The following is a 57,671-nucleotide window of genomic DNA, read 5'->3' on the forward strand; positions in this document are numbered from 1 at the left end:
GTCCAGAATTTTGTATATTCCTCTAAATTCTCTTTTGCCTTTTTACCAAGCTCTGATATCGCGCGTTTAGTTAAGGATTTTCTGATTTGCTCAACAACACGATTATTCTGCAGCGTTTCTCTGCTGATGTTAAGAGGCAAGTCCGGTGAATCAACAATACCTTTCAGAAAACGCAAGTATTGTGGTATGATCTGTACGTTATCTTCAGTAATAAATACCTTGTTTACATATAACTTAACAGAGCAACGTCTATCTGGATGAAATAAATCAAAAGGTTTAATGGAAGGAACATAAAGCAAATTTGTATATTCTATTGCACCTTCATTTTTATTATGCAATATCATCCAAGGCTCCCCGCCAACGTGAGCAACACTGCGGAAAAAATCATTGTGTTCCTCTTGAGTAACATCATTTTTTGGCTTAGTCCAAATTGCAGCCTTACTGTTTAACTTTTCACTTTTTCCTTCTTCATTTATGAATTCAACAGGAAAATTTATGTGATCAGAGTAAGTAGTGACAATGTTTTCAACACGAAATTTATCTAAAAACTCATTCTCTTCAGGACGCATAATGAGTGTAATTTTAGTTCCACGAGAAATTTGATTATCTAGTTTACTTATCGAATACTCTCCATCTCCCTTGGATTTCCAGACCCAAGACTCCTCCTCTCCAGCTTTTCTTGATTCTACTATTACTTCTGATGCAACCATAAAGCTTGAGTAAAAACCAACACCAAACTTCCCAATCAGCTCCACAGCTTGGCTTGAATCCTTGCTATTTTTAATCGCATCTAAGAACTTTTGCGTACCAGAGCTTGCAATTGTACCAAGGTTATCTATTAAATCTTGTCTGTTCATTCCGATGCCATTATCAGTGATATATAGCTCGTTCTTATCTTTATTGGAGCTAATAGTGATTTTTAACTCATCACTTGAATCTAGCAAATTTGAATTAGATTGAGATTCATAGCGCAATTTATCACATGCATCCGATGCATTTGATATTAACTCACGCAGAAAAATGTCCTTATTAGTATAAAGTGAATGAATCACTATATTCAGTACTTTCCCTACTTCAGCGTCAAATTTTAAATTTTCAGTTTCTTGTACGTTATGCATTTTGAGCTCCATTATTTGCCTACTACCCTAATAATCTAAGTATTGCACTGCAATCTTTCAAGGTCACGCACGCCAAAATTAATGTAGCCGCCATATTATGACACCCAATTTATGGGATCTCTTGCATAAAAATTCCTTGACACCCTTCGCCAGCCCCCTTATCATGGTACTGAAGGTATTCAGTTATCTTCATCTGTGCAGATTAAACAGCAAGAAAACAACGTAGTTGGCGTCTTATTTTTAATTTTTTGCACTATGTGCACCTTATGTCTTCACAACATTTCTGGGTTTTTACCTATATAAGCTGAAACGCGCTTATAAGTCGTTTAAGACAGTATAGTACGCCAATTTGCAGGATTAGAGAGTGACAACTAGCTAACACGGGGTTTCTTTTGCCTTTTTTTCTGCTTAGTAAATTTCTTAAACATTTAAACTAAGGTGAGTTGCACTTAAAAGCAGCTAAATTGCAGTGTTTAAGACTTAAAAAACGCCAATACTGAAAATAGACAATGACTAGGGCTTCTTTTGCCTTTTTTTTCGTTTGGTAAATTTCTTAAATATTTATAGCTAAACGACAATCGTCATCCCGCTGCTTGTTAGCGGGATCTAGAGATACCGCGGCGGTATGATGGTTCGTGGCGGTATAATGAAGCTTGAAAGCGGATCACCTTTCACGACCTGTATTTACTTCAGGAGTATTAACAGGTGTTATCGTTGGGTTTTCAAGTTGTGTTGCTTGCTCTAAGCCCTTGCTTATACTTTGGTCCTGATTTAAAATTTTATCAAAGTGCTTACTCTTTTGTTGCTCTTCGTTATTTGACGTATCTCTTTGAGCATCTTCTTTTATGCCACGAGCATTTTCCACACTCTTTTCATCCTCAACTAAAAGTTTTTCTAATATTTTCTTAACAAAGCGCTTCAGAAGACTCAAAAACCCTTCTTCTTTTTGATTTTCTTGTGGTTGAGGTGTGGTATCTTTTTTGCCTGGCTCAGTGTTGGGCTTCTCTTTTACAGAACTCTTGCTCACTGAGGGACTAACGATGTGCTCTGATGGCTGTGTATCTGTTTGTACAGAAGCCTCAGAAGTCTTTTTTTGTCCACTCTGTTCAACGCTTTTACCTTCTGCTGTAGTTTCTCTAAGAGTGTTGGCTGCTTCTTGAAATTTTTTGTCACTTTTTGGCTCTGCAACTTTTTCACTTGTGAAGATGCCCTTCCCTTTATATTGTTGGTCAAGCTCAGCAATTCTTTCAAAATCTTGATGTACTTTTTCATCTGTACGCCTTTTTTGACTTTCAAATTTCTGATTCAATTCTGCAACGCTTTTCATTTTGTTTTCGAGCTCTTTACTTTTCATAGCCTTTAGAGCCTTTGTTCCTTTTGCAATATAATTAACCTTCTCTTCTAACGGAGTACCTTCTGGAAAAGCACCTGGAGAACGTTCAAAGACACCTTTAAACTTTTTTTCAACACTTTCTTTAGATGTCTGCGCCATACCTGCTACCTATTAAAACATATCATATAACCAGTATATTAGCTAATTATATAAAAAACAGTTAACATAACTTGTGGTAAAGAGTAAGAGCGTCCTATTTATATTTTTTTTATTAAAATGCTATTTACTTACTTAAGTTAAAATGTATAATTATATAAGAGATGAAAGATAGCCCATTAGCAGTAGTATTCGATTGGGATAATACCTTAGTTGACACTCAAGATAACATTTTTAATGCTATTAAGCATACCATAAACTCAATGGGGTATAGTAATAAAGCTGCTGATAGAAATTCCCATGAGTCGAGAAAGAGCTATATGGTCAATTTATTTGGCGATCAGTGGAAAAAAGCGAACCAGATATATCAACAATATTTAGACGATGCACTATTGCAAAACATTGCTCTGAATCAAGGAGTAGAGAAAATGTTGCAGACACTGAAAAGCCACAATATTTATCTAGCAATAGTAAGTAATAAGAAAAATACTAATTTACGTGAAGAAGTTACCTATTTTAAACTGGATTCTTACTTTGAAAGAGTGGTTGGGTCATGCGATACCGCGGAAGATAAACCATCTGCAACCCCACTGCTATTTGCACTAGAAGAGAGTACGTTGCCTATAAATAGAGAAAATGTGTTTTTCGTTGGTGATAGCATCACAGATGTTCTGTGTGCACAAAATGCCAATTGTTTACCTATTATATACGGTCAATCAATAAGCGGTTATGAAGATTTGTTATGTTTTCAACATTTTGATAAGCTTACAGATTTCATAATAAAATATTTGGAAGATAGGTAATGACCGCTGTTACAGAGATTGCCAGTATAATAAGACGCTTTTGCGCATATTTAATAGATGTAGCAATTTTATTAATTCCAACTTTATTAATTATACTGCTATTAGAGGATTCTCCGTTGATCTTACATCTATCATACATGTGTGTAAATTGTAGTTACTTCACATATTTTATATCTTCAAAGGCCCAAGCAACTCCAGGTCAACAGTTAATGAATATATGTACTATCAATTTAGATAATTCTAAAATAGACTTGAATTTAGCGTTTGACAGAAGCACTTCCCAGTTTTTTCTTCCTTTGTTAAACAGTGTAGTAGTTGTCCTTACTGAATTTTTGCAAGATCAGGAGGTATTAGTGAATGTCTTGAGTGCATTGAAAGTAATTATAATGCTGCTCACTCTCTGCTGGTATCTAGTTGCTTGTTTTTCTAAAAAGAAACAGACATACCACGACATGCTATTTAATACGGTTGTTATCAAAGGAACTATTAAATGAGTTGCTATAATCATCGTTATCATATAAATTATGCTGATAAATTGAACTAAGGGAAGATTATGAATGAAGAGATAGTAAAATGTTTGAATAAATTATTGACCAATGAGCTGACTTCTGTACGCCAGTATCTTTTGCATTTTGCGGTTCTCAAAAACAATGGAATTAATAGACTTGCAGAAAAGGTAAAAAATGAGCTTAACGAAGAACTTGAACATGCAAACAAGTTGGCAGAAAGGATTTTATTGCTTAAAGGCGTACCAAATTTTCAAGATACAAATGAAATATCAAAGTATGATGGAAAGTTTGCAAAAGACACAATACAGAAAATCTTAGAGGCTAATTTAAAATTAGAGGGAAAAGGTATTAAGGATATCAAAGAAACGATTTCTATCGCTGAGAAAGAAAAAGATTTTGTTAGTGTAATGTTATTAGAAGAGATGTTAAAAAATGAAGAAGAGCACTTCCATTGGATTGAGAAACAGATTGACCTTATTGAACTAATGGGTGTTGAAAACTATTTAAGAACACAAATATAGAGTGTTAAAAAAAACAGTATTTATTTTAATTATACCTTGCTCACTTCTTTTTTTATTAGGGTTATGGCAAATATTCAGATTGAACTGGAAGAATAATATTATTAAAAGTATGAGTCTTCCTGTTGTTCATCTGTTGCCCAATGATGATCTTGCGAAATTTAACTACAGACATGTCAAGATTGATGGGATTCTAAGTGACATAGAACTATATGTTTTTGCAGGGCAACACGGCTATCACGTGCTGTCTCCTATGTTGCTCACCACTGGACGTTACATGTTGGTGAATAAAGGAATAGTCAGAGAAAAAAAGGAGAAAAAAGTAAAAATTGAAAAAGTAGTTGCAGATGGAACTTTATATTGCGATAGCAATAAAAGCAAAAATTGGTTTATCAAGAACGATACTGCTTCGAATACATGGTTTACCCTGAGTACAGAAGAAATTTCCAATAAGTTAGGTATTAAGCTAGAGAAGTGTATATTGTGGCCGAACAATTTTGGCAGCAAAGTAGCTATACAGCCAATGAAGCATTTGGAATATGCAATCACTTGGTTTGCACTTTCCTTAACTTGGTTGATTATGTGCGTAATTTACCATAAGCAAAATCTCAATAAAACTTGAAGTTTTCTGTACATAAAATTAGAGAAGTAGTCATTCATCTTTATCACTACCAAGGTCTTTTAACATACTGTAATTGCCTTTTCTGAATCTACTTTTTAAAGACGTAACTCCACTTTCGCTAATACCACTGAGGCTCAGTGCAGCTCCACCTAGCTGCAATCCTATCTCAGATGTTTCAGGAATAATTTTACTAGCTCCTAGATCTCTATAAACCTCCACATTACTCAGATCTGGTAAGCGTATTACAATATTTACATGCGGAAAATTTGCAGCAACTAAGGAAACAACTTTTTTTATAGTAACTTCATTCTTTATTGAAATAACGAGAGCTTGAGCTCTTTCTATTCCTACTAATTTTAAAATTTCACATCTTGTAACATCTCCAAGATATATAGGAAAACTATCACTTTTTCCTTCTTTGACTATTTTTGATTGAATATCTACAACAACGTAACTTAAATGCTCTGCAGTAAGCATTTTTGTTACCATATATCCCACTCTACCAAATCCAGCAACTATTACATGGTTATAAAGATCTTGTGTATCTGTTTCAACAGCTTCATCATCTAATATTATTTTCTCAGTGCTAAATGAGTTTGCTATCCAATCTCCAAGCCCCGATAAAAGAGGAGTGAAAGCCATGGTTACTGTAGTTACCATCATAAGTACTTGAGCGATTTCACTTGGTAGCACATTTAGTTCATTTGCTAAGCGAAATAAAATAAACGCAAATTCACCGCCTTGTGAAAGTAGTAACCCAGCTTGTATAGCAGGTGCACTCTTAAACCCAAAAAATCTACACAATATATATATGATAGATGTTTTTAAAACGATAAGGATAATCGATAATAAAGTAATTAGTGGTAACTTATTGAGTAAAAGTTCGGTATTGATAGACATACCAACAGTCATGAAAAATAAGCCAAGAAACAAATCTTTAAATGGCAATACTGCGTGTTCTACTGAGTGTCTGTATTCTGTTTCTGCAACTAACAATCCAGCGACAAATGCACCTAATGCCAACGATAAATGGAATTGCTCAGTAATAAATGCTGCTCCTAATACTATTAAAAGCGTTGTTGATATAAAGACCTCATTACTTTCCATTTTAGCAATAACCGAAAATAAAGGTCTAAGCAATAATCTACCAGTTATAAATATCAGCACTAATGCAATAGCTGCTTGCACCAATGAACCTGCCAATGAGCTTATCAGGCTGTGCTCAGAATTGCCAGCAAGTAAAGGTACCAATACTATTAATGGTACCACTGCAAAATCTTGCATTAATAGTACTGCTATTGACAACCTACCAACCTGACTTGCTTGAGAACCTTTTTCTTGCAGAACCTGCAACACTATTGCTGTTGAGGATAGCGCAAGCCCACCACCAATAACTGTTGCTATATTCGTATTCACTCCGAAAGCAAGAGCGATGCACCATATTGCTACCATGGTAACTATAACTTGAAGAGAACCGAACCCAAATACATGAATACGCATAGCGATCAGGCGTTCAAATGTCAATTCAAGGCCTATAATGAATAATAGGAAAACTACACCAAATTCTGCAAGATTATCCATTGCTTCAGCTGAGTGTATCAGATTAAATCCATGAGAACCAATAACTGCACCTGCAACGAAGTAACCGAGCACTGGACTAATATTCATTTTCCAGAACGCTATGACTATAAATACAGCAGCAGAAAGTAAAATTATAATATCAAACAAATGCTGAGAGCCACTGTGCATGATATTTAACCTGTAGAATTAGACCATTTAATTGAGCAGCCAATACTTGATTTTTGGTCAATTGGAGAATTACCAGTTTCTGCAATAAATTTCATAGCTTGAAATAAGTCACTACTTCCTACTTCATAGCTTTGAACCTTTTCTTTTTTTGTGTCATTAAAACGTCCACGATAGCAAAGGTTTAAATTGGAATTAAAGCCAAAAAAGTCAGGAGTGCAAACAGCCCCGTATTCTTTAGCTATTTTCTGTGTACTATCAATTAAATATGGAAATGTAAACTTATTTTCCTTGGCAAAATTAATCATATTTTCAAAGGAATCTTCTGGATATTCATTTACATCATTTGACATTATTGCAACGGTGTTTACCTGATAATCTTTTTTCAATTGATCAACATCGCTTACCAGATTGCTAATAATTGACTGAACGTAAGGACAGTGATTGCATATAAACATTACAATAAGACCATTTTTTCCACAACAGTCACTTAATGTATAGTATTTATTGTCTACTCCCAAAAGATTAAAATCTTTTGCAGTAAAACTAAAATCGACTTTAGGAGTATTCAGAGCAACCATAGACTATTATTATACCATATGTAATTTACGGTCTTATTATTTAAATGTCAAACGGTTTCTATGTATACTGTTTGCATATTCTTTTTTAGTATTATAATTATAAAACTTATGTTCATAACTTTCGAAGGAATAGACGGCTCTGGTAAAACAACACAATCTAAGCTACTTGCAAATCATTTTAAGCAAATTCACGGCGAAAATAATGTAGTGTCAACTCGAGAACCAGGTGGCACTGATTTTGCAGAAAAGATAAGAGGAGTGTTGTTAACAAATAATATTGATCCTATTTCTGAACTCTTGCTACTTATCTCGATGAGGCACGAACATATGAAAAAATTAATATTACCAGCTCTTGCAGAAGGGAAAATAGTGATTTGTGATCGGTTTATTGATTCAACCATTGCATACCAAGGATATGGGTTTGGAGTTGATTTAAAACTAATAGAAGATTTGCACAGGTTGGCTGGAGTTAGATATCCAGATATTACATTTATTCTAGATATTGATGTTAAAGTTGGGTTAAGTAGAGCGAAAGACAAGAATAAATATGAAGAAATGGATGTTAATTTTTATAATAAAGTTGGAAAAGGGTTTAAAGAAATCGCCATAAAAGAGCCCGTTAGGTGCCATGTCATCACTGAAATTGAAACAAAAAATGATAATCAAGTACATACTAAAATTATTGATAAAATCACTATTGCAAAGACTTAACTATATTTATTTAATCTCTACTAATTTAAACCGCCCCTTTAACTTGTGATAGAAAATTATTAATTTTAGATAACGTTATTTCACATGAATAACTTTTTGTTTGAGTAGCTAAAAAATTCTGTATTTCGTTTGGATCTTCTTCACTTATTATCTTATATGCTCTTGCGGAATCCATTAATTCACTTCTACTTTTTTTATTACTTACTTCAGTAGTAGTAAAAAATTGATCAAAATGGTCTAAGAGGTCTTTATTTTTTATTGAAGACACAATATCGTCAATGTCTTTCACAGATAATGCAAGTTTGTGTGCTTTACTACGATCTTCAAAACAAAGATTAACAAGCGCGTTGCAAAACCTATCTCTCGTAGTACTTCTCACTTCTGCTAATAAGGATTTAATATTTTCTTGGCAATGCACTCTCTTTACTGATTCAGCTGGTTCAACCATACCAAGAACATTCTTTACCAAAGATTTTTTTTCACAACTAAATATGAACATGTAATAACCCATAGATAGAGTAAAGAACAAGAATACGGCTGGGAGCAAAAATGGCACTAGTACATTTTGTGATACAGGAAAGATAAACCAGACAGCAGTTGCTGCTGATACAACAAGAAATAGCCCTAATAAAGTTAATTGCGCTCTTTTTCTATACTTATGATCAATGACTGCATTTACACCAATAGAAGCTACGTCAACCATTACTCATACCTCATTAAACAGTAATACTAACTGAATGATAGCATTATCATGATGAAAATGCAACATTATGAATATTCTAATACAATTTATATTGACAGTTACAATTCTGAATGTTTTATTGCAGCGTTAGCTGATTAGCATTTTAAGCTAGGGTCAGATCTAATAGAGAGAGGATTTTTTTATTTTCTCATTCTTCTCATTTTCCTCTCTAACAATTTTTTTTCCGCTTAATATGTCCTTTATTTCATCTCCTGTTAAAGTTTCAAACTCCAGTAGATTTTCGGCAATGAGATCTAAGCCTTTCTTATGCTTGGTCAAAATGTCTTTCGCTTTTTCATAGCAAGAAGACACAACTTTCTTCACTTCTTCATCTATAAGTTTTAACGTATCTTCAGAAATTATCTCAGAACCATGCATAGTTTGTTCGCGATTGTGATAGATCGGACCTATTTTGTCGCTCATTCCCCATTTTGTTACCATAGAACGTGATAAATCTGATGCTAGTTTTATATCTGAAGATGCGCCGCTTGTGACTTTATCATAGCCAAAAATTAGCTCTTCTGCCACACGTCCACCCATTGCAACAGTTATATCTGCTAGAATCTTTTCTCTTGTGAGGGACACTCTATCTGTTTCTGGTAGTCTCATAACTAAACCGAGTGCCCTACCGCGTGGAATAATTGTTGCTTTGTGTATAGGATCAGAAGCAGGCATATTAACAGCAATCATCGCATGGCCAGCTTCATGGTATGCAGTCAGTCTCTTTTCCTCTTCTGTCATAATGAGAGATCGCCTTTCCACACCCATCATCACTTTATCACGTGCATATTCGAAATCATCCATGGTAACAATCTTCTTGTTTCTTCTTGCAGCAATAAGCGCAGATTCGTTCACTAAATTTGCTAAATCAGCCCCTGAAAAACCAGGTGTTCCTCTTGCAACTGTTTTCACATTTACATCAGGGGCCATTGATATTTTCTTTATATGCGTATTTAATATTTTCTCGCGCCCATTTATATCGGGTAAAGAAATAGTAATCTGCCGGTCAAAACGACCAGGCCTAAGCAGTGCTGGATCTAAGACATCCGGACGGTTAGTCGCAGCAATTATTATTACGCCCTCATTAGACTCAAAGCCATCCATCTCAACTAATAACTGATTTAATGTTTGTTCTCTTTCGTCATTACCACCACCAAGACCAATGCCACGATGTCTACCCACCGCATCTATCTCATCTATAAAAATTATACAAGGAGCATTTTTCTTGCCTTGATCAAACATATCACGAACACGGCTCGCACCAACACCAACAAACATCTCAACAAAATCAGATCCAGAAATGCTAAAGAATGGCACATTAGCTTCTCCTGCAATTGCACGAGCAAGTAAAGTTTTACCAGTTCCAGGAGAGCCAATTAAAAGGCACCCTTTTGGTATTTTTCCACCTAATATTTGAAATTTTTGCCTTTGTTTAAGGAAATCAACGATTTCTACTAGCTCTTCTTTTGCTTCATCAATTCCGGCAACATCATCAAATGTTACTTTTTTCCCACTAGTCATGAGTCTAGCCCTTGACTTGCCAAAGCTTATAGTTCTGTTGCCCCCCGCTTGTGTTTGTTTAAGAAAGAATAGCAAAAAGCCAATAAAGATAAATGTTGGGACCCATGAGATAAGTAATCCACCAATTACGCTCATGGCAGAATCTCCAGTTGAAAAGGAGAATCTCACTTTTCTATCATGTAAATTTTTTATTAGGTCGCTATATATAACACCGCTTGAGTTGAAACTTGAACCATCCCTAAACTTGCCCTCAATGCTCTGGTTTTTTATGACAATATTTTCTACATCATTGTCTTCTAGTCTAGTTAAAAATTCCGAAAAAGGTATGGTTGTTTTACTTCTACCTACATTTCCGCTGAACTGAATATAAACAACTGAAATAAGAACAATAATTACTAACCAGATCAATAAGCCTTCTAAAAATTTTTTCATTTCTATTTCTAACTAAGTACTAATCAAGCTTACCAAATTTTGTTTTATCGTGCTATTAATAATGCATTGAACCTTATCGTCATTGGTATTTTTTTCGTTATAATTTACATCAGGATAAGCAAGCACCTTTCCATCTTTTTGTACTGTAGGCAAAGAATAAAAGACTTCAGGGCAGCAGTTGTAATCCTTCAGAAATTCAGGAACTTTTTGTGTTTTTTTTAATGGAGCGATGATAACTGAACACTCTTGATTTCCGAGTATTGTGCAGCTAAATCTGTTATCCCATTGAGTAGGTTCATTTAAAGGTAGGTTTACGGTAATTTCTTGTATCTTTGACGATTCTCTAATTATTAAGATATTTTCTCCATATTTTCTTATTTTGCACCCAGAAAGTGTACAGTTAACATTACTATCCTTTTGCAATATTTTATTAAATATCGCAATAAGGCTATTGTACCTTGGTTTATAATGTTTACTGGCAATTGCCATTATAGAGTAAAGAAGAAGCCTCAAGGCTATTTCCTCTGGCAATTGATAAAATTCACTTAGTTTAATTTCAATATAACCAAGATCATGAACATTAACACAGTCATTAAATGCAAGGTGTGTGTAGTGCATCAACGCTTTTGCAGCTCTTTTCATATGAAGGGCTGTGAGGCATATTCGCTCTGTTAAAATCTCTTGATTGTCACTTGCTTTAAGTAAGCTACGGTATAAAGTTCGCCTGTATTTTAAGTTATAGTTGCTTCTATCTTCGATCCATTTTAACCGGTGAAGCTTAGCGTACTTTTCTATTTCACTACGACTAAAATTTAACAATGGCCTAAATATATAAATACCATTTAAGAAAGATTTGTAATCCATTGATGATAATCCATCTACGCCACTACCTCGCTCCAATCTTAATAAGAACGTTTCTGCTTGATCATCTTTGTGATGAGCAACGAGCAAACATTTAACATTATTGTTTTTACAACACTCTGCTAGTAACTTATATCGTGCTTTTCGTGCCTGTAATTGAATATTACCTTTAATATTTTGCTTCTCCCAATTTAATATGAACGATTCCTTTGCTCCAAGTTCTTTTGCATAACTTGTAACAAAATCAGCTTCTTTTTGAGACTCTGAACGTAACCCATGATTTACTGTTAATGCTATAGGAAGTGAAAGCTTGTTTTTTTTTGCCCAGTTAGTCATTAAGTGCAGTAAGACTATACTATCTACACCACCTGATACTGCAACTGCGATTTGGTTATAGAAAGCAAAGCTATTAGCTATATTTTGAAATAATAACTCTAATTTCATTATGTTTCTTGATGGCAAGATAGCCTCTACGTCATACAGCGACTTATTTGTGGTATATATAGATCCCACTAACAAGCAGCGGAATTGCTCTCTTTTGTCATCCCAGTGCTTGACACTGGGATCCAGGTTTTAATGCAAGAAACTATTTCTTTATTCCAGAAAATGAAAATTCCACTCTACGATTTTTAGCATGCTCTTTTTCATATTTAGAATTTCTAGAATCATCTTTTACATTAACCAAAGGCTCAGTTTCACCCTTAGAAGCAGTTTTTATTCTGTTTTCTATGTAGGGTGCACAACTAACCATAAATTTTTTAGCTGCATCTGCCCTTCTAGCGCCTAGCGCAAGATTATATTCATGAGAACCACGGTTGTCAGTATGACCAGTTAAAGTAACCTTCGCGTCAGGGTTATCTTGTAACACCTCCATTACGTTAAGTAATGCATCTGCGCTTACTTCAGTAATACTAGATTCATCATAACCAAAGAAAATTCTTTTATCACCTATCTGCTTAACAACAGAATTCATTTTATTTGTTGTATTTGCTCCTTTTTTTGGGCAAGAACTTACACCAGTAAGTAGCAAACAAAAACAGCACATTATAACCAGTCTACTCCACATTACTAAACCTCCATAAATTTTAAAATAGTGCGTAACTTTAATTTCAGTAGCTAATAATCTCTCCATATTGTAATATAGTCAAGAGAAATAAAATACTAAATACTTTTTCTACACCCTTACAATTAATTTTCTTATAATATGCTGGACTCTGAGTAGAAAAATCCAATAAAGGAATAAAAAGTACAATTTTTTATTGTACTTTAAGCAAATATACTTTTAACTTTATTATTAATCTATTACGATATTAAAGAGATGTTTTCTAAAACAATGAACAAATTATGAAATCTTATAAGTTTTTAGAGGAAGTATTATATAGGGTAAAGAATATCGAAAATACGCTAAAAGTACTAAACCAAAGCCAATTGAATATAGAGGACAAAGTTGAACAAATGAGTCTTCTAGAAGAAATCAGACATGAAATTATCTCTCATGATGCAATAAAGGAATCATTAGCAGATGCTCTTGGTAACAAAAAAAGTGCAAATACTCAGCAGCTAAAGTTAATAGAGAGAATACATAAAAGCAACAGTGCTGTTCCTATTGATTTAGTAAAGTCTTTATCCAAAGCTAAGGTTGAATGCCAAAATTTATGGAAACTATCTCATTCTGAAACCAGTAACTTAGAAAAACTAAAAGAACGTTTTACTGATTTAATCACACTCATTCGCGAAGTAGCTTCTATAAAATCGCAGCAATTAAAATGCTCAAAATACGACTTACTGCTTGCTGACTATGACTCTGATATCACAGAAAAGAATATAAGGGAAGTATTCCCCAAGGTAGGCAAATTTTTTAGCGAAAATGTGGATGAAATAATTGAAAAGCAGAAAAAGGATAAGGTTACTAATATACAAAGAGTTGCTACTCAGAAGCAGATTGAACTTGGCTCGTTATGTTTACAGCAAATGGGTATTGCACTAAATGAGATTCGTACTTCTTATTACTACCCTATAGATTATGATGAATCTGATTTTTGTTATGGTTTATTTTCACTTTTACGGCATAGTGGTTATGCGATTTATCAAAAATGTTTAGCGCAAAATTCTATAAGTAGCCCAATTACGAGACATGTTATGTATGAAACTCAAGGGTTATTCATGGAAAGGATGATTGGAACATCCAGAGAATTTATTGAGTTCATTCAACCACACATAAAAGAGAAATTTGCTATAAAAGGCAAAACTAATAGCAGTGTTGAAAATTTGCACTTGGTTTTCAATGAAATAAACCTTTCCTCTTCTTTAAAGAACGCAGATGAATTTAGTCTGTTAGCTCATATTATGTTGAGAACTAGGTTAGAACAGGATATAATAAATGGTACACTGGAAGTTAAGGATCTGCACGATGCGTGGCTGGAAGGTATGAAGCACTATAAAATTCCAGTAAAAGCTAAAAATGAGCTGGACACTTATTTTCAAGATGAATATTGGGCAAGCGGTGTTATGGGCTACTTTCCTATAAAAATTATTGCTTTAATTGCTGCTGTGCAGATTTTCTCTTTCGTTAAAAAGAATCATTACGAATCATTAAGTGCTATAATAAAAGGAGATTTTAGTTTACTTATCAGTTGGTTATCTCAAAATATATACAGTGCAAAGTGTGGCCTGGAACTGCTAAAAAAAGTAACAGGCAAGGGTTTAGACGTTGAGTGTGTTACTTACTACCTATCTGAAAAGTATAATTTGTCTCAATAAATGGTTTTCTTGAGTTATGTATGAATTTTGTTCGAAAATTGACCGGAAAGTTTTATAGCCTTTTTACTTTCAAAGGTTTGTTTGCTAGCGATATTGCCATAGACCTTGGTACTGCAAACACTTTAGTTTATCAGAAAAATCAGGGAATAGTGCTTGATGAGCCTTCAGTTGTAGCAAGAGTAAAAGAAAAAGGAAGCTACGTTCCTTATGCTTTTGGTAAAAAAGCTAAAATGATGCTTGGAAAAACGCCTGGAGAAATAGAGGCGATAAGGCCCTTAAAGGATGGAGTTATTGCTGATTTTAAAAGTGCGGAAGAAATGCTAAAATATTTCATACGCAGTGCAAACACAAAATTCACTGTTAATAAACCTAATATTATCATATGCGTTCCATCTGGATCCACGCCAGTTGAAAGGCGTGCTATACAAGATGCAGCAGAAAGTGCTGGTGCAAATGAAGTATTTTTGATTGAAGAACCAATGGCTGCAGCAATCGGAGCTGGGCTCCCAGTTACTGAACCTGAGGGTTCTATGATCGTTGATATAGGAGGCGGTACAACTGAAGTTGCAATTATTTCTTTAGGCGGAATTGTTTATTCACGTTCTGCCAGAGTAGGTGGCGATATTATGGATGAAGCAATAAAATCGTATATTCGTGAAAATCATAAGTTATTAATCGGTGAAACAACTGCTGAAAAAATTAAGAAAAACGTAGGTTCAGCCAGTCTGCCAGGTGAAAATAACAAAGAGGGAATGATAATTAAAGGCAGGGATTTAGTGAGTGGCATGCCAAAAGAAATGCTTTTATCAGAATATCAAGTTGCAGAAAGTTTAATAGAGCCTGTACATCAGATAATTTCTGCTATTAGGACTGCACTGGAGAGCACTCCACCTGAACTTTCTTCTGATATAGTCGATAGAGGAATAATTTTATCCGGTGGTGGTGGATTATTGCGTAACTTGGGCAAAGTTATCAGTGAAACAACAAAATTACCAGTTCGTGTTGCAGATGACCCACTTTGTTGTGTTGCCTTGGGTAGTGGAAAAGTGCTTGAAAACATGGATTATTTTGGCCATGTTTTATTCAAGCAAGATTAAATTGTTTTTGAAGGTAGTTTATCGAATTGTTTTGATGGAATTATGTAATATAAATGAGATCCCAGTGTCACGCACCAAGTAATTTGAAGGCAACTTCCAGCAGGAAAGGGTGTCATCCGAGTAGCTGACACTGGGATCCAGGAAACTTGATTACAAATAAATATGCTGTTTTAATGAGTTTGCATAAATAGACACTAGATTCCAGTGTCAGCTACTTTCATGACATCATCTACTATGTAAATTGCCCCCAAATCAAAACGTTTGCACAGTTGTATGTTGGAATGACACAAGATTTGCGTTTATAAATTAAGGCGATTATGCTAAAAGAATTTAAAATTGAACCTCTGCTAAAAGATAGAGCTCCACACCAGACCAAGGCTATTGTTGCAATGTCCGGGGGAGTTGATAGCTCCGTTGCTGCAGCACTGCTATATAACTTTGGGTACCAGGTGATAGGTGTGACTCTTCAACTCTATGGCACCGACGGTAATGCTAACGCAAGAAAAGGTGCATGTTGTGCTGGACAGGATATTTACGACGCTAAGCGCGTGGCTGAAAGTGTTGGCTTTCCTCACTATATTTTAAACTACGAGGAAATATTCAAAAAGGAAGTAATAGAGGATTTTGCAAGTACCTATATGCGTGGGGAAACTCCCATACCATGCGTAAGATGTAACCAAACGGTAAAATTTCGTGATCTATTGCAAGTTACAAAAAATCTTGGTGCGGATGTGCTCGTAACAGGACATTACGTGAGAAGATTAGAAAAAAATGGTGAGGTAAAGTTGTGCAGAAGCATTGATAAAAGTAAAGATCAAAGCTATTTTCTATTTGCTACAACAAAGGAGCAGTTGAAGCTTTTGCGATTTCCACTAGGTGGGTTCTATAAAAGTGATATAAGAAAATTAGCAAAGTATTTCAGCTTACAAATCTCTGAAAAGCCGGATAGTCAAGATATATGCTTTGTTTCCGAAAGCTATAGTAAAACAATAGCTAAATTAGCTCCACAATCTGTACAGAAAGGTAAAATAGTGGATGTTAATGGAAAAGTGCTAGGCGAGCACAGTGGCATAGTAAATTTTACAGTGGGGCAAAGAAAGGGCTTGGGTATCGCACACAATGAACCTCTTTATGTGATAAAAATTAATACAGAAAATAATGAGGTTATAGTAGGTCCGATCAACGCATTAATGCAAAAAAAAATATTGATCAAGGAGTTAAATTGGTTAGAACAACCAAAGGAAGGTATGGAAGTAACTGTGAAGCTGAGATCATCACATGCGGGAAGTTTAGCAACAATACATTCAACTGACGAAAAAAATAAAGCCTGTGTCATTTTAAACGACGATTACTTTGGCATCAGTCCAGGTCAAGCCTGTGTAGCGTATAAAGATGAGCAAGTAATTGGCGGTGGATGGATATGCTCTTAACTGGGTGGCTTAATTTTTTTATGCAGAATGTAAACGTACAATAATATTTATTGCTATTTTACCCTATATCGCTTATACTATAAAGTAGAACATTATAGGTTTTAGCAATGGTTAAGGAAGTTGAAGAACTAATAAAAATTGTTGGTAAGGGTAATTTATTAGAGACTTTGTTTATTTTTTTAGGTGGCTTTCAACATGCCGACTTAGATCGTAGTATGGACTGCAGAAATCATTTTGGTTTGTCTGCATTCATTAAAAAAGAGGGGGAGCCATTAGATGAATATTTTAACTTAAAGTTTAGTCTACAAGGGCTGTTTTTAATTTATGCTCAAGCTTATAAGATACTTAGTGAAAACAATAACCTGAATACTAAAGATGTCATAGATAAAATATATGAAGTTATTAAAGGGTCTGAGTTAAATAGAGATATAAATGAAGTAGTAGAAGTAGATGGAAGTAAATTAGATTTACTTAACATCTTAGCAAGTCCAAAGAGAGAACCAATATTTAAAACAGAAGAAGATTTTGAAAATAAAGTGCTTACTGACGTTAAAAAATTATTAAATGAAAAATCTGATAAAAAATTTTTTTTTAATAAATTTGTTATCGACTGTTACTATTCTATTCATCAAGATATAAAGGTAGATAAAGATGTGGCTTTATTGTTTTCTCTATTATATTCTTTGAGCGGTAGTTATAAAGAACCTTTGTCACCTGACAAAATAGTAAAAAGAGAAGTATTAGAGATATGTGAGAATCAGTTAATAGAGAGCTATATAACCCTCTTAGCTAGGACATTACACATGATCGGATTATCAAGTAGAGATAAATATACAATCGACCATGAGAATGTGGATCGGCAAGAGGAAGGCTTGAAAGAGCATTGTAAATTCGAATTATATCGTATAAATACAAAAAACACCCTAGAGCAACTGTTAAAAAACCAAAATAGTGATGAATTTGAACAATTAGTAACGAGCCCTAAAAATATATACTACTCAGTGCCACAAGAAGAGAATAAATGTAGGCCAAATTTCATTGTCAGCAAGAAAAATCATAAAAACACAGCCTGTAAACTTATTTTGGGTATGTTTGTATTATCTGTTGGGTTATATGTTGCTGATTATTTCCTTATGGAGCAAAAATTGTTCAACTCAATAAAAAATGTTTTGCCACAAGACAACCTTACTAACTTGATAGTTGGTGCGGTGCTTACTATTGTAATAGTATATGCTTTATTTCAATTATCACAGAAACCACCACTTTCAACAGTCAATGGAATGACGAATGAAAATTTAGAACAGCCCCATGCAAAACAAGCTTAGAACTACATAAATGTAGCAACTTAAAAGCACATATTGTATAATGCTTATTCTTAAGTTAAGAGGTGATTTATGGATTTAAGTAAAATAACAGCGGGACCAAATGCGGTGAATGTGGTAATTGAAATAAGTGCAAATGCTGAGCCTGTAAAGTATGAATTTAATAAAGAGCTTGGGTTGTTACAAGTTGACAGATTTTTGTCTACCTCAATGACTTATCCTTGCAATTATGGGTTTATACCAAATACCTGCGCAGGTGATGGTGATCCTGTGGATGTTTTGGTGCTAACTCAATTTCCCTTAGCATCTAGTGTTTTAATATCGGTGCGTCCAATAGGCGCATTACTCACTAAAGATGAAAAAGGAGAAGATGAAAAGATATTAGCTGTGCCTGTTTCCAGTGTTGATAGCTATTATGACAATATAAAGGACTATTCTGACTTATCTAAAAACCTATTAGATAAAATTGCTCATTTCTTTTCTCATTATAAAGATCTAGAAAAGGGAAAAACGGTAGCAGTTGGAGAATGGGTTGGTGTAGAAGAAGCAAAGAAAATCATTGAAAAAAGCAGAAATTAGTTTGTGTTGATTTAGCCAAGATCTAAAAATTACACTGTTTGAAAAATGTTGTTGTTTTTAATGTTGCAATTAAAAGCATTAGACAGGCGGTAGAGGTCTTGGTATTATATAATCTTTAGGTTCTAAATTTGGAAGGGTGGCCGAGCGGCTGAAGGCGGCGGTTTGCTAAACCGTTATACGATTGAAAAGTCGTATCGAGGGTTCGAATCCCTCTCCTTCCGTATACTGTTTTAGCACGGTTTAAATTCGCTATGTTGGCATATTTTTAGCCTGTTTACCAGCGTACCTGATTTTGTTGCAATGGTTTTCATTTCCATTGTCACTGAGATCACTACTAAAAAGTTGGCTAGCATTATTTATTATAGAATTGGTTATTAACCTTACTTATATGCATAAAATACTAATTTTACTGTTGATAGTGTTGCCACTTAGGTTGCTTGCAACCGAGATTGAAATTATTGCAGATGTAAATGGCGAGCCAATTTCAAATTTAGATATCGAAAAACGCATCAACTTTATAAATTCATTGTTTGGCACCCAAAGTGTTAATCAAAAAGAAGCAAAACCTCAAATTCTTAGGGAGCTAATAGACGAAATTATCATTATCAATGAAGCGCAGAGGCTGAATATAAAATTGAGCAACGAGGAGTTAGATAATGCTATCATATTATTTTTAACCCAAAGTTTTAAACTTAAGGCTAATGAAGTTGATCAATACATAAAAAAGCATAATATAGATCTTAGTATTTTAAGAAAACAAATAAAATGTCAGTTACTATGGAGCAAAATTATTGAAGTAAGAATTGTGCCATTTATTAATATAAGCGATAAAGAAGTAGATGATGTAAAAAGGCAAACAGAAAAGCCGGATTATCTTATCACGTTCCAAGAGTTTATAATTCCTGATCAAAAAGACAAGGATGTTTATGGCATAGCTGAAGATTTAGTAAAAAAATTACGTAATAGTAATAACCCGGAATCTCCAATAAAGATGCGTAAAGCAACAGTTAATTTAAGTCAGCTCAAAGATAAACTTAAGAGCGTTTTAGAAAGACTAGAAACCGGCGATATAGCAGGTCCATTCAGTTTCAGTGAAGGTTACTCTATTATAAAAGTCATAGACAAGGTACAACTTAATTATGCACTGCTGGAAAGCACTTTAAAATTAAAACAGATTGTGGTTGAGGGTTCAGAAAGTTTATTGGATAATTTTCAAGAGCAAAAGGTCAATTGTTTAAATTTTGACAAATTAGCAGATGATTTTAAGTTGCCAAACGCAAAAGAGTTTGAAATAAAAATGCGAGATTTAAATCCTGATTTACAGATTTTATTTAGTAAAACAAGTGTGAATGAAATAGTAGAATTAAGAGAAAATGGCACTGCAAAGTTAATGATGTTGTGTGATATCAAGAGTAATGCAGCGGATATAGAAGCAATTAAACAGCAGATGTACCAACAAAAGATTATGATACAAAGCAACTTGTTATTAGATGATATGCGTAAAAATTCAGCTGTCAGTTATCGGTATAGTTGAAGTCAGAGAGTGTCCTTGTCTCTGTCTTTGTGTACGAAAATTACTTTGTTCTATAAAATTTCAAAAAATTTGAACAAATATAGTTAAAATAGCACATGAAGAATATAATGCTAATTGGTGGTGGAGTTGGAAATGCAGTATTATTTTCGATAGGGAAGGCGTGTCTTGAAAATAATAATAAGGTTTTGTACTTTGCTGGCTATAAGAAATTAAGTGATGTATTTAAACGAGCACTGATAGAGCGTGCATCAAATGCAGTAGTTTGGGCATGTGAAGAAGGATTGATAGAAACAAGCAGAGATCAAGATAAATCCTTTCATGGTAATATAGTTGATGCAATAGTCTCTTATCAACAAGGAAGATTAGGTATTAATTTAAACACTATAGATAAAATTATCACTATTGGTTCTGATAAAATGATGAAAGCTGTGAATGAAGCTAGAAAAACAATTTTAAAGCCATATCTGAAGTCAAGTCACATAGCAATATCGTCAGTTAATTCTCCTATGCAGTGTATGATGAAAGAAATCTGCGCTCAGTGTGTTCAGCAACATATAAATACGGAAACAGGAGAAAGGAGTTTTGTCTATAGTTGCAGTAATCAAGACCAGGATATGGAATTTATTGACTTTGATTTTTTAAGTGAGCGCTTAAAGCAAAATAGTTTACAAGAAAAACTCACTGCGAAATGGATAGATCATGTTCAAAGATATTAAACAGCACAAAAAGGAAATAAGAGAGCAATATAGAGCTATAAGAAAAGATATTGATGAAAGTTATTCCAGTTATGCGGCAAGTTCCCTTATTAATCTCTTTAATCAGAACTTAAGTTACGTTAAAGGCAAAACAATTGCGGCTTACATTCCAATGGATGGGGAAATAAATGTTGTCCCTTTGATGTGTTGTTTGCTCTATTTAGGTTATAAAGTAGCAATTCCTGATAAAAATCAGTTGCTAAGATTTGAGGGATGGAACGAAACAAATGAAGATGTAATTCCCGACACAATCATTACTCCTGTTGTTGCTTTTGATGATCATTTTAATAGATTAGGTTTTGGCGGTGGTTGGTATGATACAATGATAGAAAAACTGCGGCCGCTTGGAAAAATATTTATAGGTGTAGCCTATGAGAAACAATATTGTAAAAATTTACCTGTAGAAAAGCATGATCAAAAATTGGATATTATAATCACTGAGATGTGTGTTAGATGTGGAGGTGGATTGCTCAAAAAAGTGGATAGAAAGGAGTAGCGTAACCCCACTTTCTGATAGTAATTTTTGCGTCAAAACGCTCCTCAAATACATCAAATATTTGGTCCTGTGATTCCTTCTTCACTCACTCGTTCAGCACTTGAACTACCTAATTGAGAATCTGGCTTTATTTCCTGAGCTTTCTCATTAACTTTTTGTTCTACCTCTTTTATGTCACTACCAATTGCCATAATTGCAGGTTGAAATTCGCTCATAAAATCTACAAGTTTCTCCATGTCTTCCTCATGAGTACTAGTACCCTTGCTCATAAGATTGTTCAAAAGACCAGCCTTATCTTCCCCTATTAACTGTCCTATGGCTGCTAGTTGCTCTTGATTCTGAAGCATTTTTATTATTTTTATTTCATTACTAAGCATTGTTCTTTCTCCTTCATCAGCTTCAAGATTCTTTTCCATTAAATTGCTTATTAACTTTTCAAAATTATTTTCTCTTCTTTGAACCTCAGGTAATTTATCTATTAAATCCTTATATGAACTTTTCACTGCTTTTCCTGCTTCAATCGCTCCTTCTTTTATTTTTTCCCCTGCCTTTCCTATACCTATTCCTACATAACGCGCTCCAATAGCTACAAGCGCTATTAATGTAGCAAGCACAATAAGCGGAGAAAATGCTACTCCCAATACTATTCCTGTAGAAGCTATTCCAATTTTTTTATTTGCAGATGCTGATTTAAAATAATTGACTAGATTGTCCAGCGGACCTTTATTATTATTTATAACATTACTTATTGCTTGCTGATTAACAGATTTTAACGCCTCTTCTATTATTTTTGGTGTGACATTTTCAGAAATTAAACCTTCAAGCGCTTCTTCAATGAGTTTTATAAATAATTCTTTATTTACCTCCTTTTGCAAGCCTTGGTCATTAATTGCTAAATTTAAACCTTCGAGATTCATCCCTCTAACTTGTTCTGATAGGGCTTTAAGTAACTCCTCTTTTCCCTCTGATGGGGATTGTGCAATGCTTTCTATTATATCTGAAACAGCTTTTCTTAGTTCTGAGTAGTCAGTGTCAAAAAACGTACTGTTTGTAGGTGCCATATTCAACTTCATCAACTATAAATATGCCTAATTATATATACTAATTATTAATTATATTATAATAAATATGAGATAATTAATATAATAACCTCTTTCCAAATATAGAATTTGTATTAAAATATCTAGATTACATGAAATTAAGGTACTTTATGGGCGGAAAAAAATTAAAAGCTGCTGTGGTTTTATCAGGGTGTGGTCACCTTGACGGTGCAGAGGTAAGAGAAGCGGTTTTAAGTTTGCTTGTGCTTGATCAGCAGGAAGTGAATGTTAAATGCTTTGCACCTGATATCAATATCACACAAGTTATGAATCATAAAACAAAGGAGGCAGTGAAAGAAAAAAGGAATGTGCTTGCAGAATCAGCAAGAATCGCAAGAGGTGAAATATATGACTTAAAAGAAGCCAAAGCTGAAAATTTTGACATGCTAGTTGTACCTGGTGGATACGGGGTTGCAAAAAATTTATCTGATTTAGCTGAAAATAAAGACATGGTGACAGTAATGCCTGAATTTGAAAGATTAGTTTCAGAATTTTTTGTTACAAAAAAGCCAATAGGAGCAATATGCATATCTCCAGCCATCATTGTTTCAATTTTAAGTAGCAAGATAGGTAAAGAAGAAAGTAAGGTTAAGGTAACTATAGGAGATGACAGAGAACAGTTGATAGAGAAGCTTGGTGGTGAACACATAAAGTGTGATACAGGATTATCAATAGAAGACGAAGAACATAATGTATTTTCCTGTTCTGCTTATATGCGTAGCGACGAAAGTATATACTCTGTATATCAAGGGATAAAGCATATGATTGACAGCATGGTAAAAAAGATTAACAAAAAAACTAAACAGCCATTCCTCTAAGATGTAGTAATTTAGACTTCCTTACACAATTAACTGTTGAATTTTACATTCCTAGCTGTATTATGGTTATATAGCTAAAGTGCTCTAGGTTTACGACTATTACTTGTTAGCGGCGTGGCGTAGGGCTGCACTAGCTATATATATTTAGCTCTTTTTTTATAAACGCAAGGTGTTTTATATGTCAGACCTTTTCTATATTGAAACTACGTGTTGTGTGGACGGTCAGTGTGATGTCTATACAGGGGAAGTGAGTTTTAATGATGTCATGTTAGGCAAGTTCAGTCTAAATTCGTGCAGCGGGAAAGAAGCTATGATAAATCTAGACGTTATTACATTCGATATTAATATCGCTATCGATGGTCAAAATGGAAAGACAATGAAAAGAAATCTTAAAGGTCTTGAATTTGTAACTAAAGATGATGGTTCTTGGTATATTAATAAGGATTTTGGCAATGATAGATTTGAAGTTATAGTAAAGCAATCATAATTTTACATCTCAGGTGTAACATTTAGTATAGGTGCTATTCTATTTATAATGTTCTTTACTATAGGCGCAGCAATTATTCCCCCGGTATGGTGTATCCCTTGAGGTTCATCAATAGCAATTAGCACTATATACCTTGGGTCAAGCATAGTTAGCACTCCTATAAATGACGCTATGTTTGCATCTTTGCTATATTTACCATCTACAACTTTTTCCGCCGATCCAGTTTTTCCTCCTATTGAATATGCCTTTATTTTTGCTTTTCTGCCAGTGCCATCTGTTACTGCTGCGCGTAATAATTTTCTCATTTCCCTGGAGGTTCTTCTTGAGATAATTTGCTCTCCTATACTTCTTTTATTCAACATCAAGGTTGCGTTATGAAATATCCCATTGTTGATTAATGCTGCTGCAGTTTGTGCAAGATGTATAGGAGTTACAGCTATGCCATAACCATAAGATGCTGTTATTAAAGTGTTTTCACTCCATTTATCCGGGATTATCGGTGTAGATTTTTCTGGTATTTCTATTTTCAAAGGAGAAAATAGCTTCATAGCTTTAAAGTATTCTACTTGTTTTTCAATACCTAATTTAACTGCAATTTTTGCTGCACCAATGTTGGATGATTTCACAAATATATCTCGCACAGTGATTTCCGGAATCTTAAATTCATGAAGATCATAAATTTTATATTTCCCAATAGTGATTGGCTTTGACACGTCATATAAATCATCAATTTTTACAACGTTTGCATCAAGCGCTGCGGCTATTGTAAAGAATTTTAATACCGACCCCATCTCATACACCCCAAGACTGGCGCGATTAAACTTTTGTACGTCTTCTGCCTTATTCTGTAGGTTGGGGTTAAAATCAGGCAGACTGACCATTGAGATGACTTCACTATTTCTCACATTTAAAACAATTCCTACTCCGCCGAGTGCCTGATATCTGCTTACAGCTTTAGTTAGCTCTTCATGCACTATGCTTTGCACTCGTGTATCTAAGGATAGTTGAATACCCTGGTAAGGTGTTATTCCAGCGCGTAATGCTGGAATCCACGTATTTTTTTTCTGGACCCCAGTGTCAGCTACTTGGATAACAGGATGTTGTTTGTTTTTACTTATATATGCCTCAACTCCTGCAATACCGTTGCCATCTATGTCAGTGTAACCAAGCACGTGTGAAAATAAATTACTGTGAGGATATATACGTTTTACATCGTTATAGAAGTTTATTCCTGGCACGCCGGCATTTTTTATTGCTAACAGTTCTTTTGGAGTCAAGTGCCGCTTTACCCAAGCAAATTTCTTTTTTGAAGTAAGTACTCTATATGAATTCTCGTATTCAAGATCATTCAAAATAGAACACAGTTGTGCTGCTATACTTTCCGGATTCTTTACTTTGGTTGCATCTGTATATAGTGATGTTGTGGGCACATTTGTTGCTATTACCACTCCATTTCTATCTAAAATATCAGGTTGTTTATATACTGTATTATCTTTTCTAAAATTTTCTGAAGTAGTAGGTTGATCAAATGTTAAAGAGAATATGCGAAAAATAATTATTATATAAAATATAAATAATGGTACTATAAAACACAGTGAGCGGAGCTTATTTTTTAGTAATGCTTGCATATTTACTTGATTTGACAAAAATGGAAATCATCTTAGCTGAGCCGCGAGGTTTTTGTGCCGGGGTAAAAAGAGCTGTGGACATATTAGCTATTACTTTAGAAAAATACAAAAACAAGTGCCAAGTTTATGTGCTACACGAAATTGTTCACAATAAATATATAGTAGAGGACTTTAAGAGACAAGGAGTGGTTTTTGTAAACAGTATCGAGGAAATTGAAGATAATGGAGGAATACTGATCTTCAGCGCGCACGGAGTATCAAAAAATATAGAAGATGAAGCAAAAAGAAAGGGTATTCAAGTGATTGATGCAACATGTCCTTTAGTCAGCAAAGTGCATAAAGAGGCAAAAAGGTATGAAAACAGTGGTAAAGAATTAATTCTCATTGGGCATGAAAACCATCCAGAAGTTAAGGGAATTAGAGGAAGAGTAAATAATCCTATCATTTTAGTGCAAACTGTGCAGGACGTACGCAATTTAAAAGTTAAAGATCCAGATAATTTATCTTATGTTACACAAACCACGTTAAGCATCGACGATACCCGTGAAATTATTGTTGCCCTGAAGCTCAGGTTTCCAAGCATAACAGGTCCAGATTTAAAGGACATATGCTATGCAACACAAAACAGACAAAATGCTGTTAAAAAGCTAGCTGAAATTGTAGACATGGTGTTAGTTGTAGGAAGTAAAAATAGCTCAAATTCAAACCGCTTATTAGATCTGTGCACTGCCAGAGGAAAAAGAGCCTACTTAATTGATAATTACAGCTGTGTGAATAAAAGCTGGTTTCAGGGCGTAGAAAAGATAGGAATCACTGCAGGTGCTTCCGCTCCTGACATATTGGTTGATGAATTAATGGACTACCTAAAAGTAAGCATGAATGTAGAAGTTTCAGTTATGCCAGGTGGTATTATTGAAAATGTTCAGTTTAAAATACCGAATCTGGTTTAAAACACAACTTATCTACTAAGCTTCTCTTGAAATCACACAAATCAGCATCTATAGCTAAGACGTCATACCGCGATTCATTAGACTTCTTGCATAACCTTATAACAAACTTTTATTGGGAATAGAAACGAAAAACTTCCTTGACAAACTCCGCCAGCCCCCTTATCATGAAACTGAAGGTATTCAGTTATCTTCATCTGTGCAGATTAAACAGCAAGAAAACAACGTAGTTGGCGTCTTGTTTTTAATTTTTTGCACTATGTGCACCTTATGTCTTCACAATATTTCTAGGTTTTTACCTATATAAGCTGAAACGCGCTTATAAGTCGTTTAAGACAGTATAGTACGCCAATTTGCAGGATTAGGGAGTGAACACTAATTACCACGGGGTTTCTTTTGCCTTTTTTTCTGCTTAGTAAATTTCTTAAACATTTAAACTAAGGTGAGTTGCATTTAAAAGCAGCTAAATTGCAGTGTTTAAGACTTAAAAAACGCCAATACTGAAAATAGACAATGACTAGGCCTTCTTTTGCCTTTTTTTTCGTTTGGTAAATTTCTTAAATATTTATAGCTAAACGACAATCGTCATCCCGCTGCTTGTTAGCGGGATCTATGCTAAGAGATACCGCGGCGGTATGACGTAGGACTGCTGTCATTCTGGTGCTCCTTTTTTTGTCATCCAAGTAGCTGACACTGGGATCTAGCCTTTATTATTTGGTTGAAATTAAGTCTTCTGGATCCCAATGTCAGCTACTTTCATGACATCATCATAAAGTAAAATGAGATCCCAGTGGGCTTTGTTGCATCGCTAGCTATGATGGATTAAAGATAAAAAAGATGGAGAATATCAGTAGCTTATTATTCTGGTATTTATAACAAGAACGGTCAGTGAATACCTAAATTTGAGTAAAAGAAATTTCACTACCACTCACTAATCCGGCTAAAATTCAAGAATTTCAATGCTTTAGCTATTTTCAATAGAATTAAGTTTATTAATATAAATAATAAATTACTATTCTTAAATTTGATCAGATTGATTGCAAAAAAACAAGATTTTCAATAGGTTGCTTATAATCCTAGCTATAGTTAGCCTTTCATAAGTAGCGATGCAACAAAGCCATCCCAGTGTCACGCACTGGGATGACAGCTAGCCTGACAACCGTCATTCCGCTACGTGTTAGCGGAATCTATGCTAAGAGATACCGCGGCGGTATGACGGTTCGTGGTAGTATGACGGTTCGCGGCGGCATGACGGTTCGCGGCGGCATGAAGGTTCGCGGTGGCATGACGATAAGCTCGTCATCCCGCTACTTGTTAGCGGGATCTGGAGATACCGCAGTGGTATGACGTAGGAAAACCTAAGCTATACTTTTATAACCCAATCAAAATCCTGGATCCCGCTAACACGTAGCGGAATGATGGTTTTTCAAATCGTCGGTAAGCCTAAGTCAGTTTAGCTATATGCTTTTAATTCCCCAAAAGGAGAATTAAATATGTGAAGTTCTAGTTGATATGATTTAATGAATGGTTAGTTTAAATTACTAATTTATTTAAGAGATTTTGATAATATTTAACCCACTCGCTTTTCTATTTTCCATATCGCGATGAGCTTGAATTATTTCATCAAATTTATATTTTTTATTGATCCGTACAGTTAAAAGTTTTTTTCTTATCATCTCGAAGATTTCCATTGTGGTAAGCACTAATGTGAATCTATCATGCTTATAATGGTATATTGAGGTTCCAGTTGCAAATAACGAACGTGAACTAAGTAAAGAAAAACTAATAGGAGCGTTACCTGATATCTGCCCATAGGAAACGTATATGCCGAACCTGCCTAAAGATTCAAAAGAAAGCTTGCTTGTAGCGTAACCTATAGGGTCATACACTGCACCTACTCCTCTGTTTTGCGTAATCTCCATAACTTTAGAAACGAAGTCTTTATCATTGTAGTTTATTGCGTATGTGCAGCCACTTTGTAAAGCTATCTTCATTTTTTCATCAGAGCTTACAGAACCTATCACTACACCTTTTTTATCCTTTGCCCATTGGCATATTATTTGTCCTAAGCCACCATTAGCCCCATGAACTAGCACGAAAGCACCAGGCCTAACTTTATAAGATTGATTAACTAAATAGTGAGCTGTCATACCTTTAAACAGCACTGCAGCAGCAACTTCATCAGATATGTCATCTGGAATTTTTATCAGATATTTCTGGTGTATAATGCGCTTTTCACAATATGCCCCTGGAGGAGCTGTGCAATATCCAACTCTGTCTCCAACTTTGAATCCATCACTGATTTTTTTACCAAGTTTTTCAATAACCCCAACTGCTTCCACTCCAAGCACTGATGGTAAATTTTTAATTTTGCGTGTACCTTTTCTGTGCTCTAAATCATAACGATTTAAGCCGATAGTTGTATGACGTATTAAGACTTCCTCGCCTTTTGGCTCACCTATATTCTTATCTACAAATTCTAATACTTCTGGTCCCCCAGTTTTTTTTATTTGTATAGCTCTAACCATGATGAATGTAAGATAAAAACTTTGATTATGTTATCTAATAATTAATATTTTGCAAAGTCATTGTTTCCACAATTAACAAGCTTGACTTTTTTATCAAATATCTCTATATTTTAAATAAGCTATTTAAGCAATTAGAGAGTATAAATTATGTTAGGTAGAAGAGATAGATATATTAATAGGTATATTGCTCTTTGTGAGATATTTAAGAAAATAAGCAATAATACGAACATATGTAATGTAATAGAGCTAATAAAAGACAAATTAAAAGAAGGCACATTTAATACAAATAAAGAGTATAGTCAAAGTTGCAGTGATTTATTTGAGTTATGGAAAGCTGGAAATTTTGCAATTGACCATGAATTTCGTGTGCAAAATGATGGCAAAGATCCAGATGCCAGAAAACTCTTAGATATAGCTATCAACTCTAAATACCTTAACGTGGCAGAAGCTTTAGTAAGAGCTGGAGCGGACATTAAGCCAAAAAAAAATGGATTTACCTATCTACATACAGCTTTTTTTATACCATCTCCAAACCTTTTTAAGACTCTCATGGAGAGAAAAATAATCATTACCTCTAATGAGCAAGCATGTGCCATTTTAGAAGGTTTTACTAACTTTTCCCTCGACCAATTTTCACCAAATAAAGAGAATGCTGAAAGAGCTGAAAGTTAGATAAAATGTGTCAAGATGCTAATTAATCACATATTAAAGGAAAATCCCAACATAGAAATGCCAGATTCTGTAAAAAATAATAAGGAATTGGCTGAGTATTGGAATACTTGTGAAGCAAAGAATGAAGGATGGGAATTGATAACACCAAGCACTGAGACACAAGTAGTCAGTGCGCAAAAAGCAAATAAGAGCTCCTGTTCAATTCAATAGATCTGTTGCATAACTATTATTTGAATAACAACGCACTCCTTCTATAGCTAACACGTCATACCGCCGCGGTATCTCAAAGCATAGATCCTGCTAACGGGTAGCGGGATGACGAGGTTTACCTTATCGGATTGTTTCAACACGTCATACCGCCGCGGTATCTCAAAGCATAGATCCCGCTAACGGGTAGCGGAATGACAGTTTTTCAAATTGTCGGTAAATCTAAGTCAGTTTAGCTATAGCTCACGCTGCTTGGGTGGACAATAGAAAAAGTTTGTTACTTAAGCTTAAAAAACGTGTATGATAGCGTTATTTCACTTAAATCTTTTGTATTACTATCAAGCATTATCTCAGGATCTATATAGAAAGATACGGGCATAGCTGCTTTTTGTTTTGGTAGCAACATTTGTTCTTCAAAACAAAAGCATGCAACTTTATTAAAATACTTACCTGCTTTGAAAGGCGTAACGTTATATACTGCCATACCAAATGAAAGATGATCAGATAGATTTTTTGCGTAATAAAATGCTAAACTTTGTTCTCCTATGTTTACGTCAACGTAGTTAGTTTCTGATTTAAATTCCCAAGGTAGATCGGACATTATATCAGCATTGAAGTGGACCCTGATTTTTTGGTCAGTTGCACTTATTGTTGCATTAGTTACTTTTCTTGTTGTGCCACCATACCCGGTAGCTTTACAGAAAATGCTATATAATGGTACCGATGCATATGCAAGACATAGCATCAACACGACTAAAGATATTAAAAAGAAAACTATAGAATTCTTACTACCTTTCCTTAAAAAGGAAAACATCTAGTCCCTATTATTGAACAAGTTAAGTAACCTGAGTAGATTGAGAAATATGTTAATAAAGTTAAAATAAAGATCAGTTGCACCCAGTATTGCCAATTTAGTAGTAGCGACTTCTGATCCGTCGTTATATTTATAATAAACGTCCTTGATTCTTTGAGCATCATACGCAGTCATTAAGGTAAAGACTATTACTGATATGAACGATATTGCAAAGTAGAGAGGACTACTTCCAAGGAATAAATTTACTATGGATGCTATAATTATCCCCAAGACTCCCATAATCAAGAAAGAGCCCATACTTGTAAGATCTCTTTTTGTGGTATTACCGTATAAAGCCATAGAGCCAAACATAATTGATGTAATGAAAAACGCTCTTGCTATATTTTCTGCAGTATAAACTATAAAAATATAAGATAAGGAAAGCCCCATTAACACTGAGAACGAGAAAAATATAGTAACGGCAGACTGAGCACTTAGGTGTTGAATTCTATACCGCATATAGATCACCAATGCAGCCGGAGAGAATATTATCACAAGCGACAGAACAGGATTAGAATGAATTACCTGAAAAAGACCAGAAAATACCGTTAGAAACGCAACAAGCCCTGTAACGCCCAAAGCTAAAGCCATATAATTATATACTTTAGTTAGGTAACTTCTGAGCCCAGCGCTATAATAAACGCCCTGAGAGCGGATATCCTGTTCATTTCTCATGTAAGACATAAATGTAACTCCTTTTGTCCATTATTTAACACATTATAATATAAAACCACATTTTTATCAAGTATTTTTATTATAAACAGCTATGCGCTGGCATTTGTTTTAATATAAATAGAATATAGGCCTATTGCTGCTGCATTTGAAACATTTAAACTGTTAATTGCATTTGACATTGGTATTTTTAAAAGATAATCACAATTTTCTTTAACTAACCTCCGCATTCCTTTCTCTTCAGAACCAAAAATGATTACTCTTTTTTGGCCAAAGCTCTTTATTTCATCTATATCCTCGCCAGCGTTACAATCAAACCCATAACACCAGTAGCCGACCTTTTTTAAATACTGCATAGTTTTTACTATATTTGTAACGTATATTAGCGGAACAATATCCAATGCTCCACTTGCTGCTTTTGCAATAGATGCATTTTCACTCGGTGAGTGGTTATGTGGTAAAACCAATGCGTTGACATTAAAACAAGCTGAAGTTCTTAAAATTGACCCAATATTGTGCGTGTCAGTGACTTGATCTAAAATGACTATAGTAGAGCTGTCGTTTGAGCTTTCAGCTACTTCTTCGATGCTTAAGTTACAAAGAATAGGGGCAACATTTAAAGCAATTCCTTGATGGTTAGCACCTTTAGATAAAACGTCATTAAGTATTTTGTTTTCTACTAATCGAACTTTAATGCCCTTACTATTTGCACATTGCCTAATTTCTTTTTCGTGTTCTCTATAGAAATTTTCTGTTACTAACAGTTCTATACACCGCCTATTTTTATTCTTCAGTGCTGACATGCAGGTGTGCTTTCCATACAGCCAAAAATTCTCATTAGTTTTTGACGATTTCATCGTATTATCGAAAATCTGGTTTTTATAGAATAAGCAACATTTTACTATGTTTGGATATTGTTGTAAAATTATACAATTCGATTAATGCGTTTATGTCGGACGATGAGTTGGATTGGCAAAAAAATGTTAAGCCAATAGAATGTGGAAAAGTTACTTTAAAAGTTAATCATAAAGTAAATATAAAGTCTATGGTTGATAAAGGTACCTCCGACTTACAAAGGAATTTTCTTAATACTAATAATGGTAACTCATCATTTTGTCTTGACCAAAACACAAAATCAAAAGTTGATAGGGGTAAATATTTTATAAGCGATAAGCTCGATTTGCACGGCTATAGTATAGAGGATGCTTACTGTAAATTGATAGATTTTATTATCAAAAATTATCGAGCAGGAAATAGATGTTTATTGGTAATTACGGGATACGGCAGTGCAACAAATAAAACAGACACTATAAAGAATAACTTAAATAAGTGGTTAAATGATACTAAAATCCAGCATATGGTTCTATACTACCAGCAAGCTACGAAAAAACATGGTGGTAAAGGGGCTTTTTATGTTTTATTAAAAAGGCTTAGGCCCTATTAGCTGCTTAAGTTTCCTTTTAAGCCTTAATTTTTTTTATATAGCCATATAAAAACCAGTGTTCGGCAGCGCGTTACGCACAATTGTACAAACATTGTAGCCGTTATTCAAGTAGCCCGCAGAAACGAAAAAACTTCCTTGACAAACTCCGCCAGCCCCCTTATTATGAGAATAAGGGTATTTATGACTCAAAACTTGTTTTTGACCTGCAGGCTCAATGACAAAATTCAGTAAAAAACTCAGGGTATTTTTTGGCGGATTACATAAAATTATAGCGGCTGCATGTCTTTTTTATTTTTTCTACATTCAGCCAAATCGCGCTTATTTTAAGCGTTAGCACATTATTACAGCGCCACTTACAGTAATATAGAGTCAAAACTCGCACCACGGGAGTTCTTTGCCTTTTTTTTCATTTGGTAAATTTCTTAATGTTTGTAGCTAAAAGAGCCCAAGAGAGGTGTCATCCCGCTGCTTGTTAGCGGGATCTATGTTAAGAGATACCGCGAATGAATCGCGGTATGACGTAGGAATGAATCGCGGTATGACGTAGGACTGCTGTCATCCCAGTGCCCAGACACTGGGATCCAGTTTTCCATATAATCTCATCAAAAATGTTTATTTTCTAGCTACTTTTATACTTATCAACTCAGTATGCTTACTTACAATTAAAATTCCTGGATCCAAGTAGTCAAGCTACTCGGATGACACCCTCCTGATGGGCCCAAATCACAATGTTCGTACAGTTGTGGGCGGTATGACAGCGTTAGCTATACTTTTATACTCACCAACTCAGCATCCAATCAAGTAGTCAAGCTACTTAGATCTGGTGGACTCAAATCACAATGTTCATACAGTTATGCTGTGCCCTATGGTGTGATGTTCTACGAGTTGGGTAACAGGAGGTAATGCAAGAAGTCTAATAGCGCAGCAACACGGAACCCCATGTGAGACCTGCACCTATTGCAATCAGCAGTACCAGATTTCCTGATTTTATTTTTGATTCTTGTATTGCATAGTCTAAGGCCAGTGGAATTGACGCTGCTGAGGTGTTTGCATGCTTATCAACGGTATTAATCACTTTCTCTATAGGAAAATCTAATTTCTTTACTACTGCTTCAATAATACGAATGTTTGCTTGATGGGGAATTAACCAGTCAATATCAGTGATTTTCAAATTATTGCATCTTAGTGTTTCCTCTACTGAGGCTGTTAACTTATCCACTGCATGTTTAAACACTTCTCTTCCATTCATGCATATTTTTCCAGAATCATCAGTAGAGGATACCCCTCCGTTCGTACATAATATGTCCACATTGCCATCAGAGTGTAAGTTTGTTGATATGATGACGCTGCTACCCATTTCCGATTTTATTATCACTGCACCAGCACCATCACCAAAGAGTACACAAGTTGACCTATCTTCCCAGTCAACAATCCTAGACATTATTTCAGCACCAATAACGAGCGCATATTTAATTCTATTGTTAGATTTTATGAGCGAATCAGCAACTGTAACTGCATATATAAAACCAGAGCATGCTGCTTGTACATCAAAAGAAAATGCGTTTTTACATTTTAACTTACTTTGTACAATCGTTGCACAGCTAGGCAAAGTTTTATCAGGCGTTGTTGTTGCAACTATAATCAAGTCAATTTCATCTACTGAAATTTTAGCTTTTTCTATAGCACTTTTTGCTGCATTTACAGCTAGATCTGACGTTAATTCTCCTTCATCTGCTATATGCCTTTGAACTATTCCTGTTCTCTGCCTTATCCATTTATCGCTTGTCTCAACTATCGATGCAATTTCGTTGTTACTCAACGTTTTTCTTGGTAGATAAGATCCAGTGCTTAATATGAAACTTTTATTCAATATGACTTACCCCGTTAATTATCTTTTGATTTAAATTTTCACTAATTGCATTTACTGCAAATTTTATAGCATGGGCAAAAGAAATAGCATCAGAATTTCCATGACTTTTAATGATGATACCATTCAGCCCTAAAAACATAGCTCCACTTCTAATTTTGGGATTAAAACGCGTTAATGCTTTATTTAGTTTAGATTTTAACAATATACCAATAAGCATTTTCGCTATCCACGAGTTGAATACTTCCTGCTTTATTAGATTGATAAAAGTACTAGCGGTTGCCTCAGCTGTTTTGAGCATTACATTGCCAACAAAACCATCAGCAACAATCACATCTATATTACCCTCTAAAAATTCACTTGCCTCTATATACCCTTTGAAATTAATGCCTGGAGCGTTTTTAAGCAACTCAAAAGCGCCGCGCACTGAGTCATTACCTTTAACTTCTTCTGTACCGATATTTAGCAAAGCAACCTCAGGATTGTCAATTTTTAGCGCTACTTTTGCAAATATACTTCCCATTAATGCAAATTGGAATAACGAATCGGCATTACAATCGACATTTGCACCAAGGTCAAGCAAAGCGAAGCTTTTTGTCTTAGTTGGACAGATAGAGACAATAGCAGGACGATAAATATTTGGTAATGTTCCTAAAATAAATCTGGAAATTGCCATCAACGCCCCGGTGTTGCCTGAAGATACCACTCCGAAAGCTTTACCTTCTTTCACTGCAACAATTGCAGCTTTCATACTTGAGTCTTTACGATGTCTCAGCGCAAAAGATGGCTTATCATTCGCAAGGACATTGTCAGAACAATGAGTAAACTCAGAATTGTTACTTACTTTTTTATATTTCAAAAGCAAAGGAGATACTTTTTCCTTATCTCCATAAATATGAAAAAGAACTTTAATGCCTGGGTCAACAAGATTATCCAAAAAAAAACCAGCACCCTGAATTACGGAAAGAGGCGCAAAATCGCCCCCCATAGCGTCAAGTGCAATAACTATGTGATTATTGACCGTAGGTAACATACCATAATAGTCATTCTGCCTGTTGCTTAATGAAAACTCGTTTTCCTTTGTAACTGCCATCTACTGCTACATTATGAGGCAACATGAATTCTCCAGTTGTTGAACATACCACAACATTCTTAGGCTCAATAGCATGATGAGAACGATGCATATTACGCCTTGACTTCGACTTTTTTCTTTTTGGAACTGCCAAAACTTCCTCCATTCTCTACAAAATTCAATTCATTAATAACATGTTTTTTACAAGAAGTAAACAGGGATAATAAAATAAGTAAGGTTTGCTTATGTAATTGAGTCCTATAGCTAAAGTGGCTTAGGTTTACCTACAATTTGAAAAACCGTCATTCCGCTACTAGTTAGCGCCGCGGCGGTATGACGTAGGGAAACCTTTCTTGGGTTAAGCTTTAAATTAAAACATCAAGTATGTTGAACTTAAAACATATCTCAGCTATACTTTGCGATAAAGTTAATAAAAATTTTAATAAAATCAGTAAGACTAACCTCTAGCTAAAATGAATACAAAGTGAGCTTTTTTGATATAAATAGCGTTAGAATAATTGGTAGGTACTTTATCAATTTTTTGTTAAGGCTTGGTAGTGCATTCATATTTTTTATTCAATCTCTATACCACTGCTTTGTGCCACCATATTATTTTAGCAACGTAGCAAAACAAATTATAGAGATAGGCTTTTTCTCTCTGCCAATTGTTGGGCTCACTGGAGTTTTTATAGGAGCGGCGATAGTTTTACAAAGCAGCTTGAGTGACTCATTAATTAACCAAGAGCAGATAATACCCAAACTTGTTACGATCACTATCATTAAAGAGTTAGGACCAGTTTTGATCAGCTTAATAATGGTAGGGAAGGTTGGATCATCAATTGCAGCAGAAACTGGTACAATGCGCATCACCGAGCAAATAGATGCCCTTACAACTTTGAATATCAACCCTTTCAAGTATTTAATTGCACCAAGGATTTTAGCGTCAATCATAGTATTTCCCATACTTACAGTATGTGCAGATCTAATAGGAATATTTGGAGGATGTATCACTGCAGTCTTCGAATTTAACCACAATTTAAATATATACATTAAATACACAGCTCAGTTCTTTAATACGTACGATCTTATAACTGGGCTAGCTAAAGCAACTGCATTTGGCGCCATAATTTCTGTCTCAAGTTGCTATTACGGTTATCATTGCAAAGAAGGTGCACGAGGAGTAGGTGTTGCTACAACATCAACTGTTGTTTTATCGTCCATACTGATCATTTTAGCAAACTACATGATTACTTTGATACATGCGTAACCCCATAATATCAATATTGAACTTAAGCTTATCTTTTGATGATAGGACAGTACTAAAAGATCTAAGTTTCGATATATTAAAAGGGGAATCATTAGTCATACTTGGCGGCTCAGGAAGCGGCAAATCTGTACTAACAAAAACAATTATCGGCTTGCTTGCTCCAGACTCAGGGTCTGTTAAAATAAATAGTAAAAGCAAAAATAAATTTGGGGTTTTATTTCAAAATTCCGCTTTATTTGACTACGTTACAGTGTGGGAAAATATATCTTTTAATTATAAAAAGCGCTTTAATATCAGCAAAAAGGAGGCAAAACAGCTAGCAATCGAGAAGTTAAATGATGTTGGACTGGAGGAAAGCATAGCAGATATGTTTCCAATAGAGCTATCAGGTGGAATGAAAAAAAGAGTAGCACTTGCAAGGGCGATTGCACACAATCCAGAAATCATCGTATTAGATGAGCCAACTTTAGGATTGGACCCAATTATGTCAGATATAGTAAACGAGATAATAATAAAATTATCTAAAGATCTTAACACTACAATTATCACGATTACACATGATATTCATAGCGCATTTAAAATAGCTGATAAAATAGCAGTATTACATGAAGGGGAGATCATTTCCCATGGAACTGTTCAGGAAATACAAAATACTAATAACGAATATATAAAGAAATTCATTCGTTATATAAGGTAGCAGACATTGGAATTCGGATTTTTTCAAACTGGGTCCTATAGCTGACCCAAGCAACACGTCATACCGCGATTCATTCGCGGTATCTCGGCATAGATTCCGCTAACTAGTAGCGGAATGACGAATTTGTCGTTTTTCAAATTGTCGTAAGTCAGTTTAGCTATATATAGGATGACAGAAATTGTTTGTATTAGCTATATTCAAAAGCTCTATTGATATTTTGCAATATTTGTGATAAAATAATAGCTTAAGGTTGAGAGTAAAAATTTATGAGTGAAGCTCAAGGTCCAAATATTGCAGAATGGCAAGCGCAGCAGCAACACCAAGAAGCCGCTGGTGAGAAAAGTGGTTTTGGTCTTGGTCATAGTGACTCTGTTTCAACAGTCGTGGATGGAATGAAATGGTTGTTCAACTTTCATGAAGGAGCAATTGCTGCTTATAGTAACGTGTTTGAAAGTTTGGTAAGTGGCAGTAGTTTAGTAACACTGTTTGGAAAATCAGGTAATATGTTTGGCATAAAATTTCTTGAAAGCATTGCAGAACATTTTTCAGGTGGAGGTGGGGAAGATATGCCATCAGAAGGAATGGATATGGCTCATGGTGATGAGGGACCTCACTCAGATGATTACCCTCATGCCAATAATGAAATGGCTCATAATGCTGATGGTTTGCAAGACATGCATGATGCAGGTGATCACCATGGTCAATCTTTTTCACCTGGTCCTTCACCATCTGTTGGCGATGACCACGGACATGAACTTGGTTAAACGCTTAAAAACTGCTGAATAGTATGCGAGAAGACCTAATAAGAAAAGTTGCTATTGTTGTGAGTTTGTCTTAGTGAAAAAGGTTTCAGTTTTAGGATCAACAGGAAGTGTTGGAAAAAAGACTGTAGATTTGCTCTCAAGGAGAAAAGAAGAATACCAAGTGGAAGCACTAAGTGCCCATTCAGACTTTGCTCTACTGGCACACCAAGCAAAACTGCTGAATGCAAAATACGTTGCTATCTCCGATGAAAGGTTTTACAAAGATTTAAGAGAAAACCTACTTGGTACAGATGTAAAAATAGCAATTGGCGCTACAAATATTGCTACCATACCTGTTGATCTCTCAGTTGTTGCAATAATTGGCATTGCAGGCCTTGAACCAGTTATGCACATCATAGAAAGCGGTACTAAAGTCATTGCACTAGCAAACAAAGAAAGCATTGTTTGCGGTGGAAAGTTATTACTCAAAAAAGCTAAAGAAAAAAACGTACAAATAATCCCTATCGACTCTGAACACAACGCAATTTTTCAAGTTTTGCAAAATGACGACAAATGCGTAGAAAAGATCATACTTACTGTTTCTGGTGGACCATTCTTAAACTATAGTTCTGAGCAATTAAGAAATGTCACGGTAGATCAGGCGCTTAGTCACCCCACTTGGAATATGGGAAGGAAAATCTCAGTTGATAGTGCAACAATGATGAATAAGGCACTAGAGATAATAGAAGCACATAACTTGTTTAACATCAGCCCGGATAAAATTGAAGCAATAGTGCATCCTGAGTCAATAGTACATGGAATTGTAACTTATAAGGATGGGTTCAACTTTGCTGTGCTTGCAGAAACTGACATGGCAATTCCTATTTCATATGCTTTGTCTTGGCCGGAAAGATCAGCTTTAAATCGTAAATTAGATTTAACAAAGCAAGGAAAATTGACCTTTCAAGAACCAGACCATAAGCGTTTTCCTGCGCTAAAGCTTAGCATGGCAGTGTTAAACTCTTCTGCTCCACAAACAAACAGTATTGTGCTCAATGCTGCAAATGAAATAGCTGTTAATGAATTTTTGAAGTCACGAATTGGCTTTTTAAAAATAGTAGAGGTAGTGGAATCAACAATGGAAAGTTTTGATAGTTACACTGATATTAATTCACTATCTGATATAATAAATATTGATTGTGAAAGTCGTATTATTGCTAATAAAATTGTTGAAAGTAAAGTTGTTGCGTATAGCTAGAGTAATGTAACCAGACTGCATTCTGTGATTTTAGCAAAACACGATCTTTCATTTGAGCTTTCTTCAATTTAAAATAAATACAGAAACTAGCTATCTTCAAAAATATGGTTGAATAATTGTATCCGTTCAGGCAATGGCATCAACTTAAGGGATGTTAAGGAGTAAAATACTACAAGAGACAGCACTTTTGTTTCTATTTTATTGCAACAAAAAAGTTTAAAATGTGTCATTTTTAGGTGAGGCATGCAAAAAGGAAAAGATCTTATCTTACAAATTAAAAATGCAATATACTCGAAAACTTTTCAGAAAATCCATTGTGTTGAGTTTTACACGAACAAGAAAACTTCCTTTTTCGACAGTATTTTCTATAGTTAGTTAAAAAAAGTTTGGGAATAGAATGTGAACTTATGGAGCCATTGACATGTACCCTCAAAGCAAGCTTTTTCTAAAGCAAGGTATAAGATTTGCCATACAGGCTTTCAAGAATTTAAGCATCCAAACAGCCTATCAGGATGAACCTGAGTTGGAGAGGCTATAGACTTATTGCAGCAGATGGTTCTGGTATTCAGCTCTGAGGAAATTGTATCCGAGTTTGAACCAAATGGAACAACAGGCACCATTGGCAATTTGTTTGTTGATTTGTGTACTTCGCTGATTTGTAGTGCTCGTTTTACGGCTTGGAATATAGGTGAACAAACGTTGGCGGAAGAGCAATTACCCGAAGTTATCACTCAAATGCGTTCATTAAATCAAGAGAAATTATTATTTATCTATGATCGTCTTCAGTAAAATTCATTCAGCAGCATGATGATTTGGAAGTAGATTTTATTTTTCGCTTGCAAAAAAGAAATTATAGCAAGCTATGGGAACGCTGGCGAATTAGATTTTGATTTTATATTGGAAAATGAAAATCTAAAAAATAAAATGAAAGGACAGAAAGTAAGAGCTAACATTAGCCAACGGAGAAACAGAGTTTTTGATCGAGACTTTGGAGTAAAGCTTATGTATTAAGGTGGCACATAGAGGAGTGCTATAAACGACTCAAAGTAGGAGCAGAGTTAGAGAATTTTTCTGGAGAGGCTGTATTACAAGAATTTTGGGCAAACTTGGTCATGTGCAATATATTATCGCTTCATATGTGTGATGCACAAGGGCCTTCCCAGATCAAATTGCTGAGAAATTTTTCAGTTTTATTTGGTGTGATGAGGCAATCAAGTGCTTGTTGCACCAAAAAACTTTCAAGCCCTTTTTAAGTATACGCACTAAAGTTAAGATCCGACCGGGAAGATTGTATAGCCGCGATAAAGTAGATAAGCCTAAACGCCATCATGTCTTTAGGAGAGTTTGCTAATGTATGCTCTTAAGTTGACGCCATTGACTGTTCTCCCTCGTCATACCGCCGCAGACCGTCATACCGCCGCGGTATCTCATCAGCTAACAAGCAGCGGGACGACAGCAGTACTACGTCATACTACCGCAAACCGTCATACCGCCGCGGTATCTCTAGATCCCGCTAACAAGTAGCGGGATGACGGTTGTCAGGCTAGCTGTCATCCCAGTGCCCAGACACTGGGATCTCATTTTACTCTATAATGGCAGTGCCTCTATGATGTAAGGAATCCAGTTTTTATGCAATCTCATCAAGAACGTTGTGTTTTAACGTAAGGTTGGCTACTTTTACACTCACTAACTTAGCTGGATCCCAGTGTCTGGGCACTGGGATGACGAGAAAGGAGCACTGGAATGACACCCTCCTGATGGGCCCAAATCACAATGTTCGTACAGTTGTGGGTTTAGTACGCCTTATAATTCTCAAACTGCTGTTCCGAATTAGAATTATTAAATTCACTATAAGGAGGAGCGCTTGGAGGAGAGTAAGGAGGAGGTGGTCCATAATTCCTAACTGCTTCTTTAGCCTTCTCAATATTATCTGATTCTTTCTCATGCTTCATATGAAAAGCTAAACCACCAGCAAAACATACGAGAGAATTAACGCCAAGGATAACTAAACCCCACACTGGTAACACTGGATAAACAGCACAAGCTACCAAAGCCGCTAAAGAAACAGCGCCAACCGCAAATTCTATATTCCTAAGCATCTTAAGCTTATTATCAAGATACCGTCTTGTGAGTCAATAAAAAAATTATTCAAACTGTACCGTAATCAAAAAATACTTCCAACCCACATCCTGTATAGCGTTATACACTAACCAACAACATTTAATAAATTTGTGTAAGGTACTATTCCACATAAGATGCGATAAGAGCATTTTTTGATTTTAAACTTCAGATACCATTTTGTTAATCAGCAAGAAAATTCAAGATTAACATTTAACTTCCTTTGTTGCTTTACACCATAGAATAAACTCATCCATCTCCATATTGAGTATTTGCTCAATTCCACCACCCGTGACAGAGCTGAGTGCAAGTACTTTCGATCTCAAGTTTTTTGTATAATCGGTGAAAAAAAATCCTTTAGCACTTCTTGTACTTTAGCATAGTCTGCAATATCCAACTCTTCTACAGTTTCCTTCGTAACCGATGTTAAATTTGCAGTTAGGGTGATTTCCTTACTCAAGTCACTACCATTTAAGCGTTCAATTGCCAAATAATCCCTAACTTTTGGACGCCTAATAGTTAGCTCTGCAACAGAAACCCCATCAACTGTTATTGGATTATTGAGTATTATTGTTTGCATAAGTTTACACTCCTAAAAAATAAAATTCTAAAGTCTTTTGTAATTAATATAGATTGGAAGCATTTTTTAATTTTAAAGTACTAAACCTTTATTCAACCTTCTAGCTCTGTAGTTCTTGATATGATCTGGGTCAAAAGCCTTTCTTGAACTTAAAACACCAAAGACTATATGAAGTAACTTACGCATTGCAGCACCAACTATAGACATAGCATGCTTGCCTTTTTCTTTTAATTTTTCGCAAAAAGTCATAACAATAGGATTGTGATTCTTAGCTACTATAGCAGGAAAATACATTGCCTTACGTAATGTTTGTAAACCGGTTTTACTTAATCTGGGCTTGGCATGTACAGATGAGCCTGATGTTATATTTCGTGGTATAGTTCCAGCGTATGCTGCCAATTGCCTGGCATTTATAAAGGCTTTTATATCAGGAATTTCAGCTAAAATAGCTATTGCTGATTCTTCTCCTATTCCTGGAATAGTTAATAGGAGTTGAAAGTCCTCCAACAAATCTTTGTGTTGTTTTAATAGTTCACGTATGGAGTTTTTTATTGTTTCTATTGATTGTTCTATGTGCATTGCAAGGCTTTCCCAAGCATTTACAACTTCTTCAGATAGTCTCTCTTTTTTTTCTAAATGATTATTTACTAATGTTAACTCATTTTTTAACGCATCTGAGCAACGATAAAGATGTTTTAATTTTTTCTTTTTAGGAGATGGTGGCATCCAACGGGAAGGTTCCTGTTTTTGACAATAATCTGCAATAATCTCTGCATCAATCTGATCATTTTTTTGTCGTGTAAGCTTACTTTTTGCATAAAATCTTATGCAAGCTGGGTTTACAACACTAACAAAATGTCCAGCATTGTATAGAAATTCAGCTAAAGCCTCGCTATAACAACCCGTGAATTCCATGCAAGCTTTTACTTCTTCTACATTATGTTTTTGTAGAAAGTTCAGCAAACCTTGAAACCCTGTATCATCGTTTTTAAACTTCCGTTTTCTAGTTTCACGTTTTCCTTTTTTACTTATAAATGAGAGAGAAACATCAAAGTGTTCTTTTGAAACATCTATACCTAAAAAGTTGTTGATCATATGTAACTCCATATACTACTATTAAAAATGAAAAGTAAGGCTTACCTTGTGAATACAGAATTAGAACCATTTAGGTCTTTCTATGATACCGTCCAGCCTGTACTTTTGAGAAGGGAACTCTTGTCTTGCTAACAGATTTTATATCTAAGATAATCTTCAAAGTTATTCCCTTCTCCACCTAATGCTTAAGCTTAAAACACCAGATGCTTTTTTCAAGATACAAGATAATCTCTAACTTTTGGACGTCTAACAGTAAGTTCTGAGACAGAAATTCCATCAACTGTTATTGGGTTATTAAGTGTTATAGCTTGCATGTTCCTCCTTAAAAAGCTAATTAAATAAAAATCTATATCGGCTTTTACATAACTAATTTCTTTGTTATAACTATGGTGCTATAAATAGGATTAGCTTTGATAAGAATCTTTCCTATGTTCAATTGAAGTAATAACTACTGTATGCTCTGGCGCATCTATGTAATAAAGTATACGGTAGGTACTTACACGTAGACTACGTTGCCCGCTTAAGTTGTGCTTTAATGGCTTTCCAAGTCCAATTGGATCAGCTGTTAGACGCTCCATTATTGCCTTCTTAATCATTAACTTTACTTTTGCTGGAAGAGCCGGAATGTCTTTCTTTATAACAGATTCTGAATAGTCTATATTGTAAGGCTTAATCCCAGAAGGCATCTTGATGTTTAACCCTCTTTTCTTTATAGCGTTCGTCAGCAATCTTAGATAATTCCATATCTTCAATTTCTTCTTCCATTAATTCAGTTAATAACTTTAAAACGGACTTGTCTTGAGATTGTGCTACACTAACAAGTAAACCAGTTAGCTGCTCTATGGAATTTGTATGAGCTTTAGAATCCATATTAACTATATACCTACAACTTCTTATATTTTAACATTTTTATGTAATTTTGTCAACCATATTAGATCCCTAGAATCGTTTGTAGCAAGGCCATTTGATCAACACCATTTATCTTTCTAATCATATTTTCAGCATCGATTTCTATCAGCTCATTACCGCCTATAGTAAGTTTATAGTAATGGGCAGCTACAGTACATTTCAGCGTTGCTTTCTCAGCAGGTTTCCAGTTACCAAAATCAAATTCTTTAAAAATGCCTCTTAAATTGATTATTACTGCTCCAATATCATTACTTCCACTACCTTGCATTCCACCTCTGAGCGTCAAAGATACCGAATTTCCATTTATCAACCCAAATAGCCGAAAGAGCTCTGTATCGTATTCAGCAAAAGTGAAATCTGCTTCAAGCTTTTCCATGCCCATGTCAATATTTATTGGAATATCCATACCACCAGCTCTATATTCTTCTGTTTTTATGGTAAGTTTTGGCAAGGTTACTTCATCTATTTTTCCTGCATAGCCTTTACCATCTACGAATACGTTAAAATTCTTTAAAATCTTCGGTAACATTCTTCTCCCCCTTTTCTCCCCTTTTTACGATATTGCGCCACTCACAAGGTGTGACCTGAAAGTGATCTGTTCTGCTGGATATGGTGGTGTAAACTCAAAATCAAAATACACTTTACCACTTGCAATATTTGCTTGGGTATTAAGCTCTGGATTGGCATAACACCTTCCACTGATAATCGCTCCTTGTGCTTTTAAACTTGCTAGGTAGGAATTAACACTCTCTATCACTTCATCTATATAAGTTTGGTAATATTGCGATCAGCTGCCCATAGATGAGCTCGCAGTAGACTATCATTGATTAAATCTGCAGTACGCCTAACAGGCAGAAAAGCCCACCTTTCATCGTTTGAACATGTTCTATTTCCCCATAGTCTGTAGCCATTTTGATGAATGATTGTCGTGACTTCATTTTCATTTAAGTAATTTGCTCTACAACTTGTATCACCGAGCGTAAAATCAATAGCTCTGCTTGTTCCAACAATACCATTTATCTCTTTATTTGAAGGCGAATGCCAAAATCCTTGTTCACTATCTATTTTTGCTATTAAACCAGCAACAAATGGACTTGGCGGTTTTTCCTCCCCTTCAAACACCTTTACCCATGGATCAACTACGTAAACTCTGCTACTGCCTACACTTTTTCTCCACTTTATTGCTTCTTCATCATTGGTATTTGGCCCATCTGCTACTATTATTGCTCTTAGCTTTTCTGCTATCGGTATTAAAGCGCTAACCACTGGATTCACAGACCCTTCGGGCAATTGATGAGTAAACTGAGGGGCAATTAGTATTCTTGGGGCAACATGGACTATACTTTCACTGCTGAGGAATGCTTGAATCCCTTGATATTCCCCGGTTTCTTCATCAACTCCTCCAATGATGTTTTTTAACGTTTCTTCTTCTTGATCAGCATCTTTAACTCGAATAACTACTACTGTTGCACCAACCTGGGAAAATATTCCATTCACTGCAGAAGGCAGAGTTCCTCTCTTTCCAAGTTTTGCTGCTTCCTTTAAACTTCCCGCTATTAATACTGGTTTATTCAGTGGAAACTTTTGCTCGTCAGCTTCCGGAGCAGTACCAATTACGCCAATTACCGATGATTTAGCTGTGCGTACTGTCCTTGCTCCAGAGGTAATCTCAATAACATTTACCCCATGTAAAAACTGTTCTGTCATTTTTCTCCTTGTAATGTTGAATTTCGGAAAGTGGATAGAGAAAAGGTTTCTTTTTTAGCTCTCTAAAACCTTTTGCATTTTTTGCTTAAAATCGTTGAGTAAACTCTGCAGCTCTTCTTTATTCCTGACTTCCTTAATTTTCTTCTTAGCTAAGTCTTCAAGCTCTTCGCATTTGATTATTGCTTTTACTGCTTTTTTTGCTTTTTCCTGAATTATTCTTGCCATTTCAATAACCGTAATATCACGGACTTTTGCTAAAGGTTCTATGATTTCTACATCTTTTTCGTCTATAGATTCTGGTGATGTTAAAATGTTCTCTGCGGCTTTTGCTTGTATTTCGTACGACTTAAGCTTCTGATGAGAATATCCTGCATATTGGTGAGTATAGTTATTATAATAAGCACGAAGACTAGAAAATGCAGAAAGTTTCGCAGTTTCCAATAATTCCAGCTCAATATCTTCTTGACTCCTTTCAACAATTTTCCCTCCTTCTGTTAACCGATAACTCTTTTGCCAGTCGAAATTCTTTGGCGCTTCGTACCAATCATTCCCAGTTGGCTTGCTTTCAAGCGTTGTTGTTTCAATTTGCTTGTTGTTTTCAAAATGAATATAAATTGGCATTGGTTTTCTCCGTTTTCTGGTATCAATTCCAGATTTTGTGGGTGGCATCTAATCCTGGACATTGCCAAGCTCGTAGCGTTCTTTCTACATCGATTTTAAGCCCTGCAGTTAAAAAGTTGTTACGTATGTTATAAATTCCCCACTGGATAAATTGACCATAGGTATATACATCACCTGAAAACGCACCTTCACTAACTTTTGTTCTGGAATGTAGATAAGATGATGTATAAAGTAACACTGCAACCGTTTTTCCTGCTGGAATTTCTACATTGCCAGATGCGGCAAATTTGCTATTAGAACTCGCATATTTGTAAACATTTTTCCACATTATTTTTGAAATTCTTGATTTACTAGCATTGGTATTATCAGGGGTTCCCACAAATGCTCCTGCTCCTTCATATCCTGAACTCCAATAAGATGTACCAACAAAGTTTAATGTTCTTGTTATATCCCTACTTGTGGTGTTTTTTACAAACATTACTCCAAGTGCAGCACACGGGTAGTAATATATCTGATTATGACTACTCGAAAAACTGTTTGTATACAACTCTCCGTAAATAAATGTACCTTTACTTCCCTCTATAAAACTCAATTGTCTTGGCCGATAAAAACTAACGTAACTTGTATCGTATGTATGGCTACCCGCAAGTAATTGCAACATGTAATCGGTTTTTGTTATATCACCGCTCCATCCACCTAACTCAGTTGTGAAAATTCCGTGACCATAGTAATTATTTCCTCTACTTAGTACTCCAAACAAGAAAGGTAATGACCCTGGTTCAACCATATTTCGATTTTTTACTTCTTTCATGATTGACGACCCACTTGGTACATCATTGATGGAGTTAAATTTTGTTGTCAGTGTTTTTAGCTGGTCTTCCCTGGTTTTTACCTCCTTCATAATTGATGAACCGCTTGGCAAATCATTGATGGAGTTAAATTTGGTTGTCAGTGTTTTTAGCTGATTTTCCCTGGTTTTTATTTCCTTCATGATCGATGAACCATCTGGCACATCATTTACACCACGAAAATCTTCTACTAAACCTTTAAGACCATCTTTATGATTGTTGCTAATACTGTTTATTGCCGCAATATTCGCATCCTTTCTCGTGTCAAGTAGCGATACATATGAATCTGATGACGCTTTTAAAGTATCCAAGGTGTTAGTTTTTAGCGTATTGATCTCATTTACAGACTCTGTCTTTGCTCCAGTTATCGCTGATATTGAATTTTCCTTGTTAGTATTTATATCATTCAAGTGCGATCTTGCAGCGTTTAGAAGTTCTTTCAACTTTTCATCAGTCATCTGTACAATTTCAGAAACTGCACTTTTGTCGACTATTGATTCCAATGCTTTAGCAAGATATGCTAATTGATCTGGTGTACTGTTTGCTGCTAAATCCTTAAGCCTCTTTTGTAGTGCATCAATTATCTCTTTTACCTCAGTCATCTGCACAATGTCAGCAATAGCTTTTTTATCTGCTATCAATTCCAGTGATTTTGCAAGATATGCCAGTTGATCAGGTTGCTGTTTGCTGCTAAATCCTTTATCCTTTGGTATATTGCTTCTTTCATTCCCAAAAATTTAAAAAAGTTTCAAAGTTAAACCGCTCAAAATTACTCTTAAGTTGATTATGCTCATCTTCTCTTTCAGTAATATCTTCATCTATTTTTTCTATAGCTCTTCGAATACGTACTACATCTTCCACTGCAATGTTTTCTGGATGTGGTAGTGTATATCCTCGTTTGCTTTGGTCATTTGGCATTGATTCAAGTAATAATCACTCGCAAATTTTTTACTTTAGGACGATAGATAACTGTTCCACTTAAAACTAATTTTATCCTTGTCTCATTGCCATTAAAGTTTGTCAGCACATGAGTTCTCTCTACCCAATTTTCTCCAATTGGTTTTCCTGATGTTAAATTTACTAATTGCCATTCTCCCACGTTTTTCTCTACATAAGTTTTAATGTCTGCAGTGCCAGGTATCAGCGCATCATAGGTAATTGTTATCTTAGTGTTAGCTCCTGCTGTAATACTTCTTGTAACATAATCTCCAGACTCTGAAAGATTACCCATAACTAACTGTAACCCAGGATAAAGAACTGGACTTTTTTCTCGCCCTCCTTTTAGGCTTGCTTTTACCGTTAGCTCTCCAGATAATCTTTCACGCAGTGCGAGCGGCAAATTATCAGACAAAAAGTTTTCTCTTCCCCCTTCATCTGTCAGAATAAATTCTACATTGGTATCAAATGCTACTTTTTCGACGTTCGTCAAAACAATTAAATCTGATACATTATTTACAGTAACTTTGCCAAGATCAACAACATGAGAAACTTCACTAAATTTTGCAGCTAGTAGTCGAAACGTTAAATCTAAATTTTGATGTGGAGTCCAGGTGCTTGCATTGCTAGATGACAGTAATACTCCTACTTGATATGGTTGACTCGTTACCCAGCGGCTATTTACTGCATCATATTTGCCAAGTTCTGCTATTTTTACTGTAGTATCTGCATCATCAGTAAGCAGTACTATCGCATACTCTTGTTCTGCATGGCAAAACACTGGTGACCAAGTTATACGTGTTGCTGTGCCATCTATCTTTATATCTTTTGGCTCAATATAGCTTTCAGCAATGACAGTTTGTGAGGGTACTCCCACTGCTGTTTCTGTAATCTGCACAACAACACGTTTTTTGCCTTTATTTATGAACCATAGCTCTACACCTCCTATGTGCCTACTCTCATTTAAAGTAAATGTTTGCGCTAAAGGATCAATTCTTCTTGCTGCAATAACTCTTCTTCTCTCTTCTATAGTAATAGTTTTTTTACCAGTATACGTTGTTTCTCCATAACTTCCTTTATCCCCATAAAACTGTACTAATTTAGTACCTGCTGGAATATTTGCTGGTACTTTCACCTTTCCCTTTAATTTTCCCTGGTTGTTAGCTCTTTTTTCCACTTTTTTTTCCTCTATGCCATAGGTATAATAGAAATGCCATCAAATTTTATTTCCTTAAGCTTTTCATCTGGCTCAAAACCTTCAATCTCAAAATTTTGAGTTGCTTCTCGCATAAATTCAGTTTCGTATGAGGTACTTGACAGCAGCTCTGTTGTTTCTTTAACATTAAACACTCTGGTTACTGGACTTTTCCAATTTGTTTTTACCTCCGTCCAGTGATCAATATTTTTATTTAAAGTAATTTGTGCTGGTACTGGATCAAAAGCTTGATACGGATTAATTCTTTCTCCTTTAGTCTGTAAGAGCTGTTCTAGTACCGGCTCAAGTTCATACGGCAAAAGATATCTTTCCCCACCTTTTTCAATATCTGCAACTTCTACATCTATTGGCAGAACTAGCTCTCTATTTACTATTGCTGCAGACTGCGAAATTCCTTGATCACGCATATCATCATCGAAGAACGAATCAACAAATACTCCTTTTTTGGTGGTAGGTTCTCTTGAATTTGCATCACTGCGTAAACGTTCCTCTGCAACTAGAGCATAAAGATCATTTATTCCTTTTTTCATTGCTTCAAGCTCATTCATCGGTACAGCATGAATAGCATTATTCACTATTTTTACCCCTTCTTTTTCTCCGTTTTTCCATGTTTGGTGAATGTAGCAGAGCAAAAGTTGTCCGCTAGGCGCTTTAGGCATTGATGGTCTCCAAGAATGGGAAATTCCTTTTATCCTTCTTATTGTGCCTTTTGCATCTATAGTAATTAAATCAAAGCGGGGCATTTTCCAGGTGTAATCAATCAGAACCAAGCTGTTATCAACTGCTCCTTTTACTTTACACCCCTCTTCACTTATATCTTCAGGAATTACATGAGTGCGGCAGCGGTAAGTTATTTGATAACTACTTCCAGGAGCTGGTTCTTTACCTGGTAATGACCAATCAACGTTTCCTGCATTTAACTTATAGTCTGTACTATTTTCATAAATAACATTGCCTTGTTTAACTTGAATAATCTCAAGTACTGCAGAATCAGGTATCGGATCAACAGCTCCTGAGTATGAACCATGAGTAACAGTAGTGGTTTTCTGAACAGTTATATCTACTTTTTTAATTTCACTTATTGGAAAATCATTAACTTTAAGTTCCATTACTCTTTGGCTATTTGGCTGAAAAGTATGTGGTTCTGATTCAACTGATTTTATATTCGGATCTTGATCAAAAGAAACACGAATACTATGAGGTAACTCAATTTCATAACCATCAACATGAGCTTTGCCCTCATTAATCACAAATATTTTTTTTCCCTTTTCGTCTCCCTCTTCTCTCTGCAAACACATTACTTCTAGACCATTTACAACGTAGGAACCATTTGCCTCTTTGTCATAACGAGCAAGCGCAGTAGTTACTATATTTGCTTGTGGTGGCGGTGAATGTTCTATCAATACTCCATTTTCAATATTGTAAATTGGGTAAAATTCGCCATTTGTAGAGTTAACAGTAACACTTTCTACTTGGTATCCCCAAATGGTGGAAACTTTAAGCCTTGCAGCTCCTACTTCCTGATAGTTTCTTGTACCAACAGCAGGATCACGAAGATTTTCGTCCTCAAGTTCTGTAATGGTAGATTCTAGGTAATAAATACCTATACGAACTGTGGTACTCAGTGGAATAACAAACTCTTTTGCCTCTACTTTTCTCACCGCTCCACGAAGATAGATTTTTCCTGACTCAAGTGTAACTTTACCAGTTTCTCTATCTATAATACAATTGCTTCCTGTTATAACATCACCATCACGAAATATTGCATCACCTATGCCTTTAAGCTTAGAAAGAGCATACTCCTGAGTCTCATTTAATTCTGCAGACTGTAGACCTCTTCCAGCAAGAAATAAGCTTTTCTCATATTCTTTGTCAGGATTAAAGCGGTTATAATAACTATTTAAGGTCATTTTGTTTCAAAAAGTTACAACAAATGAAAAAGTTTCCCGAGTTGCAGATGTTCTGATAAGTGGTACAGTGTGTTCTAAAACTAATAAGATCCCTGGGTCTTCTATATCTTGTGGTTCAAAATACCTCTGTCCTATAGGTAATTCTTCTTTTACTTTAGTACCAACCATAACCCCTAATTCCCGTATAACTTGATTTGCTGCGTTTGTGAAATCGAAAGTAAATTTGAGATAGAGATTATTAGTTGGTACATTTGAGGGCCTAAACCTTCCAGATGGAGTTATAAGTTCACCGTTTTCATCACCTGTGCAGAAAAGCACTTCATCCGCAGTACGTCTGCCAAGTTCATTGAGTAGTTTTTGAGAAGTAATAGGCTCCGGTGGTGTGCTTTGAACGTACTCTATAGTAACTGTACTATTATTTACAATAGAGCTGTTTTCTGTACGCTGAATAACACCAGTACTGCTATCAACTATATAATCTATACTTGGCTGATAAGTTGTTTGTCCGATAAAAACTTTTACGTCTTTAATGGGATGGTGATCAAGCTTGATTTCGTTATCAGCTGCAAAAGTTTTTTCTACTTTATGGCTACTTTCCCAATTTGCATCACCACTGCCCCAGGCAAGATGTATGGCTTGTTCTTTAATACTTGCGGCTATTGCTGCTCGACCTGATTGTGTGAGTATTGACATTAATTACCTTATTTCATAGCAAAGCAATTGCTTCAAATACCAATTGTTAACTCAAGCCCCCTTATATATATAAGTTCAACTTTTTTCAGAAATGTGTTCACTTTTTTTGCAATTCCTTTTTTCATAATAAGTTTTTATTGACTAATCTTTAATCTACTTTAGACATAATATACTTACTTTTAGATATATGATAACTAATAGAGAATTTTGGGAAAGTAGTTTAGAAATGCCAGTATCCTTTTTGCTTAAGGACTTTCAAAATCCAAGTTTACGTGAAAGTTGGCTTGATTCTCTTTCTGGTAGACAATTAAGTGTGATCTTTAACCATTACTTTCAGAATAAACAAAACAGGCAATTATTTAAAGACTACGAAAAATGCGATGATATTTCAACTCAGCAAAAACGCAAGATGCTTATTAAAATTTCTGAATCTCTGTTTGATTATTATTTAGTCAATCGTTTTAGTCGTACAAAATCAGAAACAACTATAGCTGAAGTAGCACAGTCTGTATTAGGCCAAGATCTTCTGAAGTCATTTCTGCTACAAAATAACAAATACGACAAAAAGTCCTTGTTGTTCACTCTCTTTATAACTAATCGTAACTTACTAAAACAAATTTTCTGCTTTAATCAAGTACAGAAAAAAGGGTTTTTACCTTTCGTATTAAAAAATCCTCCAAGACAAAAGTCCACTTCATTTAAGAATTTTTTATCAGAAAGTACAATACAGGAAATATTAAAACAGCATGATCTCTCAGAAAATGATAGTTTTGAAAGTCAGTTTCAAGAACTCTTTTACTACCAAAATAGTATTTACTTATTTATACGACGTGCTAGTAAAGATAAAGATTTTGTGATAAGTTTAAATAAAGTAATACATGGTTATAAGCCTGATTGGATCATTTTTGATTTTTCTTCTAATGCTAATCAAGTACATTTATCCACTAAAAATATTAAACACGGTTTAAAAATAGCAAATAGTATTGTCAGCCTTTATTTTGCTCTTGAATGCTCTTTTGTCAGTTTACATAGCCAAAACACAGTGGCACAAGTACGTACCTTCCTATGTTCATGTATACCAAAATCAGGACTTAATGATATTAGCATATGTGAACTTAAACTTACTTTAGCTAAACCACAGACCTTTATTACATTAAATACAAATGAAGTTGAAAAGTGGTTGAACATATTAGAACCTTCAGTTGGTAGTGTGTTACATGAGGTCTCCCTTATTCAATATGTGAAGGTGATATTTAAAAACAAAAAGGTTACTTTATCCTTTCGAGTACAGGACTCAAGCTATATAGCAATTAACTACTCAGAGCACGTACTTGATAAAAAAGAACGTGAAGATTTTAAGTTGTTGTTTAGGAATACGTATGGACTTACCATCTTGTCAAAAGCACAATACTACTGTCTATCGGCAAATAATTACTAACCTGCTTGAGTGGAATACTTCTCATGATTCACCTAGTCAGGATTTTTTAGAAGTTGCACAATACTTATCAAGCCTTGGGTTTTTAAGTTTAAGAGAATATTATTTTATAGTCTGTGCTAATGATACAGATGATTCTGATTTTCGTGTAATAGATTCTTTCTGTAACAATAGACTAGAAATCGCAAGTGACTACGATGAGGAATATGATGACCCAATAATGTGTGACCTATGTAATCGTGATATCCTGCCTGATACCTATGAGAAGCAACGTTACCATTCTCTAGAGATAAATGTTAATCATTTGAAAGTTATTGAATGGTTTGAAGAACAATTGGCAAATTTGAACATCACTTCGAATAAAGTAGCAACAGGGGTTTATTATGTTATTGTTGGCACAAGCCTTGTCAGCTTAATTATTCCGGATTGTTGTTCTGATAAATCATATCTAACTTTAGATAAGCTCAAAACTAATCCTACTGTTTTGATCAGTTTCAATGAAAAAAACCTTAAACCATTGTTAAACCTGTACATTATTCCCATGGCTGATTTAATTTGTGGATATCGAACTTTAAATGAAATATTAAATGAAACAGTTGAAAAAGGAGTACCAAAGTTATTACCTAACGTTTCTTTTCAGGCGCTAAATTGCTATCCTTATATTCCACTACAACAAACCAAACTAGCAACTCAAGAAAAGATTCTGCAATTACGAATCAAAAACGGTGGCATTTATATCAATGACATAGAGGTTGTCAATAAGCAATCTAAGTTAGGAATGAATATCTTTTTTGTTCTTCTTGAACAATTCTGGTGCGATTTTAAAGAAGGCATTTCTTCAGGGCAACATAAAGCATTAACTATTGAACAAATTGCAGATTACCTGGGAAATATTTCCGATGCTGAACAACAAATTCGTAAACCGATAAATAGAATGCAAAGAACCATGGTAGATAAGTTAGCTATAACCTTAGGCATGAATGTAAAAAGAGATGATATTATTCAAACTCTACCATGGTCTGGAATAGGTATCAAGGAATATGGCTATAGACTTAATCCTTCCACTCTCAGCCTTAAGAAGTAGCACAAGTGCTGCACCACTGGCTATTTACTTTGCTAATCTGCATAGCTGGAATAGATTCACCATTTCTCAGTTCAAATATCAATTTGTGTTGTTCATTATCTTTCATCATCATCACGCCTGAAGTATATAAACTCCTTAAGGCAGAAGCACCGCTGAAACTTTGAAATGGCTCTTCTGACAATGATCTCTTTGATACTTTTTTGGTATTGTGCGTTAAGATAATACCACATCTAGGGTTTGTCATCGCTCGTAACTTTTCAACTCTATCTTTAAAAAAACAGAACACGGAGCTATTGCTATTCTCTTCTTTGTATTTATTAAAATCAAAAATACTGCGTAGCGTATCTATAGCAATAATATCTACTTCTTTTACATTTAATGTTTTTGCCATAATATTACCGATTTTTTCTACTCCTTCAGAATCTAAAAGTAGCTTTGTCTTTGGAGTAATAATTAAATTTTCTGATACTAATTCTAAAGATTTTTCATCAAATTCCAGTTGTTGCAGCCGCTCCTTAATGTAGTGATACTCAATATCAGTTTGAAGATAGAATATTTTCAATGGTTTAGATGGAATCATGCCTAAAAATGGTAATCCTGCGGACATATATGCTAACCAAGAGAGTAAGAGGTCGGTTTTTCCTACTTTTGGTGCTCCTCCTAGTAATAGCATTCCTCCAGGCGTTAAAATCCTTGGTGAAATTATGTCTTTTGGTAATGGGGATTTATCTTTTAAATATTGTCTAGCTGGAAATGCTTGTATATTCATTTGGTTTGATGCAAATAGTTGTTTCACATCTATCCCTTCTTCATACCCCTCAGGTATACTGTGCAATATTCCTAAATTAGCTAGTTCAGCAGCAATCTTTTCAGCATATTTTTCATCCTTATCCGGCAAAATTATTACTTGTTTACCAGTTAATACAGACCAATCAGTTTCACTGATAGATCCATATACACCAAGCATCACAGTTGTTGCCATAATTCCGTGCTCTATTAAGGCTTCAGCTCTTTTCTCTCCTTTTACTATTACTAGCTCATTGGACCTAATAATACCAGGTATGTTATATAGTGGTTTTAAGCCCTTGCCAGAAGTTTTCGGATACCAAACATGTCTGTAATTGTTTCTGTAGAGATATGCATATGCTATCACTTTGTTATTCTCGTCAAGATAACTATATCTTGCAGTTATATGTTTATTGAGCCATTTGTTTATAACTCCAGAAAGTCCAGCTTTATCAGCAACTAAACTCCAAAGTGTGACAATATTACCATTGTTTCCACTATTTAGGCCATACCAGCTTCCTATCTTACCGCCTGCAACTTCAACTATAATTTGATCTCCACTGATATTTCCAATATAGAATTTCTTCTTGAAAAATTTACCGCCAGGCAGTAAATAAAATAAACATGCTTTGATGTTATGCAGTAGTAAAAATTCCATTTCTCCAGTAATACAAAATTCCATAAGTCCTCCAATTCTAAAAGACACAATTTAAAATGGCACCCAATCAACTTCAGGTTGCTCTGGGATAATAACCGTAGCAATCTTGTTTTTTTCTCCATATCGATCAGCTTCAATACCAACTTTTGCAGTAAACTCTAACCCGTTAAAATCAGCTATAGAGTTGACTTTTCTAGCAATAACTGCTTTTTCTGAAGTGTCATTTGAATGAATGTTCCGTGCTGACTCTAAAATACTTCTAAGCATAGAACGACCAGATTCTGCCCAAACATCTTCTTCTTCAACGCTTGCTTTGCCACTTTTAATGCCAATTACTTGAAAAATCTTACGTTTTGCATATAGACCTTCAGTGACAGTAAATTCAGCGTTTAAATAGATGCTGCCAGTAGTGTAGCTTTTCGTGAACCAATTTTCATAACCTCCAGGCTTTATTGCCATTTTTACCTTGACTGTTGTACCTCTCGGTATTAGACTGCTCTGCAGTTTCGCGTTATTAAAATCAGTTAAAAAATCTGTTAGCATATTGTTCCCTATAAATTAAGTAAAAAAAAGAATCAACTCCATTGGTCTACAAGTTTCCAACGACCATTTATCTTATCGACAAGCTTGCTTGCCACACGTTCACCATTTCGCAGCTCAAACACTATTTGACGGGTAGTGCTTTCTTCATCATGAGCAAACATCACCATGCCAGTGCTATAAAATCCACGTAAAGATCCAGCACCGCTTAGGCCTTGAAATGGATCTTCTTCCAGCATCTTTTTGGACAGTTTTTTTGTGTGGTGGGTGAGGATTATACCTGCATCTGGATTAATAATGTTCCTCAGTCTTTCAAGCGTTTTTTGCAAAAAGAATAGCATAGCGCTGTTGTCATTTTCATTACCATATTCACTTGAGTTAAAAATGTTACGAAGAGGATCAATCGCAATAATATCAGGTTTGAAACGCTCTTTAACAACATTTTTAATTTCATCTATTTCTTCACTACTAAATGATAATTGCACTCTTGGCGTGATAATTAAGTTATTGGCAGCTACATTCAAAAGTTCGTTATCCAGTTGAAGTTGTTGCAACCGTTCTTTCATATATTCATACTCAATTTCAGTTTGCATGTAGAAGATTTTCAAAGGTCTACTTGGTGTCATACCGAGAAATGATCTACCAGCAG

General features: G+C 35.1%; 60 protein-coding genes, 1 tRNA gene and 3 pseudogenes (2 of these 64 running past the window's edge). 29 read left to right on the top strand and 35 right to left on the bottom strand.

Annotation, left to right across the window (positions count from 1 at the left end; translation table 11 throughout):
- Positions 1-1,118 carry the 5' portion of a molecular chaperone HtpG gene (gene htpG / locus OOK92_RS03485; protein WP_253307230.1) on the bottom strand. 787 nt of this gene lie to the left of the window's left edge, so only the first 1,118 of its 1,905 coding nucleotides appear in the window; the start codon lies at positions 1,116-1,118; its stop codon lies off the left edge, out of view.
- 664 nt (positions 1,119-1,782) lie between these two features.
- A complete protein-coding gene (locus OOK92_RS03490) occupies positions 1,783-2,610 on the bottom strand; it encodes a hypothetical protein (protein WP_264736266.1) in 828 nt (275 codons plus the stop codon).
- 161 nt (positions 2,611-2,771) lie between these two features.
- On the opposite strand from OOK92_RS03490, the gene OOK92_RS03495 reads away from it, so the two are divergent.
- Genes OOK92_RS03495 through OOK92_RS03510 form a run of 4 tightly spaced genes read left to right on the top strand, consistent with a single transcriptional unit; the run spans position 2,772 to position 5,059 of the window.
- Complete coding sequence (locus tag OOK92_RS03495; protein WP_264736267.1) at positions 2,772-3,410, top strand: HAD family hydrolase; 639 nt, start codon at positions 2,772-2,774, stop codon at positions 3,408-3,410.
- Entirely contained in the window at positions 3,410-3,904 is a 495-nt protein-coding gene (locus OOK92_RS03500; protein ID WP_264736268.1) for an RDD family protein, read from the top strand. The genes OOK92_RS03495 and OOK92_RS03500 overlap by 1 nt, the downstream gene beginning before the upstream one ends.
- 59 nt (positions 3,905-3,963) lie before the next feature.
- Positions 3,964-4,440 carry a bacterioferritin gene (gene bfr / locus OOK92_RS03505; protein WP_264736269.1) on the top strand — a complete coding sequence of 159 codons (477 nt, stop codon included), beginning with the start codon at positions 3,964-3,966 and terminating at the stop codon, positions 4,438-4,440.
- Position 4,441: 1 nt separating this feature from the next.
- Positions 4,442-5,059, top strand: coding sequence for an SURF1 family protein (locus OOK92_RS03510; RefSeq protein ID WP_264736270.1), 618 nt, complete (start codon positions 4,442-4,444; stop codon positions 5,057-5,059).
- Between the two features lie 30 nt (positions 5,060-5,089).
- On the opposite strand, the gene OOK92_RS03515 is transcribed toward OOK92_RS03510, so the two are convergent.
- Both OOK92_RS03515 and OOK92_RS03520 read right to left on the bottom strand, forming a co-directional pair.
- Entirely contained in the window at positions 5,090-6,808 is a 1,719-nt protein-coding gene (locus OOK92_RS03515) for a monovalent cation:proton antiporter-2 (CPA2) family protein (protein ID WP_264736271.1), read from the bottom strand.
- A 5-nt stretch (positions 6,809-6,813) separates the two neighbouring features.
- On the bottom strand, positions 6,814-7,386 hold the full coding sequence (locus tag OOK92_RS03520; protein ID WP_182367219.1) for a thioredoxin family protein: 573 nt from the start codon (positions 7,384-7,386) through the stop codon (positions 6,814-6,816).
- A 108-nt stretch (positions 7,387-7,494) separates the two neighbouring features.
- Here OOK92_RS03520 and tmk point away from each other — a divergent pair, with 108 nt between their 5' ends.
- Positions 7,495-8,097 (top strand): dTMP kinase, encoded by a 603-nt coding sequence (gene tmk, locus OOK92_RS03525; protein WP_253302246.1) that lies wholly within the window; start codon positions 7,495-7,497, stop codon positions 8,095-8,097.
- A 25-nt stretch (positions 8,098-8,122) separates the two neighbouring features.
- Here tmk and OOK92_RS03530 read toward each other — a convergent pair whose 3' ends face one another.
- The 3 genes from OOK92_RS03530 to tilS form a co-directional block, all read right to left on the bottom strand.
- Positions 8,123-8,800: a hypothetical protein gene (locus tag OOK92_RS03530; protein WP_264736272.1), complete on the bottom strand. Its 678-nt coding sequence runs from the start codon at positions 8,798-8,800 to the stop codon at positions 8,123-8,125.
- A gap of 159 nt (positions 8,801-8,959) precedes the next feature.
- On the bottom strand, positions 8,960-10,792 hold the full coding sequence (ftsH, locus tag OOK92_RS03535) for an ATP-dependent zinc metalloprotease FtsH (RefSeq protein WP_264731997.1): 1,833 nt from the start codon (positions 10,790-10,792) through the stop codon (positions 8,960-8,962).
- Positions 10,793-10,804: 12 nt separating this feature from the next.
- A complete protein-coding gene (gene tilS, locus OOK92_RS03540; protein ID WP_264736273.1) occupies positions 10,805-12,097 on the bottom strand; it encodes a tRNA lysidine(34) synthetase TilS in 1,293 nt (430 codons plus the stop codon).
- Between the two features lies 1 nt (position 12,098).
- Here tilS and OOK92_RS03545 point away from each other — a divergent pair, with 1 nt between their 5' ends.
- Positions 12,099-12,230, top strand: coding sequence for a hypothetical protein (locus OOK92_RS03545; protein ID WP_264736274.1), 132 nt, complete (start codon positions 12,099-12,101; stop codon positions 12,228-12,230).
- 9 nt (positions 12,231-12,239) lie between these two features.
- Here the strand turns inward: OOK92_RS03545 and OOK92_RS03550 are convergent, their stop codons facing one another.
- On the bottom strand, positions 12,240-12,719 hold the full coding sequence (locus tag OOK92_RS03550; protein ID WP_264736275.1) for an OmpA family protein: 480 nt from the start codon (positions 12,717-12,719) through the stop codon (positions 12,240-12,242).
- 278 nt (positions 12,720-12,997) lie between these two features.
- Between OOK92_RS03550 and OOK92_RS03555 the strand changes: the two genes are divergently transcribed.
- From OOK92_RS03555 to OOK92_RS03595, 9 genes are all read left to right on the top strand, one after another.
- Entirely contained in the window at positions 12,998-14,413 is a 1,416-nt protein-coding gene (locus OOK92_RS03555; RefSeq protein WP_264736276.1) for a gluzincin family metallopeptidase, read from the top strand.
- A 20-nt stretch (positions 14,414-14,433) separates the two neighbouring features.
- The gene (locus tag OOK92_RS03560) at positions 14,434-15,510 is read left to right on the top strand and encodes a rod shape-determining protein (RefSeq protein WP_253309829.1); all 1,077 of its coding nucleotides are present in this window, start codon (positions 14,434-14,436) and stop codon (positions 15,508-15,510) included.
- Between the two features lie 317 nt (positions 15,511-15,827).
- Positions 15,828-16,940, top strand: coding sequence for a tRNA 2-thiouridine(34) synthase MnmA (gene mnmA, locus OOK92_RS03565; protein WP_264736278.1), 1,113 nt, complete (start codon positions 15,828-15,830; stop codon positions 16,938-16,940).
- Positions 16,941-17,047: 107 nt separating this feature from the next.
- A complete protein-coding gene (locus tag OOK92_RS03570) occupies positions 17,048-18,265 on the top strand; it encodes a WD1261 family protein (RefSeq protein ID WP_264736280.1) in 1,218 nt (405 codons plus the stop codon).
- Between the two features lie 69 nt (positions 18,266-18,334).
- Positions 18,335-18,841 (top strand): inorganic diphosphatase, encoded by a 507-nt coding sequence (gene ppa / locus OOK92_RS03575; protein WP_264731982.1) that lies wholly within the window; start codon positions 18,335-18,337, stop codon positions 18,839-18,841.
- 130 nt (positions 18,842-18,971) lie between these two features.
- Positions 18,972-19,062, top strand: a tRNA-Ser gene (locus OOK92_RS03580).
- A gap of 167 nt (positions 19,063-19,229) precedes the next feature.
- Positions 19,230-20,375 (top strand): SurA N-terminal domain-containing protein, encoded by a 1,146-nt coding sequence (locus OOK92_RS03585; protein ID WP_264736374.1) that lies wholly within the window; start codon positions 19,230-19,232, stop codon positions 20,373-20,375.
- 95 nt (positions 20,376-20,470) lie between these two features.
- Complete coding sequence (locus OOK92_RS03590) at positions 20,471-21,091, top strand: ferredoxin reductase domain-containing protein (RefSeq protein ID WP_253309835.1); 621 nt, start codon at positions 20,471-20,473, stop codon at positions 21,089-21,091.
- Complete coding sequence (locus tag OOK92_RS03595) at positions 21,075-21,626, top strand: 5-formyltetrahydrofolate cyclo-ligase (RefSeq protein WP_264736281.1); 552 nt, start codon at positions 21,075-21,077, stop codon at positions 21,624-21,626. The genes OOK92_RS03590 and OOK92_RS03595 overlap by 17 nt, the downstream gene beginning before the upstream one ends.
- 53 nt (positions 21,627-21,679) lie before the next feature.
- On the opposite strand, the gene OOK92_RS03600 is transcribed toward OOK92_RS03595, so the two are convergent.
- Positions 21,680-22,687, bottom strand: coding sequence for a hypothetical protein (locus tag OOK92_RS03600; RefSeq protein ID WP_264736282.1), 1,008 nt, complete (start codon positions 22,685-22,687; stop codon positions 21,680-21,682).
- Positions 22,688-22,836: 149 nt separating this feature from the next.
- Here OOK92_RS03600 and elbB point away from each other — a divergent pair, with 149 nt between their 5' ends.
- Together elbB and OOK92_RS03610 are read left to right on the top strand one after the other, a co-directional pair.
- Complete coding sequence (elbB, locus tag OOK92_RS03605; protein WP_264736283.1) at positions 22,837-23,544, top strand: isoprenoid biosynthesis glyoxalase ElbB; 708 nt, start codon at positions 22,837-22,839, stop codon at positions 23,542-23,544.
- A gap of 178 nt (positions 23,545-23,722) precedes the next feature.
- The gene (locus OOK92_RS03610) at positions 23,723-24,031 is read left to right on the top strand and encodes a hypothetical protein (protein ID WP_064125016.1); all 309 of its coding nucleotides are present in this window, start codon (positions 23,723-23,725) and stop codon (positions 24,029-24,031) included.
- A gap of 2 nt (positions 24,032-24,033) precedes the next feature.
- On the opposite strand, the gene OOK92_RS03615 is transcribed toward OOK92_RS03610, so the two are convergent.
- Positions 24,034-25,659, bottom strand: a complete 1,626-nt coding sequence (locus OOK92_RS03615) for a peptidoglycan D,D-transpeptidase FtsI family protein (RefSeq protein ID WP_264736285.1) — start codon at positions 25,657-25,659, stop codon at positions 24,034-24,036.
- A gap of 20 nt (positions 25,660-25,679) precedes the next feature.
- Between OOK92_RS03615 and ispH the strand changes: the two genes are divergently transcribed.
- Both ispH and OOK92_RS03625 read left to right on the top strand, forming a co-directional pair.
- Positions 25,680-26,609 (top strand): 4-hydroxy-3-methylbut-2-enyl diphosphate reductase, encoded by a 930-nt coding sequence (ispH, locus tag OOK92_RS03620; RefSeq protein WP_264736375.1) that lies wholly within the window; start codon positions 25,680-25,682, stop codon positions 26,607-26,609.
- A gap of 1,137 nt (positions 26,610-27,746) precedes the next feature.
- Entirely contained in the window at positions 27,747-27,953 is a 207-nt protein-coding gene (locus OOK92_RS03625) for a hypothetical protein (protein WP_264736286.1), read from the top strand.
- Positions 27,954-28,156: 203 nt separating this feature from the next.
- On the opposite strand, the gene OOK92_RS03630 is transcribed toward OOK92_RS03625, so the two are convergent.
- Entirely contained in the window at positions 28,157-29,134 is a 978-nt protein-coding gene (locus OOK92_RS03630) for a quinone oxidoreductase family protein (RefSeq protein ID WP_264736287.1), read from the bottom strand.
- A gap of 147 nt (positions 29,135-29,281) precedes the next feature.
- On the opposite strand from OOK92_RS03630, the gene OOK92_RS03635 reads away from it, so the two are divergent.
- The gene (locus tag OOK92_RS03635) at positions 29,282-29,806 is read left to right on the top strand and encodes a hypothetical protein (RefSeq protein WP_264736288.1); all 525 of its coding nucleotides are present in this window, start codon (positions 29,282-29,284) and stop codon (positions 29,804-29,806) included.
- A gap of 15 nt (positions 29,807-29,821) precedes the next feature.
- Positions 29,822-30,016 carry a hypothetical protein gene (locus OOK92_RS03640; RefSeq protein ID WP_264736289.1) on the top strand — a complete coding sequence of 65 codons (195 nt, stop codon included), beginning with the start codon at positions 29,822-29,824 and terminating at the stop codon, positions 30,014-30,016.
- Between the two features lie 274 nt (positions 30,017-30,290).
- Here OOK92_RS03640 and OOK92_RS03645 read toward each other — a convergent pair whose 3' ends face one another.
- The 3 genes from OOK92_RS03645 to rlmB all read right to left on the bottom strand — a co-directional run bounded on the left by OOK92_RS03645 (position 30,291) and on the right by rlmB (position 32,395).
- Positions 30,291-30,827, bottom strand: a complete 537-nt coding sequence (locus OOK92_RS03645; protein WP_253307274.1) for a cytochrome c oxidase assembly protein — start codon at positions 30,825-30,827, stop codon at positions 30,291-30,293.
- Positions 30,828-31,550, bottom strand: a complete 723-nt coding sequence (locus OOK92_RS03650; RefSeq protein ID WP_264688029.1) for a Bax inhibitor-1/YccA family protein — start codon at positions 31,548-31,550, stop codon at positions 30,828-30,830.
- A gap of 80 nt (positions 31,551-31,630) precedes the next feature.
- On the bottom strand, positions 31,631-32,395 hold the full coding sequence (gene rlmB / locus OOK92_RS03655; protein ID WP_264736290.1) for a 23S rRNA (guanosine(2251)-2'-O)-methyltransferase RlmB: 765 nt from the start codon (positions 32,393-32,395) through the stop codon (positions 31,631-31,633).
- 92 nt (positions 32,396-32,487) lie between these two features.
- Between rlmB and OOK92_RS03660 the strand changes: the two genes are divergently transcribed.
- On the top strand, positions 32,488-32,982 hold the full coding sequence (locus OOK92_RS03660; RefSeq protein WP_264688028.1) for a Smr/MutS family protein: 495 nt from the start codon (positions 32,488-32,490) through the stop codon (positions 32,980-32,982).
- A gap of 913 nt (positions 32,983-33,895) precedes the next feature.
- Here OOK92_RS03660 and OOK92_RS03665 read toward each other — a convergent pair.
- The 3 genes from OOK92_RS03665 to rpmF are packed head-to-tail and all read right to left on the bottom strand — an operon-like array spanning position 33,896 to position 36,075.
- Positions 33,896-34,852 carry a beta-ketoacyl-ACP synthase III gene (locus OOK92_RS03665; RefSeq protein WP_264688027.1) on the bottom strand — a complete coding sequence of 319 codons (957 nt, stop codon included), beginning with the start codon at positions 34,850-34,852 and terminating at the stop codon, positions 33,896-33,898.
- A complete protein-coding gene (gene plsX / locus OOK92_RS03670) occupies positions 34,845-35,882 on the bottom strand; it encodes a phosphate acyltransferase PlsX (protein ID WP_253310008.1) in 1,038 nt (345 codons plus the stop codon). Before plsX ends, OOK92_RS03665 begins: the two co-directional genes overlap by 8 nt.
- 10 nt (positions 35,883-35,892) lie before the next feature.
- Complete coding sequence (gene rpmF, locus OOK92_RS03675) at positions 35,893-36,075, bottom strand: 50S ribosomal protein L32 (protein WP_010962967.1); 183 nt, start codon at positions 36,073-36,075, stop codon at positions 35,893-35,895.
- 330 nt (positions 36,076-36,405) lie between these two features.
- Here rpmF and OOK92_RS03680 point away from each other — a divergent pair, with 330 nt between their 5' ends.
- The 5 genes and pseudogenes from OOK92_RS03680 to OOK92_RS03700 all read left to right on the top strand — a co-directional run bounded on the left by OOK92_RS03680 (position 36,406) and on the right by OOK92_RS03700 (position 41,237).
- Entirely contained in the window at positions 36,406-37,188 is a 783-nt protein-coding gene (locus OOK92_RS03680; RefSeq protein WP_264736291.1) for an MlaE family ABC transporter permease, read from the top strand.
- The gene (locus tag OOK92_RS03685; protein ID WP_264736292.1) at positions 37,181-37,885 is read left to right on the top strand and encodes an ABC transporter ATP-binding protein; all 705 of its coding nucleotides are present in this window, start codon (positions 37,181-37,183) and stop codon (positions 37,883-37,885) included. The genes OOK92_RS03680 and OOK92_RS03685 overlap by 8 nt, the downstream gene beginning before the upstream one ends.
- A 266-nt stretch (positions 37,886-38,151) precedes the next feature.
- Positions 38,152-38,649, top strand: coding sequence for a hypothetical protein (locus tag OOK92_RS03690; protein WP_264731950.1), 498 nt, complete (start codon positions 38,152-38,154; stop codon positions 38,647-38,649).
- Positions 38,650-38,722: 73 nt separating this feature from the next.
- Positions 38,723-39,886, top strand: a complete 1,164-nt coding sequence (gene dxr, locus OOK92_RS03695; protein ID WP_264731948.1) for a 1-deoxy-D-xylulose-5-phosphate reductoisomerase — start codon at positions 38,723-38,725, stop codon at positions 39,884-39,886.
- Positions 39,887-40,129: 243 nt separating this feature from the next.
- A pseudogene (locus OOK92_RS03700) lies at positions 40,130-41,237 on the top strand (transposase).
- A gap of 276 nt (positions 41,238-41,513) precedes the next feature.
- Here OOK92_RS03700 and OOK92_RS03705 read toward each other — a convergent pair.
- From OOK92_RS03705 to OOK92_RS03775, 15 genes and pseudogenes are all read right to left on the bottom strand, one after another.
- Entirely contained in the window at positions 41,514-41,636 is a 123-nt protein-coding gene (locus OOK92_RS03705) for a hypothetical protein (protein WP_264688022.1), read from the bottom strand.
- A gap of 43 nt (positions 41,637-41,679) precedes the next feature.
- Positions 41,680-41,985, bottom strand: a complete 306-nt coding sequence (locus tag OOK92_RS03710) for a hypothetical protein (RefSeq protein ID WP_264736293.1) — start codon at positions 41,983-41,985, stop codon at positions 41,680-41,682.
- Positions 41,986-42,326: 341 nt separating this feature from the next.
- Positions 42,327-42,584, bottom strand: coding sequence for a phage tail assembly protein (locus OOK92_RS03715; RefSeq protein WP_264735355.1), 258 nt, complete (start codon positions 42,582-42,584; stop codon positions 42,327-42,329).
- A 72-nt stretch (positions 42,585-42,656) separates the two neighbouring features.
- Positions 42,657-43,679 (bottom strand): IS110 family RNA-guided transposase, encoded by a 1,023-nt coding sequence (locus OOK92_RS03720; protein WP_264735356.1) that lies wholly within the window; start codon positions 43,677-43,679, stop codon positions 42,657-42,659.
- Between the two features lie 221 nt (positions 43,680-43,900).
- Positions 43,901-43,993: pseudogene (locus OOK92_RS03725) on the bottom strand (phage tail assembly protein); the annotation flags it as partial.
- 90 nt (positions 43,994-44,083) lie between these two features.
- Positions 44,084-44,365, bottom strand: a complete 282-nt coding sequence (locus OOK92_RS03730; protein ID WP_143688798.1) for a type II toxin-antitoxin system RelE family toxin — start codon at positions 44,363-44,365, stop codon at positions 44,084-44,086.
- Positions 44,349-44,549 carry a hypothetical protein gene (locus tag OOK92_RS03735; protein WP_007303020.1) on the bottom strand — a complete coding sequence of 67 codons (201 nt, stop codon included), beginning with the start codon at positions 44,547-44,549 and terminating at the stop codon, positions 44,349-44,351. Before OOK92_RS03735 ends, OOK92_RS03730 begins: the two co-directional genes overlap by 17 nt.
- A 61-nt stretch (positions 44,550-44,610) precedes the next feature.
- Positions 44,611-45,117, bottom strand: coding sequence for a phage major tail tube protein (locus OOK92_RS03740; protein ID WP_264736294.1), 507 nt, complete (start codon positions 45,115-45,117; stop codon positions 44,611-44,613).
- Between the two features lie 24 nt (positions 45,118-45,141).
- Positions 45,142-46,295: pseudogene (locus OOK92_RS03745) on the bottom strand (phage tail sheath subtilisin-like domain-containing protein).
- A 54-nt stretch (positions 46,296-46,349) separates the two neighbouring features.
- A complete protein-coding gene (locus OOK92_RS03750; protein WP_264735743.1) occupies positions 46,350-46,916 on the bottom strand; it encodes a hypothetical protein in 567 nt (188 codons plus the stop codon).
- 22 nt (positions 46,917-46,938) lie between these two features.
- Entirely contained in the window at positions 46,939-48,405 is a 1,467-nt protein-coding gene (locus OOK92_RS03755) for a hypothetical protein (RefSeq protein ID WP_264735742.1), read from the bottom strand.
- An 82-nt stretch (positions 48,406-48,487) separates the two neighbouring features.
- Positions 48,488-48,682: a hypothetical protein gene (locus OOK92_RS03760; RefSeq protein WP_264735741.1), complete on the bottom strand. Its 195-nt coding sequence runs from the start codon at positions 48,680-48,682 to the stop codon at positions 48,488-48,490.
- A gap of 4 nt (positions 48,683-48,686) precedes the next feature.
- Positions 48,687-49,877 carry a hypothetical protein gene (locus OOK92_RS03765; RefSeq protein ID WP_264735739.1) on the bottom strand — a complete coding sequence of 397 codons (1,191 nt, stop codon included), beginning with the start codon at positions 49,875-49,877 and terminating at the stop codon, positions 48,687-48,689.
- Between the two features lie 11 nt (positions 49,878-49,888).
- Positions 49,889-51,826 (bottom strand): DUF4815 domain-containing protein, encoded by a 1,938-nt coding sequence (locus tag OOK92_RS03770; protein ID WP_264735738.1) that lies wholly within the window; start codon positions 51,824-51,826, stop codon positions 49,889-49,891.
- Between the two features lie 6 nt (positions 51,827-51,832).
- Positions 51,833-52,519 (bottom strand): hypothetical protein, encoded by a 687-nt coding sequence (locus tag OOK92_RS03775; RefSeq protein WP_264735737.1) that lies wholly within the window; start codon positions 52,517-52,519, stop codon positions 51,833-51,835.
- A 187-nt stretch (positions 52,520-52,706) separates the two neighbouring features.
- Between OOK92_RS03775 and OOK92_RS03780 the strand changes: the two genes are divergently transcribed.
- Positions 52,707-53,957, top strand: a complete 1,251-nt coding sequence (locus tag OOK92_RS03780; protein WP_264735736.1) for a hypothetical protein — start codon at positions 52,707-52,709, stop codon at positions 53,955-53,957.
- The gene (locus OOK92_RS03785) at positions 53,899-55,038 is read left to right on the top strand and encodes a hypothetical protein (RefSeq protein WP_264735735.1); all 1,140 of its coding nucleotides are present in this window, start codon (positions 53,899-53,901) and stop codon (positions 55,036-55,038) included. The genes OOK92_RS03780 and OOK92_RS03785 overlap by 59 nt, the downstream gene beginning before the upstream one ends.
- Here the strand turns inward: OOK92_RS03785 and OOK92_RS03790 are convergent.
- The 3 genes in view from OOK92_RS03790 to OOK92_RS03800 are tightly spaced (at most 32 nt apart) and all read right to left on the bottom strand, a layout consistent with a single transcriptional unit that may run on beyond the window.
- Entirely contained in the window at positions 55,028-56,506 is a 1,479-nt protein-coding gene (locus OOK92_RS03790; RefSeq protein ID WP_264735734.1) for an AAA family ATPase, read from the bottom strand. The two genes, OOK92_RS03785 and OOK92_RS03790, sit on opposite strands and share 11 nt — an antisense overlap.
- Before the next feature lie 27 nt (positions 56,507-56,533).
- Positions 56,534-57,025 carry a hypothetical protein gene (locus OOK92_RS03795; RefSeq protein ID WP_264735733.1) on the bottom strand — a complete coding sequence of 164 codons (492 nt, stop codon included), beginning with the start codon at positions 57,023-57,025 and terminating at the stop codon, positions 56,534-56,536.
- 32 nt (positions 57,026-57,057) lie between these two features.
- Positions 57,058-57,671, bottom strand: partial view of a helicase RepA family protein gene (locus OOK92_RS03800; RefSeq protein ID WP_264735731.1) — the 3' portion only. Its footprint extends 193 nt past the window's final position; 614 of the gene's 807 nt are visible here — the last part of the coding sequence; the start codon falls outside the window, past its right edge; it ends in the stop codon at positions 57,058-57,060.

The sequence above is a fragment of the Wolbachia endosymbiont (group A) of Rhinocyllus conicus genome, assembly GCF_947250775.1.
Taxonomy (GTDB): domain Bacteria; phylum Pseudomonadota; class Alphaproteobacteria; order Rickettsiales; family Anaplasmataceae; genus Wolbachia.

Bases quoted from the DNA above. Each gene is read 5' to 3' on its own strand.
- OOK92_RS03645 (WP_253307274.1), bottom strand. From the start codon at position 30,827: ATGTTTTCCTTTTTAAGGAAAGGTAGTAAGAATTCTATAGTTTTCTTT.
- OOK92_RS03770 (WP_264735738.1), bottom strand. From the start codon at position 51,826: ATGACCTTAAATAGTTATTATAACCGCTTTAATCCTGACAAAGAATAT.
- OOK92_RS03595 (WP_264736281.1), top strand. From the start codon at position 21,075: ATGTTCAAAGATATTAAACAGCACAAAAAGGAAATAAGAGAGCAATAT.
- OOK92_RS03555 (WP_264736276.1), top strand. From the start codon at position 12,998: ATGAAATCTTATAAGTTTTTAGAGGAAGTATTATATAGGGTAAAGAAT.
- OOK92_RS03760 (WP_264735741.1), bottom strand. From the start codon at position 48,682: ATGCCAAATGACCAAAGCAAACGAGGATATACACTACCACATCCAGAA.
- OOK92_RS03795 (WP_264735733.1), bottom strand. From the start codon at position 57,025: ATGCTAACAGATTTTTTAACTGATTTTAATAACGCGAAACTGCAGAGC.
- OOK92_RS03600 (WP_264736282.1), bottom strand. From the start codon at position 22,687: ATGGCACCTACAAACAGTACGTTTTTTGACACTGACTACTCAGAACTA.
- OOK92_RS03750 (WP_264735743.1), bottom strand. From the start codon at position 46,916: ATGCCAATTTATATTCATTTTGAAAACAACAAGCAAATTGAAACAACA.
- OOK92_RS03640 (WP_264736289.1), top strand. From the start codon at position 29,822: ATGCTAATTAATCACATATTAAAGGAAAATCCCAACATAGAAATGCCA.
- rlmB (WP_264736290.1), bottom strand. From the start codon at position 32,395: ATGAAATCGTCAAAAACTAATGAGAATTTTTGGCTGTATGGAAAGCAC.
- OOK92_RS03715 (WP_264735355.1), bottom strand. From the start codon at position 42,584: ATGCAAACAATAATACTCAATAATCCAATAACAGTTGATGGGGTTTCT.
- tilS (WP_264736273.1), bottom strand. From the start codon at position 12,097: ATGAAATTAGAGTTATTATTTCAAAATATAGCTAATAGCTTTGCTTTC.
- OOK92_RS03790 (WP_264735734.1), bottom strand. From the start codon at position 56,506: ATGGAATTTTGTATTACTGGAGAAATGGAATTTTTACTACTGCATAAC.
- OOK92_RS03730 (WP_143688798.1), bottom strand. From the start codon at position 44,365: ATGCCTTCTGGGATTAAGCCTTACAATATAGACTATTCAGAATCTGTT.
- elbB (WP_264736283.1), top strand. From the start codon at position 22,837: ATGGGCGGAAAAAAATTAAAAGCTGCTGTGGTTTTATCAGGGTGTGGT.
- ppa (WP_264731982.1), top strand. From the start codon at position 18,335: ATGGATTTAAGTAAAATAACAGCGGGACCAAATGCGGTGAATGTGGTA.
- bfr (WP_264736269.1), top strand. From the start codon at position 3,964: ATGAATGAAGAGATAGTAAAATGTTTGAATAAATTATTGACCAATGAG.
- OOK92_RS03530 (WP_264736272.1), bottom strand. From the start codon at position 8,800: ATGGTTGACGTAGCTTCTATTGGTGTAAATGCAGTCATTGATCATAAG.
- OOK92_RS03490 (WP_264736266.1), bottom strand. From the start codon at position 2,610: ATGGCGCAGACATCTAAAGAAAGTGTTGAAAAAAAGTTTAAAGGTGTC.
- mnmA (WP_264736278.1), top strand. From the start codon at position 15,828: ATGCTAAAAGAATTTAAAATTGAACCTCTGCTAAAAGATAGAGCTCCA.
- OOK92_RS03585 (WP_264736374.1), top strand. From the start codon at position 19,230: ATGCATAAAATACTAATTTTACTGTTGATAGTGTTGCCACTTAGGTTG.
- OOK92_RS03500 (WP_264736268.1), top strand. From the start codon at position 3,410: ATGACCGCTGTTACAGAGATTGCCAGTATAATAAGACGCTTTTGCGCA.
- OOK92_RS03590 (WP_253309835.1), top strand. From the start codon at position 20,471: ATGAAGAATATAATGCTAATTGGTGGTGGAGTTGGAAATGCAGTATTA.
- OOK92_RS03515 (WP_264736271.1), bottom strand. From the start codon at position 6,808: ATGCACAGTGGCTCTCAGCATTTGTTTGATATTATAATTTTACTTTCT.
- ftsH (WP_264731997.1), bottom strand. From the start codon at position 10,792: ATGAAAAAATTTTTAGAAGGCTTATTGATCTGGTTAGTAATTATTGTT.
- OOK92_RS03570 (WP_264736280.1), top strand. From the start codon at position 17,048: ATGGTTAAGGAAGTTGAAGAACTAATAAAAATTGTTGGTAAGGGTAAT.
- OOK92_RS03690 (WP_264731950.1), top strand. From the start codon at position 38,152: ATGAGTGAAGCTCAAGGTCCAAATATTGCAGAATGGCAAGCGCAGCAG.
- OOK92_RS03625 (WP_264736286.1), top strand. From the start codon at position 27,747: ATGACAGCTAGCCTGACAACCGTCATTCCGCTACGTGTTAGCGGAATC.
- OOK92_RS03635 (WP_264736288.1), top strand. From the start codon at position 29,282: ATGTTAGGTAGAAGAGATAGATATATTAATAGGTATATTGCTCTTTGT.
- OOK92_RS03685 (WP_264736292.1), top strand. From the start codon at position 37,181: ATGCGTAACCCCATAATATCAATATTGAACTTAAGCTTATCTTTTGAT.
- OOK92_RS03650 (WP_264688029.1), bottom strand. From the start codon at position 31,550: ATGTCTTACATGAGAAATGAACAGGATATCCGCTCTCAGGGCGTTTAT.
- OOK92_RS03630 (WP_264736287.1), bottom strand. From the start codon at position 29,134: ATGGTTAGAGCTATACAAATAAAAAAAACTGGGGGACCAGAAGTATTA.
- OOK92_RS03660 (WP_264688028.1), top strand. From the start codon at position 32,488: ATGTCGGACGATGAGTTGGATTGGCAAAAAAATGTTAAGCCAATAGAA.
- OOK92_RS03735 (WP_007303020.1), bottom strand. From the start codon at position 44,549: ATGGATTCTAAAGCTCATACAAATTCCATAGAGCAGCTAACTGGTTTA.
- OOK92_RS03720 (WP_264735356.1), bottom strand. From the start codon at position 43,679: ATGATCAACAACTTTTTAGGTATAGATGTTTCAAAAGAACACTTTGAT.
- OOK92_RS03775 (WP_264735737.1), bottom strand. From the start codon at position 52,519: ATGTCAATACTCACACAATCAGGTCGAGCAGCAATAGCCGCAAGTATT.
- OOK92_RS03710 (WP_264736293.1), bottom strand. From the start codon at position 41,985: ATGCTTAGGAATATAGAATTTGCGGTTGGCGCTGTTTCTTTAGCGGCT.
- OOK92_RS03615 (WP_264736285.1), bottom strand. From the start codon at position 25,659: ATGCAAGCATTACTAAAAAATAAGCTCCGCTCACTGTGTTTTATAGTA.
- OOK92_RS03740 (WP_264736294.1), bottom strand. From the start codon at position 45,117: ATGTTACCGAAGATTTTAAAGAATTTTAACGTATTCGTAGATGGTAAA.
- ispH (WP_264736375.1), top strand. From the start codon at position 25,680: ATGGAAATCATCTTAGCTGAGCCGCGAGGTTTTTGTGCCGGGGTAAAA.
- OOK92_RS03610 (WP_064125016.1), top strand. From the start codon at position 23,723: ATGTCAGACCTTTTCTATATTGAAACTACGTGTTGTGTGGACGGTCAG.
- OOK92_RS03545 (WP_264736274.1), top strand. From the start codon at position 12,099: ATGTTTCTTGATGGCAAGATAGCCTCTACGTCATACAGCGACTTATTT.
- OOK92_RS03550 (WP_264736275.1), bottom strand. From the start codon at position 12,719: ATGTGGAGTAGACTGGTTATAATGTGCTGTTTTTGTTTGCTACTTACT.
- OOK92_RS03560 (WP_253309829.1), top strand. From the start codon at position 14,434: ATGAATTTTGTTCGAAAATTGACCGGAAAGTTTTATAGCCTTTTTACT.
- OOK92_RS03785 (WP_264735735.1), top strand. From the start codon at position 53,899: ATGGACTTACCATCTTGTCAAAAGCACAATACTACTGTCTATCGGCAA.
- OOK92_RS03780 (WP_264735736.1), top strand. From the start codon at position 52,707: ATGATAACTAATAGAGAATTTTGGGAAAGTAGTTTAGAAATGCCAGTA.
- plsX (WP_253310008.1), bottom strand. From the start codon at position 35,882: ATGTTACCTACGGTCAATAATCACATAGTTATTGCACTTGACGCTATG.
- tmk (WP_253302246.1), top strand. From the start codon at position 7,495: ATGTTCATAACTTTCGAAGGAATAGACGGCTCTGGTAAAACAACACAA.
- OOK92_RS03520 (WP_182367219.1), bottom strand. From the start codon at position 7,386: ATGGTTGCTCTGAATACTCCTAAAGTCGATTTTAGTTTTACTGCAAAA.
- OOK92_RS03495 (WP_264736267.1), top strand. From the start codon at position 2,772: ATGAAAGATAGCCCATTAGCAGTAGTATTCGATTGGGATAATACCTTA.